Below are 56,272 nucleotides of genomic sequence, written 5' to 3'. Positions count from 1 at the left end.
GAACCCGAATTCATGTTTGAGTGCTGTTTCTCGGCCCGTCCGACCGGAGGAATTGATCTGTGACATCGTCATCCGTGAGTCCGACCGGCATCGCGCCCGCCGGCACGTCGCACCACACGCGCGCTCATCGTAAGCTGCTCGCCGCCGGGCTCATCGGCAGCTCGATCGAGTGGTACGACTTCTTTCTCTACGGCACCGCCGCGGCGCTGGTCTTCCCGCACGTGTTCTTCCCCGACAGCTCACCCCTGATGGGAACGCTGTTGTCCTTCAGCACCTTCTGGGCCGGATTCGTGGCCCGTCCCATCGGCGGACTCGTAGCCGGCCACTTCGGTGACCGCTACGGCCGCAAACCCGTCGTCGTGGTCTCCCTGCTGCTCATGGGCCTGGCGACGTTCCTCATCGGCTGCCTGCCCTCCGCCGCCTCCATCGGCGTCCTCGCCCCCATCCTCCTGGTGACGCTGCGCTTCCTGCAGGGCATCGCCTGCGGCGGACAGTGGGGCGGAATCGTCCTGCTGCTCACCGAGTCCGCGGATCCCAAGCGGCGCGGCTTCGCCGGCACGTTCGGGCAGATGGGTGTGCCGTGCGGCGTCATCCTGGGCAACGTCGCCTTCCTGACGGCGACGGCCGCGATGCCGAACGAGGTGTTCCTCGACTGGGGCTGGCGGATCCCGTTCCTCGCCAGCGCGGCGCTGTTCCCCGTCGTCCTCTACATCCAGACCAAGGTGGAGGACACCCCCGAATTCCGGGAACTGCAGGCCGAAGTCGCAGCCACCCGGCCCGAGCAGCAGGTCGTCCAGGCCCCGCTGGCCGAGGCGATCCGCACCCACTGGCGCAAGATCCTGCTGGGCTGCGGCCTGCTCGCCGCGACGAACTCGCTGTTCTACATCAGCATCGCCGGCGTCCTGAGCTACGGCACCACCGAACTCGGCATGAACCGCAACTCGATCCTGGCCGTGTCGCTGGCCAGCTCGCTGGTGGGTCTCGGGTTCATCCTGTGGTCGGGGTGGATCTCCGACCGCGTCGGCCGCCGGCCGATGATCATGATCGGGGCCGCGGCGCTCGTGCTGTGGGCCTTCCCCTACTTCTGGCTCGTCAACACCGCGAATCTCGTGTTGTTCGCGGTGGCCGTCACGGTCGGCTCGATCTTCCAGTCCATGACGTACGGCCCACTGGCGGCGTACCTGGGCGAGCTCTTCGAACCGAACGTCCGGCTCTCGGGCGCGTCGCTCGCCTACCAGCTCGCCGCCGTCACCGTCAGCGGTGGCACGCCGTTCATCATGACCGCCCTGATCGCCAACACCGGCACGACGACGTGGGTCTCGGTGTTCGTGGCCCTGATGGGCGCCCTCACGCTGTTCTCGGCGTGGGTGCTGAAGGAGACCAACCCCGCCGCGGTGCGCCGCGACCCGAAGGCCGTCCCGGGCATCGCCCACGCACGGTAACCGGAACGGGTGCTGCCGGCCTCCACGATCACTCGTGGAGGCCGGCAGCATCTTTGCCGTATACCCCTCAGGCGACGACGCGGGCGAGCGACTCGGCCACCGCGACCGGCTTCTCCTGCCCCTCGCGCTCGAACGTCTGCAGCGTCCGGATCTGGATGCCGCCGCCGGCGGCCTCGGCCCCGAGAACCTGCATGCGCATCCGGATGCGGGAGCCCACCGGCAGCGGCGAGACGAAGCGCACCTTGTCGTAGCCGTAGTTGAGCCCGTGGGCGAACCCGTCGAAGCTCATGAGCTTGTAGGACAGTCCCGGCCCCAGCGAGAGCACTAGCAGACCGTGCGCGATCGTCGTGCCCAGAGGACTCGTCGCGGCGCGCTCGGGGTCGACGTGGATCCACTGGTGGTCGTCGGTGACCTCGGCGAAGGCGTTCACGAGTTCCTGGGTGACCGGCACCCAGTCCGTCGGCCCGATATCCCGTCCCACCAGGGCCTGGAGGTCGTCGAGGCCCGTGGGACGCACGGGCAGGGTGGTGATGTCGTCGGTCATGGATGCTTCCTCTCCGCGCGGCCGGAACGACTCGCGCCGAATCAAAACTTGAAGTTGAAACCGCGTTCAACTATACAGAGAGGGAGACGTCCGTCACCATCCTCTTCGCGACGCACCGCCTTCGACGACGGGCGATCCCAGCCCTGCCCCCCCTTCCGCCAGGAGTGACCATGTCGGTCTACGAAATGTCCGAGCGCACCGTGCAGTACCGCGACACCCTGCTCGCCTTCATGGACGAGCACGTCTACCCCGCCGAGGCGGTGTACGAGGAGCAGATGCGCGCCTCCGGGGACCCGCACTTCCAGCCCCCGATCCTCGAGGAGCTCAAGGCCGAGGCCCGCCGGCGTGGCCTGTGGAACCTCTTCCACCCCCACCCCGACTGGGGCCCGGGTCTGACCAACCTCGAGTACGCGCCCCTCGCCGAGATCATGGGCCGCAGCCACATCGCCTCCGAGGCGTGCAACTGCAACGCCCCCGACACCGGCAACATGGAGGTGCTCACCCTCTTCGGGACCGACGAGCACAAGGAGAAGTACCTGCGCCCGCTGCTCGAGGGCACGATGGCCTCGGCGTTCGCGATGACCGAACCCGCCGTCGCCAGCTCCGACGCCACCAACATCGAGCTGTCCATGGTCCGGGACGGCGACGAGTACGTCCTCAACGGGCGTAAGTGGTTCGCCTCCAACGCGATGCACAAGAACTGCAAGGTGCTCATCGTGATGGGCAAGACCGATCCCACCGCCGCCCCGCACCGCCAGCAGTCGATGATGGTCGTCCCGATCGACGCCCCCGGCGTGACAGTGGTGCGCAACCTGCCGGTCTTCGGGTACGCCGACCGCGAGGGCCACGCCGAGATCACCTTCGAGAACGTGCGGGTGCCGAGCAAGGACGTCCTCGCGGGCGAGGGCGAGGGCTTCGCGATCAGCCAGGCCCGGCTCGGACCCGGCCGCATCCACCACTGCATGCGCGCCATCGGCATGGCCGAGCGGGCCCTCGAGCTCCTGTGCCGGCGCGCGTCGAGCCGGGTGACGTTCGGTCAGCCCCTCAGCGAGCGCGCCAACATCCAGGACTGGATCGCCGAGGCCCGCATCGAGATCGAGATGACCCGGCTGCTCACCCTGAAGGCGGCGCACCTGATGGACACCGTCGGCAACAAGCAGGCACGCATGGAGATCGCGGCCATCAAGGTCGCCGCCCCGACGATGGCGCTGAAGATCATCGACCGTGCCATCCAGGTGCACGGCGGCGGCGGCGTCACCGACGACTTCCCGCTCGCGATGATGTACGCACACATGCGCACGCTGCGCCTCGCCGACGGCCCCGACGAGGTGCACAAGCGCTCCATCGCCGTCGCCGAGCTGCGCAAGTACCGCACCGCTCCCGCCGGCGTCCCGTCGGTCAACGGCCACAAGGTGACGGTGGGCTGACCCATGACCGGACTCGATCTGACCGGCCGCACCGCGATCGTCACCGGGGCGTCCCGCGGTATCGGCCTGGCCGTCGCCCGGGACCTCGCGGCGGCCGGCGCGAACGTGGTGCTCACCTCCCGCAAGCAGGACGCGGCCGACGCCGCGGCCGCGCAGGTCACCGCGGCCGGGGTGCGGGGCACCGCACTCGGTGTCGGCGCGCACGCGGTCGACGAGGACGCGGCCCGACGGTGCGTCGAACTCACCGTCGAGCGGTTCGGGCGCCTGGACATCCTCGTCAACAACGCCGGCACCAACCCCGCGTTCGGCCCGGTGATCGCCCAGGACCACGCCCGGTTCGCCAAGACCTTCGACGTCAACCTGTGGGGTCCGGTGCTGTGGACCTCCCTGGCCGTGCGGGAGTGGATGGGCGAGCACGGGGGCGCGGTCGTCAACACCGCCTCCGTCGGCGGGATGGCACCCGAAGCGAACATCGGCCTCTACAACGCCTCGAAGGCGGCGCTGATCCACCTCACCCGCCAGCTCGCCCTCGAGCTGGCGCCGCGGGTGCGGGTCAACGCCGTCGCCCCGGGCGTCGTGCGCACCCGCCTGGCCGAGGCCCTGTGGAAGGACCACGAGGACCGGCTCGACGCGGCCCTGCCGCTCGGCAGGATCGGCGAACCGGCCGACATCGCCTCGGCGGTGGCCTTCCTCGCCTCCGACGCGGCGAGCTGGATCACCGGCGAGACCCTCGTCGTCGACGGTGGAGCGATGCTCGGTACCGCCGCCGCAGCCGAGGCCGGCGTCGCCGCCCGCTGAGCGCACCTCCGCACACCGAACTCGAGCGAAAGGTAACCCTATGAAGGCCTGGCGAATTCACGAAGTGGGCGAGCCCAAGGAAGCGCTGCAGCTGACGGACGTCCCCGACCCCGAGGCGGGGCCCGGACGGCTCGTCGTGCGCGTCGCCGCGGCGCCGGCCAACTTCCCCGACGTGCTGCTGTGCCGCGGGCAGTACCAGCTGAAGCCGGAACTGCCCTTCACACCGGGCGTCGAACTCGCCGGGACCGTCGTCGCGGCCGGCGAGGGCGTCACCCGCTTCGCCGTCGGCGACCGGATCATCGGCAATCCCGAGTTCCCCTTCGGCGGATTCGCCGAGCTCGCCGTGGTTCCGGAGGAGGACGCCTACCGCGCTCCGGCGTCCCTCGACGACGCCGAGGCCTCGGCGCTGTCGATCGGGTACCAGACGTCGTGGTTCGCCCTGCACCGCCGTACGCAGTTGCGGGCCGGGGAGACCCTGCTCGTGCACGCTGCCGCCGGTGGGGTCGGCAGTGCCGCAGTGCAACTCGGCAAGGCCGCCGGGGCCACCGTGATCGGTGTCGTCGGCGGCGCCGAGAAGGCCGACTACTGCCGGGCTCTCGGCGCCGACGTCGTCGTCGACCGGCACCGCGAGGACTTCGTCGACGTCGTCAAGGACGTCACCGCCGGCCGCGGCGCGGACGTGATCTACGACCCCGTCGGCGGCGACTCGTACAACCGCTCCACCAAGTGCATCGCGTTCGAGGGCCGCATCCTGGTGATCGGGTTCGCCGGGGGCACCATCCCGCAACCAGCGCTGAACCACGCGCTCATCAAGAACTACTCGATCATCGGCCTGCACTGGGGCCTGTACCGGCAGTACAACCGTGCCGCGATCGAGGCGTGCCACGAGGAACTGTGCCGCCTCGCCGACGACGGCGCCATCAAGCCGCTGATCAGCGAGCGGCTCTCCCTCGACGACGTCGCCGACGGGGTGGCCCGCCTCGGGGACGGGCACACCGTCGGCCGGCTCGTGTTCCAGCCGTAGCCGGCGCGGGCTACATCGGGACGGGTTACTTCGGGATCACCTGCGTCGCACCCGCGACGTAGGTGATGGTGCCCATCTCGAACTCGCTCTCCAGGCCGTTCGGGATCGGGCGCTCGTCACTGATCGGGAAGCCGAGTTCACCCTCCGCGCCGCCCTGGGCCTCCCAGGCGGTGCGGATCTCGCCCCACACCACGTGCGAGTCGGTGTCGGGACTCCAGGCGATGATGCCGCCCTCGAACTCCGCAATGTAGCCGTCGCCGACGTCCTGCTGATCCGCGGTCGGCGCCCCGAGGGGGCTGTTCGCCCCGCCGATCTCGTTGTACTTCGCGAGAATCGGCCCGCTGATGGTGTACTCGGCGCCGCCCGCACCCGGCAGCGTGGTCGTCTCCTCCACGGAGGCGCCCGGTTCCGTGGGGCCTCCGGTTCCGGTGGCGTCTTCGACCGCGGACCGGGCGGCGGACGTTGCCCCCTCGACCGCGGACTGCGCTGCACTCGTGGCGCTGCCGACCACATCCTCTGCGGTGGTGCCGTCGTCGCTGCTGCAGCCGGCCAGTACCAGCCCTGCAGCGGCGACGGCCGCGGCGACAGTGGCAGAACGACGCGGGATTCGATTCATGGGATCACTCCTCGTTGGCATCCGAACACCGGCCACTCGACGCTAACCATCCCGTGCCGTCCCGTGCGGCGGTTTCCTCGCGCCGGACCGGACCGCGCGGCCGGTGCCCGTCCGCGCCCCGCCGCGATCGCAGCATCGGCGCAGGTCGCGCCCGGTGCGGCGGTTCGACCGTCCCGGCCCGCTCTCCTCGTCACAGTCGGACAACGATCGGCGAACGAGGCTGCGACCGGCGTCCGTCGCCGTCACCGGCGCCCGTGACGCGGAACAGAACGCTTCCGCGCCACGGACGCAGGGCTTACCATGCGACGGACGAGAAAGGCCGTGACATGCGCGCACCCCGTCGTCGCCGGATCGGCGCCGCCCTCGCCCTCGTGGCGACCCTGTCGGCCGGGTGCGTCTCGGTCGACACCGATTCCCCGACGTCCTCGGCACCGGCCTCGCCGGAGTCCCGGTCGCTCACTCCCCCGCAGGTTGCCGGCGTCGACATCCCGGACGGGCAGGTCGACGACGCCGTCGGCCGCCTCGACGACCTCGCACGCGAACTGATGGATCGGACCGCCATCCCCGGGATGGCCGTCGCGGTCGTGCACCGCGGTGAGATCGTGTACGCGAAGGGGTTCGGTGTGCGCGAGGCCGGCCGCGACGCCGCAGTGGATGCCGACACCGTCTTCCAGCTGGCGTCGATGTCGAAGCCGCTCGGCGCAACCGTCGTCGCACACCAGGTCGGCGAGGGCGTGATCGGCTGGGACACCCCGGTGATCGAACGCCTGCCGGGCTTCGCCCTCGCGGACCCGTACGTGACGAGCCGCGTGACCGTCGGCGATCTCTACGCCCATCGCTCCGGGCTTCCCGACCACGCCGGCGACGAGCTCGAGGATCTCGGTTTCGACCGCGAGCAGGTGTTCGACCGGTTCCGCCTGCTGCCGCTCGGGCCGTTCCGGGATTCCTACGAGTACACCAACTTCGGGCTCACGGCCGCGGCGCAGGCGGTGGCCGACGCGTCCGGGGCCGACTGGGCGGACCTGTCGGCGCGCGTGCTGTACGAACCTCTCGGAATGACCTCCACCAGTTCACGATTCGAGGACTACGAGGCCCGGCCCAACCGGGCCGTGGGTCATCAGCTCGTCGACGGCGACTACGTCGCGCGCGCCGTCCGCGATCCCGACGCCCAGTCCCCGGCCGGCGGGGTGAGCGCCTCGGTCACCGACGTCGCGCGGTGGCTGACCATGCTGCTCGGCGACGGTGAGTACCAGGGCCGGCGCATCGTCGACGCGGACGCCCTGCTGCCGGCGGTGTCCCCGCAGGCCGTGTCGAGCCCGCCGGGCACCGTCGACAGCCGGGCGGGGTTCTACGGGTACGGGTTCAATGTGGGCACGAGCCCGGCCGGGCGGGTGACGCTGAGCCATTCCGGGGCGTTCTCGCTGGGTGCCGCGACCGCGTTCACGGCCCTGCCGTCGGCGGACGTCGCGATCGTCGCGCTCACCAACGCCGCCCCGATCGGCGTGCCGGAGACCCTCGCCGCCGAGTTCGCCGATCTCGTGCAGTTCGGCGAGATCCGCGAGGACTGGTTCGCCCTCTACGAGAAGGCGTTCGCATCGTTCGACGACCCAAAGGGCTCGCTCGTCGGACGCCCCGCTCCCACGAATCCGGCCCCGGCCCGCCCCCTCGGGCAGTACACCGGCGTCTACACCAGCGAGTACTACGGTCCCGCGCGGATCGACGATCGCGCCGGCACACTGGTGCTCACCATCGGTCCCGCCGGGCAGACCTACCGGCTCGACCATTGGGACGGCGACGTGTTCACCTTCCCGATCGACGGCGGTGAGAACGCCCCGGACGGGACGATCTCCACGGCCACCTTCACCCCCGACGGCGTCACGTTCGAGTACTGGAACGAGAACGGCCTGGGAACCTTCACCCGAACAGGAGCGTCATGACCGAGCCGCACACCTCCGTGGACGAGAAGTCCGTCGCCGTCGTCCGCGAGTTCCTCGACGCGATGGTCGCCGAGGACGTCGAGCGCGCCGTCGCCCTCCTCGACCCGGACATCGCCTGGCACAACACGTCGCTGCCGACCGTGCGGGGCCTGCCCCGCGTGCGGCGCATCCTCGAGGGCCTGCGCCGGCCGTCGCTGGGCTTCGACGTCGCCATCCATCACATCGCCGCGACCGGAAACGTGGTGCTCACCGAGCGCACCGACGTCCTGCGCCTCGGCCCCGTCTCCACCCGGTTCTGGGTGTGCGGCACGTTCGAACTGCGCGACGGGAAGATCGCGGTGTGGGACGACCACTACAACGTCGGCACGATCGTCGGCGCACTGGGCGCCGGCGCGCTCCGGGCGGTGCTGCGCCGGTCGTAGAATCTCCCCGGCCGCCGAACCGTTCGGCGGCGACGAGGCAGGGAGCACGACGATGACCGACGCCGACCGGACGCCCGCGTTCGAGGCCGGAGTTCAGGTCCGCAGCGAGGTGATGGGCGCCGACTTCGTCGAGCGGGCCTTCGACCGCGCACGCGGCACCGACTCCGAGGAGATGCAGGAGTTCGTCACCGAGCACGTGTGGGGCTCGGTGTGGACCCGGCCGGGACTCGACCGTCGCAGCCGCAGCCTGCTCAACCTGGGCATGCTGATCGCGCTGCGCGCGGAGAACGAGCTGCGCGGGCACGTGCGCGGCGCCCTGCGAAACGGTCTGACCCGCACCGAGATCGTCGAGGCGGTCATCCACGCGGGCGCCTACTGCGGCGCCCCGGCCGGCCTGGCCGCGATGCGCGTCGTCCAGGAGGTCCTCGAGGCCGAACTCGGCCCGCGCCCCTCACAGGACTGACCCGCCCGCGCGGGGCGGTGGCCGAATGTCACATCGGGTCGATCACATCGCACCGGTGTGACATTCGGCCCACCAGCCGACGGCGTCAGGCGCCCGGGGCGAACTCCTCGAGCATCTCGGTCACCAGCGCCGCGATCGGCGAGCGCTCACTGCGGGTCAAGGTGACGTGCGCGAAAAGCGGATGCCCCTTGAGCTTCTCGATCACCGCCGCGACGCCGTCGTAGCGGCCCACCCGCAGGTTGTCGCGCTGGGCGACGTCGTGGGTGAGCACCACCCGCGAGCCGGCGCCGAGCCGGGACAGCACGGTGAGCAGCACGTTGCGCTCGAGGGACTGGGCCTCGTCGACGATGACGAACGAGTCGTGCAGCGACCGGCCCCGGATATGGGTCAGCGGAAGCACTTCCAGCATGCCCCGGCTGATGACCTCGTCCATCACCTCCGGGCTCGCGAGACCGTCGAGGGTATCGAACACGGCCTGCGCCCACGGCCCCATCTTCTCGCTCTCGCTGCCCGGCAGATAGCCCAGTTCCTGTCCGCCGACGGCGTACAGCGGCCGGAACACCACGACCTTGCGCTGGGTGCGACGCTCCAGCACGGCCTCGAGGCCCGCGGTCAGCGCCAGCGCCGACTTGCCCGTCCCGGCTTTCCCGCCGAGCGAGACGATGCCGACGGACTCGTCGAGCAGCAGGTCCAGCGCCACCCGCTGTTCCGCGGAACGGCCGTGCAACCCGAACGCCTCCCGATCTCCGCGCACCAGCTGCACCCGCTTGTCCGGCGTGACCCGGCCCAGGGCGCTGGACGAGCCGCCCAGCAGCCGGATCCCGGTGTGGCACGGCAGATCCCTCGCGGTGTCGAGGTCGACGATCCCCTCGGCGAACAGGTCGTCGATCAGCGCCCTGTCCACCTCGAGCTCGGTCATGCCGGTCCAGCCCGACGTCACCACGTCCTGGGCGTGGTACTCGTCGGCGGTCAGCCCGACGGCACCGGCCTTGACCCGGAGCGGAATGTCCTTGCTGACCAGCACCACGTCGCGGCCGTCGCCGGCGAGGTTCAACGCGCACGCGAGGATCCGGGAGTCGTTGGTGTCGGTGCGGAATCCGGCCGGCAACACCTCCGGGTCGGTGTGGTTGAGCTCGACGTGCAGGGTGCCTCCCGCGGTCCCGATGGGGATGGGCTGATCGAGCCGGCCGTACTGCAGGCGCAGGTCGTCGAGCAGCCGCAACGATTCCCTCGCGAACCAACCCAGTTCGTGATGGTGCCGTTTGCCTTCGAGTTCGCCGATCACTACGAGGGGCAGCACCACTTCGTGCTCAGCGAAGCGGGTCACCGCCCACGGATCGGAGAGCAACACGGAGGTGTCCAGTACGAAGGTGCGTACATCGAGTTTCTTCGCCGGGGTCCTGCCGGAGCGGCGGGCGGGGACGGAGCGTGTTGCAGTCACGTGAGGCTCCTAGATCTGTGCAGCACCACACAGACTTCGTTCGATGGGCCGGTCGAACCTGGTGTCCACGAGGGACACGAGGGCCGGGTGCCGGCCCCTCGCTCTGCCTGTCACAGTCACGATCAGGACCTCCCGCGTAGCCGGCAACTGCGCCGTCTACACCCCCGACGCTAACGCCGACACGCCCCGTCCGCTCGATGAGCGACGAGGCGTGTCGGTGAAGATTGGGTAAACGAGACGATCCGGACAGATTGCCGGGCGTCGCGCCTAGACCAGGTTCCAGTCCTCGAGACCCTGGTACAGCGGAGCGTCGGCGGCAAGCTTGCTCACCCGGCCGCGCAGCGTCGCGGTGTCGGACGACCCCGTCAACGCGGCCGCGATGATCTCGGCGACCTCGGTGAACTGCTCGTCCCCGAAGCCGCGGGTGGCCAGTGCCGGGGTGCCGATGCGCAGACCGGACGTGACCATCGGCGGACGCGGGTCGAACGGAACCGCGTTGCGGTTGACGGTGATGCCGATCTCGTGCAGCAGGTCCTCGCCCTGCTGGCCGTCGAGCTGCGAGTTGCGCAGATCGACGAGGACGAGGTGCACGTCGGTGCCGCCGGTCAGCACGGTGATGCCCTTGTCGGTGACATCGGACTGCATCAGGCGCTCGGCGAGGATCTGCGCACCGGAGACGGTGCGGCGCTGCCGGTCCTTGAACTCCTCGCTCGCGGCGATCTTCAGCGCGACGGCCTTCGCGGCGATGACGTGCATGAGCGGGCCGCCCTGCTGGCCCGGGAACACCGCGGAGTTGATCTTCTTGGCCCACTCCTGCTTGGCGAGGATCAGACCCGAGCGCGGGCCGCCGAGGGTCTTGTGGACGGTGGTGGACACGACGTCGGCGTACGGCACCGGCGACGGGTGCAGGCCCGCGGCGACGAGCCCGGCGAAGTGCGCCATGTCGACCCACAGGTAGGCGCCGACCTCGTCGGCGATGGAGCGGAACGCGGCGAAGTCCTCGTGCCGCGGGTACGCGGACCATCCGGCAACGATGACCTTCGGCTTCTCGGCCACCGCGATGGAGCGGACCTCGTCCATGTCGACGCGGTGGTCGTCCTTGCTGACCCCGTAGGACGCGACGTCGTACAGCTTGCCGGAGAAGTTCAGCTTCATGCCGTGGGTCAGGTGCCCGCCGTGGGCGAGGTCGAGCCCCAGCAGCTTCTCGCCCGGGTTCATCAGCGCCATCAGCACGGCGGCGTTGGCCTGCGCGCCCGAGTGCGGCTGGACGTTCGCGAACTCGGCACCGAACAGTTCCTTGGCGCGGGTGCGGGCGAGGTCCTCGACGATGTCGACGTTCTCGCAGCCGCCGTAGTAGCGGCGCCCCGGGTAGCCCTCGGCGTACTTGTTGGTGAGCACGCTGCCCTGCGCCTGGAGCACCGCGCGCGGCACGAAGTTCTCCGACGCGATCATCTCGAGCGTGTCGCGCTGGCGCGACAGCTCGCCGGCCATGGCCTGCGCCAGCTCGGGGTCGAGGTCTGAGAGCGAGGCGGTGTTGACGTCGGTGCCGGGCACAACGGTCATCGAGGATTCTCCAAGCTGGGGACGGCAGGAATTCACCTACCAGTCTACGAACCTCACCCCCGGTCGAGGAACCCGGTCCCCTCGGGCAATGGACCAGGTCACGCCCGCTCGTTACCGCAGGGCGCTGGGCACCAGCGGTTCGTCGAGCAGGCGACGGAACCGTTCGATGCGTTCCGCGCCCGCAGGGGCCTGCGCCAGCCAGCCACCGAGCAGGCGGTAACCCTCGACGTAGGTGCTGATGTAGGCGCGCCACAACGGCGACGACAGGAAGCGCAGCGACTGCCGGGCCCGCTCCGGGCTCGACAGCGACCAGCGCTGCAGGAAGGCGACGACGTCGTCGCCGGTGCGGCCGCGGTCGTGCAGGAGCAGGGCGGCGTCCTGGCGGACGCCGAGCAGGCCGGCGGACGCCTCGTGCAGCTTCTCGGCGAGTTCACCGTCGAACCGCAGGCCCAGGTCGGCGTAGATGTCCTGCGCCCACTGTCCCCAGCCGGGCCCGACGATCGTCTCGAGGGCGAGGTCTGCGAGCCCCTCGGCCATGAGGCACTGCGGGGTGTTGACGACGAAGAGGGTCTGCTCTTCGTGCCCGCCGGCGACGAGTCCGGCCTCCTTGCGGCAGTGTTCGGTGTGGTGGCCGGGGTAGGACTCGTGCGCGATCAGCCGCGGCAGGTGGGACATGTGCTGTTCGAGGTCGGAGTTGATCGCGACGCGGGAGCGGTAGTTGCCGAGGTAGTAGTTGAACCCGGACCACGGCTTGTCGCCGACCACCTCGTATTCGACGGTTTCGGTCTCGGGCAGTGGGAACACCGCGCGGACCCTGTCGCGCAGGGCGCTCGAGAAGGCGTCGACACACTCGGCGAGGCGGTCGGCGGGGACGACCTCGGACTTGCGGTGGGCCTGCACTCGCTCGGCGAGCGGGCCGCTGCCGGGCAGCAGCGCGTCGATGCGGCGGTGGGCCTCGCGGTACGCGTCCTCGTCGCCCATGTCGATACGCACGTCGAAGTAGGCCTCGACCTCGTCGACGAAGGCGATGTCCGCACCGGCGAACTTGCGGGCCGAGCATTCGAGGGCGCGCAGGTGCACGTCGAGGAAGCGGGTGCGCTCGTCGGAGAGCCCGGAGACGGGCAGCGCGGCCCGCAGTGTGCGCGCGGTGTGGGATAAATCACGAGGATCGGGGGCCGGCGCGTTCTCCACCCGGCCACGCAGGGCGGGGTCGCCGGTGAAGGCGTCGACGTAACCCTCCTCGAGCCGGTCGAATGCCAGGCCGAGCAGGAGATATTCGCGCACCAACGAGTCCGGGTCCATGCCCTGGCACCCTAGTCCCCAGGATCGGCCCCGTGCCTGCCGGCGAACCCGGAAACCGGACCCCGCGCGGCGAGCGGATGTGTCAGCGAGCACAATCGGCCGATATGGACATCCTTCGCCGCCAGCCATACCCGGGGTATGCCGCCGGGCCCGTCGTCGAGTCGGGAGTGTGCCGGTGGCGCGTCTGAGCGAGCCGAGTCCGTACGTCGAGTTCGATCGCAAGCAGTGGCGGACGCTGCGCAAGTCGACGCCGCTGGTGCTGACCGAGGAGGAACTGCGCGGCCTGCGCGGCCTCGGCGAGCAGATCGATCTGGCGGAGGTGGCGGAGGTGTACCTCCCGCTGGCCCGTCTGATCCACCTGCAGGTCGCCGCGCGGCAGCGGTTGTTCGCCGCGACCGCCACGTTCCTCGGCGAGAAGCACCCGGACCAGCAGGTGCCGTTCGTGATCGGGGTGGCCGGGTCGGTCGCGGTCGGCAAGTCGACGACGGCACGCGTGCTGCAGGCACTGCTGGCGCGGTGGGAGCACCATCCCCGGGTGGACCTGGTGACCACCGACGGCTTCCTGTACCCCTCCCGGGAGCTGATGCGTCGGAACATCATGCACCGCAAGGGCTTTCCGGAGAGCTACGACCGTCGCAAGCTGCTGCGGTTCGTCACGGAGGTCAAGTCCGGCGCCGCAGAGGTGGCCGCTCCGGTGTACTCGCACATCTCCTACGACATCATCCCGGGCCAGTACCACGTGGTGCGGCAACCGGACATCCTCATCATCGAGGGCCTGAACGTCCTGCAGACCGGTCCACGGCTGATGGTCTCGGATCTGTTCGACTTCTCGATCTACGTCGACGCCCGCCTCGAGGACATCGAGAAGTGGTATGTCGAGCGGTTTCTCGCGCTCCGCAAGACGGCGTTCTCCGACCCCGACGCGCATTTTCACCACTACGCGAACCTGTCGGACCGCGACGCCGTGGGGGCCGCGAAGGAGATCTGGCATTCGATCAACCGGCCGAACCTGGTGGACAACATCCTGCCGACGCGGCCGCGCGCAACGCTGGTCCTGCGCAAGGACTCCGACCATTCGGTCAACCGCCTGCGCCTGCGGAAGCTGTAGGCGGCTTCGCCGCCGGTGTGTCCTTCGGGCGGCGGAAACAGCCCGAAGGACACACCGCGGCTACGTCCCGAACCGGCGGTGCCGCGCCGCGAAGTCGCGCAGGGCGCGAAGGAAGTCCACGCGGCGGAACTCCGGCCAGTAGGCCTCGGTGAACCAGATCTCGGAGTACGCGCTCTGCCAGAGCAGGAAGCCCGAGAGCCGCTGCTCGCCGGAGGTCCGGATGACGAGATCGGGATCGGGCTGCCCCGAGGTGTAGAGGTGATCGCTGATGGCCTCGACCGTGACGGCCTCGACCAGGCCCTCGCCGTCGAGCCCCTCGGCCTGCTTGGCCCGGAGCAGGGCCTGCACGGCGTCGGCGATCTCCTGCCGGCCGCCGTAGCCGACCGCGACATTGACGTGGGTGCCGGTGCGCCCCTGCGTGCGCTCGGCGGCCTCGCTCAGCCGCCGGCCCAGTTCGTCCGGCAGCAGGTCGAGCGTGCCGACGATCTTGACGCTCCAGTTCTGCTCCGGTCCGGAGATCTCCTCGACGACGTCGGTGATGATCTCGAGCAGCGCCTCGAGCTCCTCGGGCTCACGTTGCAGGTTCTCCGTGGAGAGCAGGTAGATGGTGGCGCGCTCGATGCCGGCGGCGTCGCACCAGCTCAGCAGTTCGGCGATCTTCAGTGCGCCCATGCGGTGCCCGTGGCTGACGTCGGTGAACCCGTTCTCGCGGGCCCAGCGACGGTTGCCGTCGCACATCACGGCGACGTGCCGGGGGTGCTGCGCGCCGTCCAGCTTGCTCAGCAGCCGTCGTTCGTAGAGCTGATACAGCAGGCCGCGCGCGTTCACCCCGAGATCACCACGCGGGTCACATTACGCTCACGGTCGTCTCCGGTCGCAGCGGCGGTCGTGGCCGACGCCCGTGCGCCGGCCTCCACCCCGTCGCGGATCCGGCACACCGCGAAAGTTACGGAAGCGTAGGTTACTCTTCGGTATCGAAGGGAGGCCCGACCATGACGGTTTTCGGGATCGACGAACTGCCCGTGAAGCCGCGGATGCGCGGCTGGATCCATCTGTGGGCGTTCGGCGTCGCAGTGGTGGCCGGCATCGCGCTGGTGGTCCTGTCGCAGACCGTGGCCGATCCGCCCGCGGGCTGGTCGACGGTGATCTACAGCCTCACCGTCTGCGGTGTGTTCGGCGTGAGCGCCCTCTATCACCGCGTCCACTGGCACAATCCGCGGGCACGCACGTGGATGAAGCGTGCGGACCACTCGATGATCTTCCTGTTCATCGCCGGCAGCTACACCCCCTTCGCGACGCTCGCCCTGCCGCCGGAGACCGGCCGCACCCTGTTGTTCGTGGTGTGGGCCGGCGCCCTCGCGGGGGTCGCGCTGAAGATGCTCTGGCCCACCGCGCCGCGCTGGGTGGGAGTCCCGCTGTACCTGCTGCTCGGCTGGGCGATCGTCCCCGTCGCCGGTCAGCTGATCGACGAGGCGGGCATCGTCCCGATGGTGCTGCTGCTCGTCGGCGGCATCCTCTACAGCATCGGCGCGATCCTCTACGCCACCAAGTGGCCCGACCCGTGGCCGCACGTCTTCGGCTACCACGAGTTCTTCCACGCGGCGACTGTGCTCGCCGCGCTGTGCCATGCCGTTGCCGTGTGGCTGGTGGTGTTCGGGTAAACCCGTTCGGACGAAGATCACATCGGTGGCAGTCGCGGCACGGATCCGTAGACTCGGCCGGGATGACTGTTCAGCGAATGGCATTCGAACTGACCGAAACCAACCGGGAGTGGCTCGTCGAGCGGCCGCTGACGATCGCGGGATACCTCGTGGCAGCGCTGATCCTGAGGTATGTGCTGCACCGGTTCATCGACCGGATGACGAAGCCGCGGCACCAGAACGGCAAACCCGGCCTGCTCCGGCCCTTCCAGGAACGCGCCCCCAGGGGCCTGCCGGGCGTGCTGGTCAACGAGCGGCGCACGCAGCGCGCCGAGACGATCGGCTCGGTGCTCAAGTCCGGCGTCTCCGTCGTGGTGCTCGTCTGGTGCGTCCTGCAGATCCTCGGCACGCTCGGACTCAACGTCGCGCCGTTCATCGCGTCCGCCGGCATCGTCGGCGTGGCCCTCGGTTTCGGTGCGCAGAACCTGGTGCGTGACTTCATCTCCGGAATGTTCATGCTGCTCGAGGACCAGTACGGCGTCGGCGACGTCGTCGACCTGGGCGACGCGGTCGGCACCGTCGAATCCGTCGGCCTGCGGGTCACCACCGTCCGCGACATCAGCGGCACCCTCTGGTACTGCCGCAACGGCGAGATCCTGCGCGTGGGCAACATGAGCCAGGGTTACGCCGTCGCCGTCGTCGACTCCCCCATCGCCCACGCCGCCAACGTGCACCGGGCCTGCGAGGTGGCCCTGCGCGCGGCCCTCGAGACGGTCGAACGCGACGACCTGGCCGGCGACATCCTCGAGCCGCCCGAGATGCTCGGCGTCAACTCCGTCACCCCGGAGTCGGTGACGCTGCGGATCACCGTGCGCACGCGTGCCGGCAAGCAGTGGGCCGTGCAGCGGGCGATCGCCCGCGCGGTGCTCGAGGCGTTCGACGGCAACGGCATCGACGCTCCGCTGCCGGCGCTGCTCACCCCGTCCCGCGCCGGCTGAGCCCCGGACCGCTCAGGCCGAGAGCGCCGCGCGCAGTTCGGCCTCCGTCGTGACCGGCCTGTCGCACACGTATCCGCGGCACACATACGCCGCCGGCCCTCCGTCGACCAGCGGGCGGTCGGCCAGCAACGGGGACGAGTCCGGGTCCCCGCCGACCACGACGGCGCCGCCGGGGGCCGCCTGCCGCACGACGGAGAGCAGCTCGCCGCCGCCGACCACGGCCACCTGGATCGGGCCGCGCACCGCCGCCTCGGCGACCGTCAACCAGTGCCCGGCCGAGCGCGGCGCCCGTTCGAGCAGCACCACCGCCGACCGCAGCGACGCGTCCGCCGCGTCGGCGTACCGCGGGTCCTCGGGCACGACCGCGGCGAGGGTGAGCAGGGCCTCGGAGATCAGCGCCGCCCCCGACGGGGTGGCGCCGTCGATCGGGTCACGAGGCCGCGCCACCAGGGTCTCGGCGTCGTCGGCGGTGTCGAACCAGCTTCCGGGCCGCGCCGGATCCTGGAAGTGCGTCAACGCGACGTCGGCGAGGGCCCGGGCCGGGTCGAGCCACGCGGCGTCGCCCGTCGCCTGGTACACCGCCAGCAGGGCGGTGACGAGGGCGCCGTAGTCCTCGAGCACACCCGCCGGGGCGCCGACCGTGCCGCCGAGGGAGGCACGCCGGAGCCGTCCGTCCACCAGGTGCAGGTCCAGCAGGGCCCGGGCGCAGTCGACGGCCGCGTCGACCCAGTCGGTGCGGCCGAACGCGGCACCGGCCTCGGCCAGCGCGGTGATCGCGAAACCGTTCCACGCCGTGACGACCTTGTCGTCGCGGCCGGGCTGCGGCCGCTGCAGCCGGGCGGCGAACAGCTCGGCCCGCACCCGCTCGTAGCGCTCGGCATCGTCCGGGTCGGCGAGCAGCTGCAGCACCGACGAGCCGTGTTCGAAGGTGCCGGCGTCGGTCACGGTGAACAGCTCGGCCGCCCACTGCGCGTCGTCGCCGAGGACCTCGGCCAGCTGCCCGGGGGTCCACACGTAGGTCAGGCCCTCGACCCCGTCCGTGTCGGCGTCGAGAGCGGAGGCGAAGCAGCGCCCGGCCGTGCGCAGGTCCCGCAGCAGGAACTCGACGGTCTCCTCGGTGACCCGTCGCACCCAGGGCGCCGACGTCCGTCGCGCGAGGTGCGCGTACACCCGCAGCAGCAGCGCGTTGTCGTAGAGCATCTTCTCGAAGTGCGGGACCACCCACCCGGCGTCGACGCTGTAACGGGCGAAGCCGCCGGCCAGCTGGTCGTAGATGCCGCCCCGCGCCATCGCTTCGGCCGTCCGCTCGACGAGGGACAGCACGGCCGGGTTCCCGCTGCGCTCGTATCCGCGCAGCAGACCCTCGAGCAGCGCGGACGGCGGGAACTTCGGGGCGCCCCCGAACCCGCCGTGCACCGCATCCTCGTCGGCGGCGACGGCGGCGTCGGCGGCGTCGAGCAGCGCGGCGTCCACCGGGCGCTCGCCGGGAGCGAGGCCGCCGCTGCCGCGGCGCAGCTCGGAGACGATGGCGACGGCGGACCGGTGCACGTCGGCGCGACGGTTGCGCCAGGTCTCGGCGATCGCCTCGAGCAGCTGGGTGAACGACGGCATGCCGCCGCGCGGCATCTTCGGGTAGTAGGTACCGCAGTAGAACGGGGCACCGTCCGGGGTGAGGAAGCACGTCATCGGCCAGCCGCCCTGACCGGTCATCGCGACGGTGGCGTTCATGTAGATCGCGTCGATGTCCGGGCGTTCCTCCCGGTCCACCTTGATGCACACGAAGTGCTCGTTCATCAGCGCGGCGGTGGCCTCGTCCTCGAACGACTCGTGCGCCATCACGTGGCACCAGTGGCACGCCGCGTACCCCACGGACAGCAGGACCGGCACGTCCCGCTCCCGGGCCCAGGCCAGCGCCTCGTCACCCCACTGGTGCCAGTGCACCGGGTTGCCGGCGTGTTGCCGCAGGTAGGGGCTGGTCGCCTCGCCGAGGGTGTTCCGGTTGCGGGTGCCGGGCACCGACGGCTCCGGGGGTGTCACGACGCGCCCGTCAGTTGGTGGCCATCGGGGGCTGGGGGTGGTCGGGTTTGCGGCTCTCCGCGGCCCCGCGATCGGTCCCCTCGTCCGCGGCCTGGTCCGGCTCCGGATGCTCGGGCTCGAACGTCTCGGGCAGCTTGCCGAGCCGCTTGTTCATCGAGCGGATCAGCAGGGCGGTCGCCACGAGCAGGATCACGATGAGCGCGAGACCGAGCGGCGACGCCTTACCGAATTCGGGGCCGGTGGGGTCCTGGGCCAGAACCTCGGCCGCCAGCATGCCTACCGTCATCTCACCTGTCCGTCCTCGAGGCCCGCGAACAGATCCGTTTCGGGGATCGCCGTGTGCACGCGGGTCTTGGCCAATTCGAATTCCTCCGTCGGCCACACCTTCTGCTGGATGTCCAGCGGCACGGCGAAGAAGGAGCCGTTGGGGTCGATCTGCGTCGCATGGGCGCGCAGTGCGTCGTCCCGCTTCGGGAAGTAGTCGCTGCAGGTGATCTGCGTGGTCACCCGCGCCATGATGTCGCCCTGCTCGGTGCGCCACCGCTTGAGCCATTCCTCCATGGGGAACGGTTCGCCGCGCCGCTCGTACTCCTCGCGGAACAATTCCAGGCGCTTGCGGATGAACCCGTGCGAGTAGTACAGCTTCTGCACCTTCCACGCCGGGCCGGCCTCGGGGAACCGACCCGGGTCGCCGGCCGCCTCGTACGCCGCGACGGAGACCTCGTGGCAGCGGATGTGGTCGGGGTGCGGGTAGCCGCCGTTCTCGTCGTACGTGGTCATCACGTGCGGCCGGAACTCGCGGATCACCTCGACGAGCTTGCGGGTCGGTTCCTCGAGGGGCACCAGCGCGAAGCAGCCCTCGGGCAGCGGCGGCTTGGGGTCGCCCTCCGGCAGCCCGGAGTCGACGAAGCCGAGCCAGCGGTGCTGCACGCCGAGGATGCGGGCGGCCGCGGCCATCTCCTCGCGCCGGACCTCGGGCATGCGGTCCTGGATCCCGGGGATGTCCATGGCGGGATTGAGGATGTCGCCGCGTTCACCCCCGGTGAGGGTGACCACCAGCACCTCGTGCCCTTCCGCGGCATAGCGGGCCGTCGTGGCGGCACCCTTGCTCGACTCGTCATCGGGATGGGCATGCACGGCCATGAGCCGTAGTCCGCTCACGTCTTTCCTCCACCTCGCCGTCGGCTGCATCGTCGCGGCCCGGACCACCGGCACTGCGAGCCGGCGTCCTGGGTTCCTCCCCTATAGTTCCACCTGACACGTCCATCGTCAGCCACGCCCCCGCGGCCTTCGCGGGTGCACGAAAGTAAATGTGATGACCGACACCACCCCGATCGACCGCTACCCGACCGGCCGCTACCCGGCGACGGGCGGATCCCGCCGCACCTGGTTGTGGGCGCTGGTCGCGGTCGGGCTCGTCGTCGGGGTGGTCGGGGCGTTCCTGCTCTACCAGAAGTTCGGCACCCCGGAGATCGAGAGCGACGTCGTCACCTACACCGTCGTCGACGACTCCACCGTCCAGGTGCAGTTCACCGTGACGCGGAAGGATCCGTCGCAGGAGGCGGTGTGCATCATCCGCTCGCGGTCGAAGGACGGGTCCGAGACGGGCCGCCGCGAGGTGCTGATCCCCTCGTCCGAGTCCGGCACCCTGCTGATGGACGCACCGGTGGTGACGTCGCAGCGCCCGGGCATGGCGGACATGTACGGCTGCAGCTTCGACGTGCCCGAATACCTGCGCGCACACTGACCGCACGCTGCGGATTCCGTGGTGGAGACCACGTTGGTGCTAGAATCGCCGGATACACGGTTCCACCCTTTGGGGCCGTGTATTGCTGCATAGGAAGCAGTGCGGTCCTGTTCGCCACTGGCTTGGGGGGAACGTTCGAGGGATCCGCGTTGCCGTCGTCGCTGCGAGTGCGGCGACCAGTCGACGGAGCCGGGGGCTCCAACCCGAAGGAAGTGATCGAGGATGACCGAGACCCAGGTGACCTGGCTGACACAGGAGTCGTACGACCGACTCAAGGCAGAACTCGACCAGCTCATCGCGAATCGTCCCGTCATCGCGGCCGAGATCAACGAGCGCCGTGAAGAGGGCGACCTCAAGGAGAACGGTGGTTACCACGCCGCTCGCGAGGAGCAGGGTCAGCAGGAGGCCCGGATTCGTCAGCTGCAGGAACTGCTGAACAACGCGAAGGTCGGTGTTGCGCCCACCCAGTCCGGCGTCGCGCTGCCCGGCTCGGTCGTCACGGTGTACTACGACGGCGACGAAAGCGACAAGGAAACGTTCCTCATCGCCACCCGTGAGGAAGGCGCCCGGGGCAACGAGATCGAGATCTACTCGCCCAGCTCCCCGCTGGGCGGTGCCCTGATCGACGCGAAGGTCGGCGAGACCCGCGAGTACACGCTCCCCAACGGCAGCACCATGAAGGTGACGCTCGTCAGCGCGGAGCCGTACCACAGCTGATCGGCGGCAGCCGCCTCGCGGCGCGGCCGGCACGACGTGAGGGCCCGACCGGTCTCCGGTCGGGCCCTTCTCGCGCGCCCGGGGCAGGCGGTTCAGAGCAGGCGCCGGGCCTTCATGCCGGGGAAGACCGCCCCGACGCGCACCACGTCCCCGAACGTCGGGGCGTGCACCATCTGACCGCCGCCGATGTAGATGCCCACGTGCCCCGGCCCGTCGGACTGCCAGTTGCCGAACACCAGATCCCCCGGCCGGGCCAGCTGGATCGGGATCTCGGTGCCGACCCGCCACTGCGTCTGCGAGGTGCGCGGCAACGTCACCCCGGTCGCCGCGTACACCGCGTACGACGTCAGGCCCGAGCAGTCGAACCCGCCCCCCGACGGACCGTTGACGTTGCCGCCACCCCACACGTACGGCAGCCCCAGATACCGGAAGGCCAGGTCCACCACCCGGTTGCCGGTCTCGGTCATCCCCGGCAACCCGAGCCCGAAGAACGGCGAGAGCAGCCGCGCGAACACCATCTCCGTCGCCCGGATCTTCGCCACGTACGGCTTGGTCTGGTTCTCGTAGTCCGGCGACCCCGACGGCATCCCCCCGGACCGGCGCACCGCCCCCAGCCCGGCGTTGTACGCCGCCAACGTCAGGTCCAGGGTGTCCCCGCGCACCACCCCCTGCGCCTTCCACTGCTCGATCTGCCGGTAGTTGTCGCACAACAGATTCCCCGACGCCATCACCGGATCGGCGATGCCCAGCACATCGGCCCGCCCGTCCCCGTCGGCGTCCTTGCCGTAGGCATCCCAGGTTCCGGGCATGAACTGCCCCGGCCCCTTCGCCCCCACCGGCGAGACCGGGGCGCTGGGCCCGTACCGGAAGCCGTTCTCCGCCGAGTACAGCGCCGCCAGCACCGGCGCGCCGACCCCGTCGCACAACTGGCCGGCCTTGCGCAGCCACGGCGCGAACACCGCGATCGCGCCGATCGGCGCCAGGTTCGTCCCGGGCAGGATCGCCGGGATCGACGGCAACGTCACCGCGCCGCCACCCCACGCCGGACCCGGCGCCCACGCGCCGCTGCCCGTCGCCCCGGTGGCCGGCGCCCCGAACACCGACGGCCGTCCCGCCGGCGCGGCCGGCGCCAGCACCGACGGCACCTGTTCGAGCACGGCCTGCACCGGGTTCTCCACCGGCGCCGGCGGCGGTTCGAGCACCGCGGCCGCCTCCGCCGGCAGGTGCGGCATCAGCGCGTCCTTCGCCGCCGACGTCGCGTCCGCCACGGCCTGCTCCGCCGCCGGACGCATCGGCTCGGGCAACCCCGCCACCAGATCGGCGACCTGCCGGTCCGTGGTCGCGGCGGAGGCTTCGGCCGATGCCTGGAACGACTCGACCGCCTGCGTCACCTGTTCCTTGATCTGATCCGGGATGTCCGCTCCCTGTACCAGGGCACTCGCCGCCGTGGCCACCGCCACAATCACCGCCGACGGGTCAACTGACATACGCGAACTCCCCATCCCTCAGACGACCGCCTTCACCGTACTTGTGATCTCTGTCACCGGTGCGGTTTCGTTACTTGGATATCATATATATGTAAGAACCTGTTCCAGTTTGGCTGTTGTGACGCGCCACACAGCGAACTCGAAGTTACATCAACAGGGAACGCGGCGCTCGATCACCGCGCGGTCGACCGGGAGGTTCGGGGGTCGAGAGGGCGGTTCCTGCGGCCACATGCGAGAAGGGGCGCCCACATCCGCCCCCTCGGCGCAGTCACATCCGGGTTTACGCCTCCAGTGCCTGCTCGACGTCCGCGACGAGGTCGGCGGCATCCTCGATGCCGACGGACAGGCGCACCAGGTCTTCCGGGACCTCGAGCAGCGACCCGGCGGTCGAGGCGTGCGTCATCGCGCCCGGGTGCTCGATCAGCGACTCGACACCACCGAGGGACTCGGCGAGGGTGAAGATCTCGGTGCGTGCGCAGAAGTCGAGGGCGGCCTGCTTGCCGCCGGCCAGGCGCAGCGAGACCATGCCGCCGAACCGGCGCATCTGCTTCGAGGCGACGGCGTGGTCGGGGTGCGCCTCGTGGCCGGGGTAGATCACCTGGGCGACGGCGGGATGCCCGTCGAGCAGCTCGACGATCTTCTCGGCGTTGTCGCTGTGCCGTTCCATCCGCAGTGCCAGCGTCTTGATGCCGCGCATCGTCAGGTACGCGTCGAACGGGCCCGGGACGGCGCCCGCACCGTTCTGCAGGAACGCGAACCTGGTGTCGAGTTCCTCGTCGTTCGTGACCAGCGCGCCGCCGACCACGTCGGAGTGGCCACCGAGGTACTTGGTGGTCGAGTGCAGTGCGACGTCGGCCCCCAGGGCCAGCGGCTGCTGCAGGTACGGCGACGCGAACGTGTTGTCGACCACGATCTTCGCCCCACCGGTGTGCGCGACGTCGGCGAGGGCCGCGATGTCACCGATGTTGAGCAGGGGGTTTGTCGGGGTCTCGACCCACACCAGCTTGGTGGTGGGCCGCATCGCCTCGCGCACGGCGTCGACGTCCGAGATGGGCGCGGGCGTGTACTCGATGCCCCACTGCGTGAACACCTTGTCGATCAGCCGGAAGGTGCCACCGTAGGCGTCGTTGGGGATGACGAGGTGATCGCCGGGCCGCAGCACCGAACGCAGCAGGCAGTCGGTGGCGGCCATGCCGGAGCTGAACGCCCGGCCGAAGGTGCCCGCCTCGATGGCCGCGAGGTTCGCCTCGAGCGGCTTGCGGGTGGGGTTTCCGGTGCGGGCGTACTCGAATCCGCCGCGCATCCCGCCGACCCCGTCCTGCGCGAACGTCGAACTCGCATAGATGGGGACGTTGACGGCGCCGGTCGCCGGGTCGGGATCGTATCCGGCGTGGATCGCTCGGGTGGAAAAGCCGTGGCTGCGCTGCTCACTCATGCGGCTCAGCCTAGTCGGGGGCACACGCCGGTGGCCCGGGGAACACACCCCGGGCCACCGGCGCGGCCGCTACGAGCCCGCGCTGATGAACCCGAGCAGGTCGTGACGGGTGATCACGCCGACGGGCTTGCCGTCGTCGATGACCAGCAGCGCATCGGTGTCGCCGAACGCCTTCGTGGCGGCGGCGATCGACTCGCCGACACCGATCAGCGGCAGCGACGGGCTCATGTGCTTCGCGACGGGGTCGGCCAGCCTCGCGCGGCCCTCGAAGACGGCGCTGAGGAGCTCGCGCTCGCTGACGCTGCCCGCGACCTCACCGGCGGTGACGGGCGGCTCGGCACCCACGACCGGCATCTGCGAGACCCCGTACTCGCGCAGGATCTCGACGGCGTCGCGGACCGTCTCCGACGGGTGCGTGTGCACGAGGGCGGGCAGCTCCCCCGACTTGCTGCGCAGCACGTCGCCGACGGTCGAATCGTCCGGCTTGCCGTCGAGCGGGGCCCGCAGGAAACCGTACGAGGCCATCCACTTGTCGTTGAAGATCTTCGACATGTAGCCGCGCCCACCGTCGGGAAGCAGTACCACGACGAGCGCGTCCGGTCCCTCGCGCTCGGCGACCCTCAGGGCGGCGACGACGGCCATGCCGCACGACCCGCCGACGAGCAGGCCCTCCTCGCGGGCGAGACGCCGGGTCATGTCGAACGAGTCCGCGTCGGAGACGGCGATGATCTCGTCGGGGATCGAGGGGTCGTAGGCGCTGGGCCAGAAATCCTCGCCCACACCCTCGACGAGGTACGGGCGACCGGTGCCGCCGGAGTAGACGGAGCCCTCCGGGTCGGCGCCGATCACCTTGACCTTGCCGCCGGAAACCTCCTTGAGGTAGCGGCCGGTGCCGGTGATGGTGCCGCCGGTGCCGACGCCGGCGACGAAGTGGGTCACCTTGCCGTCGGTATCGCGCCAGATCTCCGGGCCGGTGGTCTCGTAGTGGCTCTCCGGCCCGGCCGGGTTGGAGTACTGGTCGGGCTTCCAGCCGCCGGGCAGTTCCCGGGCGAGCCGGTCGGAGACGCTGTAGTAGCTGTCGGGATGCTCCGGGGGCACCGCGGTCGGGCACACCACGACCTCGGCGCCGTACGCGCGGAGCACGTTGCGCTTGTCCTCGCTGACCTTGTCGGGACACACGAACACGCACTTGTAGCCGCGCTGTTGCGCGACGAGCGCGAGACCGATGCCGGTGTTGCCGGAGGTCGGCTCGACGATGGTGCCGCCCGGTTTCAGCGCACCCGAGGCTTCGGCGGCGTCGACCATCTTGACCGCGATGCGGTCCTTGGAACTGCCACCGGGGTTGAAGTATTCGACCTTCGCCGCGACCAGCCCCGAACCCGGCTTCGTCACCGAGTTGAGCTTGACCAGCGGCGTGTTTCCGATGAGACCGACGACGGAATCCGCTATGCGCATTCCTCCATGGTCTCAGATGCCTCTGCACAACGCCGTTCCGGCTGCTCGAGCGACGCATACGACGCACACTGGACACGGCAACTTCAGGGTGTGGCCGTCCTCTCGGAAAGGTGATCCACCGTGCCCCGAACTTCGTGGCGTGCCGCGGCGCTGGCCGGCGCGACGGCCGTCGCCGCCGGCTCCGGTGCCGGCGGCGCCTCGTGGCTGACGTACACGTACCTGATGCGCCAGGCGACGGAAGCGAGAGGCGTCATCGGCCGCACCTGGGCGAAGCCGCCCGAGGCGGACGGGGTGTACCTGCCCGGAGCGCAGTCCCCGGTGCCGTGGCGCCGCGACGTGCCGTTCGACATGCACCTGATGATCTTCGGGGATTCGACGGCGGCCGGCCTGGGCTGCGCGAGCGCCGCCGAGGTGCCCGGGGTGCTGCTGGCCCGCGCCCTGGCCGACGAGTCCCGTCGCCGGGTCCGGCTCAGCACGAAGGCGATCGCGGGGGCCACCTCGCGGGGCCTGGCGGGGCAGGTCGACGCGATGTACGTGGCGGGACCGCCGCCGGACGCGGCCGTCATCCTGGTCGGTGCCAACGACGTGACCGCGAAGCAGTCGCTGCATCGTTCGGCGCAGCGGCTGGGCTCGGCGGTGCACCGGCTGCGCGCCGGCGGCGCCGTCGTGGTCGTCGGCACGTGCCCCGACCTCGGGGTGGTCGGCGCGATCCCCCAGCCGCTGCGCACGGTGGTGCGGACGTGGGGGCGGCAACTGGCCCGCGCGCAGGCCGCGGCGACGCGCGCGGCCGGTGGGCATCCGGTGCCGCTGGCAGACCTGTTGACGCCCGAGTTCCTCTCCGCGCCGGACCGCCTGTTCTCCGCGGACGGGTTCCATCCCTCGGCCGCGGGATACGAGCTGGCGGCCCGTCACCTGCTGCCGGTGCTGGCCGCCGCGCTGGGTCACTGGGCGGGCGGTCCGGTGCCGGAGCCGCCGCTGACGTCGGCGGCTGCCCGGCTGTGGCTGCCCCGGACACGCCGCGGGCCCCGGGAACGGCTGTTCCCGGGGCCCGCGGTCGGCACGGTGGCCGGAGAGATCGGCTAGTCGTTCTGGAAGTACGACAGCAGGCGCAGGATCTCGACGTACAGCCAGACCAGGGTGACGGTCAGACCGAAGGCGACGCCCCACGCGGCCTTCTCCGGCGCCTGGGCGCGGATGAGCTGATCGGCGGCGTCGAAGTCCAGCAGGAAGCTGAACGCGGCGATGCCGATGCAGACGAGGCTGAAGACGATCGCCAGGGTGCCGCCGTCGCGCAGGCCCAGGCCGCCGTCGACGAAGAAGCTCGCCACCAGGTTGCCCAGCGCCAGGACGAGGACACCGATCAGCGCGCCGACGATCATGCGCGTCAGGCGCGGGGTCACGCGGATCGCCCCGGTGCGGTAGACGACGAGCATGCCGAAGAACACGCCGAACGTGCCGAGCACCGCCTGGACGATCAGGGTTCCGCCGCCGGCGCCACCGAAGGTGATGTCGGTGAACATGAACGACAGCGCACCCAGGAAGAAGCCCTCGGCGACGGCATAGGCCAGGACGATGGCCGGGTTGTCCATCTTGCGGCCGAAGGTGGCCACGAGGACCAGGACCAGGCCGATGAGACCACCGCCGATGACGAACGGCGCGGCCAGGTTCACGTTGCCGTTGACGAGGACGTAGGAGATCAGCGCCGAGCTCGCCAGCACGCCGAGCGTGATGCCGGTCTTGGTGACGACGTCGTCGATCGTCATCGACCGCTCGGTGGTGGGCCGGGCCCAGGGGTCCGCCTGCGCGTACTGCGGCTGGCCGAATTGCTGGGTGACCTGCGCGGCGCCCGCCGTCGCAGAGCCGAACGTGGCGTATCCGCCGCCCTCTTGCTTGGGCAGGTTGCGGAACACCGGGTTACTGGTGGTGCGCACCGTGCACATCCCTTCTCGTGGTCGGTTCTGTCCGTTCAACGATCCGCGGACGCCGGGAGTTCCCCGGACCGGAGCCGAGCACGGACAAACCGGACTCTACCGGGTGCGCACGGAGCGGGTCACGGTGAACTTACGGTTGCGTCCTGCAACTTCTGTGCGGCCGACCGTCCGCTGCAGCATCCCACGATAGTTCAGGTGGGTGTTGTAGACGGTCCACAGTTCACCGCCCGGGCGCAACAGCCGGGCGGCCGCGTCGAACATCTTCACGGCCGCGCCCGTGTGCACGGCGGCGCCGACGTGGAACGGCGGATTGCACAGCACCACGTCGACGGAGGCGTCCGGCAGCGACCCGGCCACGTCGTCGCGCAGAACCTCGACCCGGTCCGCGACGTGGTTCGCGGCGGCGGTGGCGGCGGCCGACGCGACCGCCGCGGCCGACTGATCGGTGGCGATCACCCGCAGCCCGGGGAACCGCCGGGCCGCCGCGACGGCGAGGATGCCGGTGCCGCAGCCGAGGTCGACGGCAGTCCTCGCGTCGCGTGGCAGCCGGGGCAGGAAGTCCAGCAGGAATCGGGTGCCGATGTCCAGGCGGGAACCGGCGAACGCGGCCCCGTGCGCGACGACGGTGAGCCCGACGTCGGTCACCGTCTCGGTCACCGGGTAGGTCGGCTCGGCGGCGATCGGGCCGCGGGCGGTGAGCACCCGTGACTTCTGCCGGCCCCGGGAGGCCCGGACCTCGGTGAAGCTCCGGGCCAGCACCTCGTTCATCGCGGGCGTGATGTGCTTGTCGCGGCCACCGGCGAACACCGTCACACCAGGGTCGGCGTGCCGGGCGACGGTCTCGGCGATCTCGGTGAGCGCGGCGAGCGACCGCGGTAGCTGCAGCAGCACCACCCGGGCCCCGGTGAGCAGATCGGCCCCGAGACCGTGCACGGTGAAGCGATCGGACAGGCCCTCGCGCGCGGCGTTCGCGGCCAGGGCCCGCTCCCCCACCACCGAGTCCTGGTGCACCCGGATCCCCGACGCGGAGTACCGCACGGCGACACCGAGGGTGAGGGCGCCGTAGTGGTCGTCGATCACCGCGACGGTCCCGGCCGGCGCCGCGGCGAGCGCGGCGGCGGCTTCGTCGAGGATCAACCTGTCGGCGGCGTCGACGGCGACCAGGTTGGGCGCCTCCACGTCCGGGAGGCGCCGCAACCGGCCGAACAGCTCGTCGCCGGCAGCAGAGTCGCCGGTCAGCACTGCCCCTTGCCGGCGTTCTCGACGGCGCGCAGCGTTTCGGCCTGCTGTTCCTCGCTCAGCTCCGCCCAACCCGGCAGCGACTTCTGCGCGTCGGCGACGGAGGTCGCGGCCTGGGTGCGGTCCTGCCCCCAGGATTCGAGCTGGTCGAAGTACGGCACCAGGGCACTGCAGATCTGGTCGTAGCTCTGGCCCAGCTCGATGCCGGTGCTTCCGGTGACCTGGCTCGTGCTCGGCGCGGCGGTGGTGGACTCGGTGGTCCCCTCACCTGCGGAGCCGGAGTCGCCGGACGATCCGCAGGCCGCCGCGAGCAGCACCGCACCCGTACCGAACAGCGCCGCGAGAGTCTTCTTCATCGTTTCCCAATTCCGATCGCAGTGTCGTTTCCCGGAGTTTCCGGCCGTCGTTGCCGGGAGGCCCGGCCGGACAACGGTAATGGAGAACCGGCGATCGATCCGTGTCGTGCCCGCCACACCCGGGACTATCCTGGAGGAATCCACGTGAGGTGAGTGCCCCGATGGCAGAGAACGATCCACTCGCCACCCGGCGAGCCCCGGTCTCCCACGCCGGCGCGGCGGAGGACGAGACCGTCGAAGATCTGCGCCTCGCGGGGTTCGCGGACGCCGTGGAGATCGGCCGCGGCGGTTTCGGGGTGGTGTACCGGTGCCGGGAGACGGCACTCGACCGCACCGTCGCGGTGAAGGTGCTCACCGCGACGCTCGACGCCGACAACCTCGAACGGTTCCTCCGCGAGCAGCGCGCGATGGGCCGGCTCTCCGGGCACCCGCACATCGTCACCGTGCTGCAGGTCGGCACGACCGGCAGCGGCCGGCCCTACCTGGTGATGCACTACCACCCGCACGACTCGCTCGAGGCCCGCATCCGCCGCTACGGACCGCTGCCGTGGCCGGACGTGCTGCGCATCGGCGTCAAGCTTTCCGGGGCGCTCGAGACGGCACACCGGGCCGACGTGCTGCACCGCGACGTCAAGCCCGCGAACATCCTGCTCACCGAGTACGGCGAACCGCAGCTGACCGACTTCGGCATCGCGCGCATCGGCGACGGCTTCCACACCTCGTCGGGCGCGATCACCGGCTCCCCGGCGTTCACCGCGCCGGAGATCCTGGCCGGCACGCCGCCCACCCCGGCCGCCGACGTCTACGGCCTGGCCGCCACCCTGTTCTGTGCGCTGACCGGGCACGCGGCGTTCGAGCGGCGCCGCGGCGAGCAGGTCGTCACACAGTTCCTGCGGATCACGACCGAACCGGTCCCGGATCTGCGTAGCACCGGCGTCCCGGACGACGTGTGCTCGGCCCTCGAGCGCGGCATGGCCACCGAGCCGGATGCCCGTCCACAGTCCGCCGCGGAGTTCGGGGAGCTGCTGCAGCAGGCGCAGGAGCGCGGCGGCTGCGACGTGGACGAGATGGCGCTGCCCGTGGGTCCGGACAGTCTCGGGCCGCTGCCGGTCGCGGGGACCACGCACACCACCGGACCGCACCCCACGCCCACCGCGATCACCACGCCGCCGGTGCCGGCGACCCGGTTCCGGCCGCAGGCACCCACCCGGCCGCTGGTGAAGCGCACCCGGCTCATCGACCGGCTGCGCCTCGGCCGGCGCCGCCGCCTCGTCGCGATCCACGCCCCGACCGGGTTCGGGAAGTCGACGCTGGCCGCCCAGTGGCGGGAGGTACTCACCGCCGAGGGTGTTGCGGTGGCGTGGCTCGCGGTCGATCGGGACGACAACAACGTGGTGTGGTTCCTCACCCACCTGATCGAGGCGTTCCGGCAGGTGCGTCCGCAGTTCGCCCGTCAGCTGCGGCAGGTGCTCGAGGCCCACGGCGACGACGCCGAGCGGTACGTGCTGTCCACCCTGATCGACGAGATCCACCGGGAGGAGGCGCCGATGGCCCTGGTGATCGAGGACTGGCACCTCGTCACCGCCCCGGGGACCGTCGCCGCACTGGACTTCCTCCTCGACCGCGGGTGCCATCACCTGCAGATCGTGGTGACCAGCCGGAGCCAGGCCGGCTTACCGCTCAGCCGGATGCGGGTCCTCGACGAGCTCATCGAGATCGACTCGGACGCCCTGCGTTTCGACGCCGAGGAATCCGATGCCTTTCTGCGCGACGTGAGCGGCCTGGACCTCGAGCCCGAGGACGTCCGCGACCTGACCGACGTCACCGACGGCTGGGTCGCCGCGCTGCAACTGGTGTCGTTGTCGCTGCGCGACAGTGAGGATCCGACCGGGCTGATCGAGAACCTCTCCGGCCGGCACCACGCCATCGGCGAGTTCCTCGCGGACAACGTGCTCGACACCCTCGAGCCGGAGGTGTACGAGTTCCTGCTCGCGACGTCGATCACCGAGGAGATCACCGGCAGCCTCGCCACCGCGCTCACCGGCGACCCGCACGGGCAGGCGATGCTCGAGCAGATCGAGGAGCGGGACCTGTTCCTGCGCCGGGTCGACGACGAGGGCCGCTGGTTCCGCTACCACCGGCTGTTCGCGGACTTCCTGCGCCGCCGGCTCGAACGCGATCACCCCGAACGCGTGGGCGCGCTGCACCACGCCGCCGCGGAATGGTTTGCGCGCCAGCACATGCTGCGCGAGGCCGTGGACCATGCGCTCAGCGCCGACGAGCCGGAACTCGCGGTCGAGATGGTCGCCGCCGACGGGATGCTCCTGGTCGAGCACTCCCACATGACGACACTGCTGGCGCTGGTCGCGAAACTGCCGCCACGTGGGGTGGCGGCGCATCCGCAGCTGCAGATGACCGTCGCGTGGGCGAACGCGTTGCTGCAACGGGCCGACCAGACCCGCGTCGCCCTCGCCGCGGCCCGGGGATGCCTGAGCTGCTGCAACGCGCCCGAGGAGGACATCGCGGTCCTGCAGGTCGAGGCCGACGTCGTCGACGGTGTCGTCGCCGCCTCCACCGACCACACCGCCGGCGTCGCGGACAAGGTCGCGCCGTGCCTGGACGACCCGGACACCTTCCGCCCCTGGGTGGTGTCCGTCGCGGCGAACGTGGCGACCTTCGTGGACGTCTACCGGTTCGACTTCGAGGCGGCGCGGCGGCGGCAGCGGTGGGCCGAGCCGTACCACCGGGCCACCAACGGCCCCTTCAGCCTCGTGTACGGGCTGTGCCTGCTCGGCATCGCGGCCAACGAGCAGCTCGACGTCGCCACGGCCGAAAGGCACTTCCGCGCGGGGTTGCGGGCCGCCCGCAAGGGGGGCGGCGTCCACACCCATGCCGCGCGCCTGGCCGCCGCCATGCTCGGCGAGCTGCTCTACGAGCAGGGCCGGATCGCCGAGGCCGAGGCTCTGCTCGACGAGAGTCACGAGCTCGGAACCGAGGGCGGCGTACCGGACTTCATGATCGCCCGGTTCGTCACGGCCGCGCGGCTCAAGGCGCTGCGCGGCGACCGCGCCGCGGCGGCGGCACTGCTCGACGAGGGAGCGCGGGCCGCCGACGACTACCGGCTGCCGCGGCTGCGTGCCCGGGTGATCAACGAACGCGTGCGGCTCGGCCTGCCGGTTCCGCGGCCCGCCCCGCGGGAGATGCCGGATTCCGACGCCCCGGATCCGGACGGCATCGCGGAGATCACCGCGCAGGTGGAGGACGCCACCGCCATCCGTCTCCTCTACGGCACGGGCCGGGCCGAGGACGTGGCCCGGGCCTGCGACTGGGCCCGGCTGTGGCATCGCCGGGTGTCCGGCCGCGGCCGGTACCGCGCCGAACTGCAGGCGGCGCGGCTGCTCGTGGCGTGCCTACACGCGGCCGGACGTCTCGAGGAGGCCCAGGAGGTGCTGGCCCCCGCGGTGGCCACGTGCGGGCGGCTGGGCATGCTCCGCTATCTCGTCGACGGTGGAGCCCATGTGGTGCAGGTCCTCCCGTTGCTCCGCGACCGGCTGCAGACTCTGCTGTGGCCCCCGGACTGGCCGGCGGTGGACGAGGCCTTTCTCGACGAGATGCTGCGGCTGACGGAGTCGGGCGGCACGAGCACCGCGCTCTGAGCACCGGCCGTCGGGGCACGCGTCGGCGGACGGGTAGGGCAGACTGCGAACGTGACCGCTGCTGTTCCCGACCACGTCCGCACCCGGCTCTGGCGCGACGGACGGCTCGTCGCCGAGAACTATCCGCTGGCCGAGGTCTCCGAGCACCTTCAGGACGAGGGGGCCCTGGTGTGGGTCGACCTGCACGATCCGACGCACCGCGAGCTGTCCGACGTCGCGGACGAGCTGGATTTCGATCCGCATGCCGTCGAGGACGTCGTGGCGCACGCGGAACGCACGAAGGTCACCCGCTACGCCACCCACACCTTCATGACGATCTACGCCACGTCGCTGGCGGACGAGAGCGAGCCGGCCGATGCGCACGGGTCACGGCTCAGAATCACTCGGGTCTCGGTGTTCGTGGTCCCGCGCGGCCTGGTCACGGTGCATCGGGGCACCGGATTGGACGTCGGCGAGGTGATGCGGCGCTGGGACGACAACTCCGATCTGCTCCGGCACGGCACCGCCGCGTTGCTGCACGGGCTGCTCGACGTCGTCGTCGACGGCCAGTTCGAGACCATTCAGGGGCTCGACGACGCGATCGAGGAACTGGAGGACGGGTTGTTCGACGAGCGCGCGCACATTCGCGCGCTCCAGCGTCACACCTACCGGGTACGCAAGGAACTCGTCCAGCTGCGCCGGGTCGTGCTGCCGATGCGGGAGGTGGTGGCCGCGGTGATGCGGCACCGGGCCGAGCGGGGAAACTCCGTCGAGCTCGACGGCTGGTACACCGACCTGTACGACCACGTGATCCGCGCGACGGAGTGGACCGAGTCGCTGCGCGACATGGTCACCACGGTTTTCGAGACCAACCTGTCGCTGCAGGACGCGCGGCTGAACATGGTGATGAGGAAGCTCACGGGGTGGGCCGCGATCATCGCCGTGCCCACCGCGGTGACGGGCTGGTACGGCCAGAACGTGCCGTACCCCGGCTTCGGGCAGTGGAGCGGGGTGTTGTCGAGCACCGCGATCATCGCCGGGTCGGCGGGGATGCTCTACATCGTGTTCAAGCAACGCAACTGGTTGTGACCGGCGCGGCCCGCGTCCGGCCGTGCTACGAGGTTCCTTCGGTGTCGTCGAAGAACCGCCAGTCGTGGTCGCCCTCGACCCTGACCTCCATACGCCAGCCCAGCTCGCTGTTGTCGGCCTTGGAGTCCACGAACCAGGCGTGCGCGTCGTCCGCGCTCTCGATGTCCTTGGTCGCCACCACTTCGCCCTTGGGGTCGATCACTCGGTAAGTAGCCATGCCCGGGGCTTTCCCCGGTGACGCGGCGGCCAAACCCGCGGCGCGGGGGATTGAGCCGTCCCCGCGGCGCGGGGGATTGAGCCGTCCCCGCGGCGCGGGGGATTGAGCCGACGCGCTGTGGGGTAACCGGCAGGGGAAGCGACCACGGACGAAGGAGGAGACATGGCTGATTTCATCGACAAGGCCAAGCACAAGGCGGAGGACGTGTCCGGTCAGGCCAAGGAGGGAGCCGGCCGCGCGACCGGTGACCGTGACCTCGAGGCGGAGGGCCGGGGCGACCAGGCGTCGAGCAGCCTCAAGCAGGCCGGCGACAAGATTTCCGACGCCGCCGGCAAGGTCAAGGACTCGTTCAAGAAGTAGTGCCGCGGCACGCATGCACGTGGCCTCGTCGACCCTGTCGACGAGGCCACGGCTCATGTCCGGGGACCGTCAGCGTCCCTCCCCCGGGCGGGTCTGCTCCCCGGAGGCCGGGTCGCCGTACTGCTCCTTCGAGAGCGGGATCTGCGTTCGGGTGGGGCCGTGTTCGGGCGGGAGGTCGTCGTGCGGCCCCTCCGGTGCCGCGTACTCGTGCAGTTCCCGGGGACCCTGGTCGAGCCGGAACGGCGGGTACTCGTCGCGCAGCAGGGCCGCGTAGGCCCACACGCGGAACCGCCAGCGGTTGATGCCCACGACGAGATCGAACAACCCGCTCGGGTAACGGGCGGTGAACAGCAGGGCGATCGCCGCGACGAGCACGAGAATGCCGAGCAGCGACCACGAGTAGGTCCACACCGCGTCGTCCCAGTCGTCGCCGTTCCCCGACGCCGCTGTGGCCCCACCCCCGACGAGCACGGCGAGGATCAGATAGTGCGGGACGGCGAGCAGCCACCACTTGACCAGCACCAGTCCCCGGGAGAGGCGTTCCGGGTAGGGGACGTCGAAATCGGCGGGATAGTCCGTGCGGTGCAGCGTGAAGGGCGGATACCGGTCGGTGCCCAGGGCCGCGTAGGTGTAGAACCCGACGCGCCACCACCACCGCATCACGCCGACGTTGAAGTCGAACAGCGGCCGTGGGTAGCGGCCGGTGAACAGGATCGCGAAGCCCGCGACGATCGTCGTGACGAAATGCGCGATCGCGAGGAAGAAGAGCACGATGTAGTGCGGGATCGCCAAGAGCCACTTCACGAGCCACAGCCCGCGCGACGGCGCGTCCGGATCGCCGCGCAGCATCACCGGATAGGAGCCCGGGGCGACGGCTGCGGGAGGCGGAGCGTGCGCCGCGGGCGGGCCGTGCCGGCCGAGTCCCACCGCTCCGAGGACGAGCAGCGGCACCCCGATCACCAGTAGCACGAGCCCGCTGATCAGCAGCCACAGCGCGAGCGGTCCCAGGAACGGGAACTGGGCGCCCGCCTGCAGGTCCACCGCCACGCCCGGGGTGGCGTCGGCGTTCATCACGACGATCGACCACACCCCTTCCTGGAATTCCCAGCGCAGCTCCTGGGTGCCCGGGCCGGAGGCCGACGCGGCCCAGAAGTCCTCGTCACCGGGCACGCGGGCGGGGTCGTCGCCTGGGATCTCGCGATACTCGGCGCGGAACGGCTCGAACCGGACGTCGGTGAGCTCGGCGTGCGCGACGCCGGACAGGAAGGCGTCGACCTCCGCTTGCGGGCCGATGCCGACGAACACCGGCCGGCCGGGATCCTCCGACGCCGCACGCAATCTGAGCCGGCCGAGGTCCTCGGCGCCGAAACCTGTCGGCGCGTCGTCGAAGACCAGGTCGATGCGCTCGGAGACGAGCGCACTCGAGTCGGTGCGGTACCGCTCGGTGGGAGCGGTGAACCAGCCGTCGTCGCGCTGGGCGAAGTATCCCCAGCCGAGCACTCCGGCGGCGACGAGCAACGCCAGGCCGAGCATCGACAGCAGGACGCCTACAACGAACATGACGATCTTGCCGGCCTTCATATCGGCCTCCGATTCGCAGTGTCGTACACGCGGTCCGCACTCACCGTAGACGCCACCGAACAGGACGAACAAGACTTTGCCTCACCTCGCCACGCCGCACCCCGCGACACGTCACGCACAGGTTCCATGCGCGTAACGCATCGGCCACCTCCCGCCGTGTAGGGTGACTGCATCGACGACACGTCTCGGTCGATCGCTTCCGATCGGGCGAGTACAGCGTGATTTCGGTCGAGCACCACCAACCGAGCCCTGTCCCGTGACCGTCCTACCCGCATACCGGGTACGGGTGTAGCGGCGGCAGCGTCGGGGTACCACAGCTGCGGCTCCGCCGCCCCGACCCGGCTCGCCGGCCCGAAAGGACATCATGCACAACGAAACCGAGTTCCAGACGCCGCTCTTCGTCGAGCCCACCACTCCCGGCGACGAGGGGAACACCGAGCCCGTCGCGACCTCGCAGCCGCCGAGCGGTCCGTACGACTACCACGGCATCTTCTCCGCCCGGGCCTGACCCGCGTCACTGCCGGCCCGGATTGCGGGATGACAAGCCCGCCAGACGATCCCGGCAGTCTCTCTGCCCGGGAGGCCCTGCGACAGGGCCGCCGTCCGGAAGGCGTACAGTGGACGGCGGCCGGTGGGGAAGACCCGGCCACGCGAACGCCCCGGCCCCGCGCCGGGGCGTTCGTCATTCCGGACGCCGTTCGGTCGACGATTGGAATCGGCCGGGAACGGGAACGCAGTCCGAGGGTCGCCCACGACCCTTTCCCGACCGGAAGGACTTCCATCATGACCAAGGTGCTGTTCGTCGTCACCGGAGCCGATCACTGGACGCTGGCCGACGGGACGCGACACCCTACAGGGTTCTGGGCCGAGGAGCTGATCGAGCCGTACCGGGTGTTCACCGACGCCGGATTCGACATCACGTTCGCCACACCCGGTGGCCGCACCCCCGTCGTGGACGAAGCCAGTCTCGCGCCCGACGCCGCCGGAGGCGAGGAGCGCAGCGACGAACTGCGGCAGACCCTCGCCGACCTGAAGCCGGTCCTCGACTCCCCCACCGTGCTCGAGGACGTGCGCGCCGAGGACTACGACCTCGTGTTCGTCCCGGGTGGGCACGGCCCGATGGAGGATCTTGCCGTGTCCGAACCGTTCGGCCGGCTGCTCGGGAACTTCCTGGACGCCGACAAGCTCGTCTCCGTCGTATGCCACGCCCCCGCCGCACTGCTGCCGGCACGACGCGCGGACGGCGGCTGGCTCTTCGACGGGTACCGGATGACCGGCTTCACGAACGAGGAGGAGACGCAGGCCGGGCTGGCCGAGAAGGCGCCGTGGCTGCTCGAGGATCGCCTCCGTGAGAGCGGCGCCCAGTTCTCCGCGGGACCGGCGTGGCAACCGCACGTCGTGGTCGACCGCCGCCTCTACACCGGGCAGAACCCGGCGTCGTCGCGTGAGGTGGCGGAGCGGGTGGTCGAGGCGGCGAAGAACTGATCTCGCCCGAGCGGCGCCGCTTGTCGCCCTGACCGAGCCGGGGCGTGCAGTGTCACATTGCGGACATACCGGTCACCCGGTTTCATGTAGGGGTGCGCCGGCTGTGGAAGTGGAACAAGGAAGAGCCGTTCTTCGGGGACCCCGAAGAGCCCCGTGGCACGGCCGCGATCGTCGTGATGATCGCGGTCGTCGTCGCAGTGGGGACCGTGCTGTTGCTGACGGCGGGCGCGCCGCTGCCCTGACGCGTGGCCGACACTGCCGTCAGGCAGCCGGCGCCCACAACGGCGGCTGCAGGTCGAACCACGGTCGTGCCCGCTCGAGTTCGGCCGCCAGGGACAGCAGCAAACCCTCACCGCCCAGAGGCGCCACGAACTGCACCCCGAGCGGCAGGCCCGTCGTCGTCCAGTACAGCGGCAACGAAATCGCCGGCCTTCCGGTCAGATTCGCCAACTGGGTGTAGGGCGTCCGACCGAGGTTCTCGTCCACGATGCGATCCATGACGCCCGCCCGGCGGAGGACCCCTCCCAGATGTGCCGCGAGGAGGGCGCGACCGGCGGCGCGGACGACGCGGGGGGTGGTCAACTCACCGATCCGCGCCGGCGGGAACGCAAGCGTGGGAGTCAGCAACAGGTCGTACGTCTCATGGAAGACCGCCAACCGGCGGGCGTATCCGTTCCACCGCTCGAGCGAGGCGAGGTACTCGGACGGCCGCACCGAGTCCCCGAGGGCGGCGAGAAGACGGGTGTCCATTTCGAATCCCTCGGGACCACACCCGGTGAGCCGACGGGCTCGCCGGATCTCGACGGCCACCCCCGCGAACCACATCGTCAGGAAATCCACTGCGAGGCCGCGTTCGTCGACTCCGGTGGCCGCGGGTTCCACGTGGTGCCCGAGTTCGCCGAGCAGGGTCGCCGCATCGGCGACGGCCGCGACGGCCGCCGGATCCACCGGCGTGCCGAGCGGCGATTCCGTCGCGAATCCGATGCGCAGCCTGCGGGGTTCTTCCGACGCCACAGAGGAATACGAATCCTCGGGCATGGCAACCAGATACGGACCCGCCGGGTCCGGACCGGCGAGCACGTCCAGCATCGCCGCCGTGTCCCGTACCGTGCGCGTCACCACCCCGTGGCTGACGGCTCCGTGCAGGAGCTCACCGAACGCGGGACCACTCGGAACCACACCGCGCCCCGGTTTCAGGCCGACCAGCCCGCAGCACGCCGCCGGGATGCGGATCGAACCGCCGCCGTCGTTCGCCCCCGCCGCCGGCACCACCCCCGCCGCCACCGCGGCGGCCGAACCCCCGGAGGATCCGCCCGGGGTGTGCGCGGGATTCCACGGATTACGGGTGGGACCGTTGACCTCCGGCTCGGTGATGCCCTTCGCGCCGAACTCGGGGGTGTTGGTCTTCCCGAAGATCACCAGTCCCGCTCCGAGCCACCGGTCCACGACCAGCGCGTTGCGCTCGGCGGGCAGTGCGGCGAGGGCGCGGCTGCCACTTCCGGTGGGCGTCCCGGCGACGTCCTGCAACAGATCCTTGACCAGGAACGGCACCCCGGCGAACGGGCCGGTGAGTATCTCGCGCGCCCGGGCACGGGCCAGCTCGTCGAGCCGGTACACCACCGTGTTCAGAGTCGGCTCCACAGTGTCGAGTGGGCTCAGCGCCGCTTCGAGCAGCTCCCCCGCGTCGACCTGCCCGCTCGCGACGAGCCCGGCAAGGCCCACGGCGTCGAACCGGCGGTACTCGACGTAGTCCACGGCTCCGCCTCCTCGGGAACCCGGCTGTGTCTCCTCATTCTCCCGCCGGGGCCAGCACGAGGGGAGCGCTTTCACGCGATGTTCGCGCGACCGGGTTCGACCGAATGCGCCCGATCGGGACGGGGGCCTGCAACGATTTTGGATATGAAGCACTTTCGGATAGTCAACGAAGACGGGTCCGTCGTCGACCAGCAGCCGTTCGAGACCGAGGACGAGGCCCTGGCGTGGGCGCACACGCATCCGCGGGCGGGAACCCCGGGATGGACCCTGGAGGAGCAGGTCGAGGCAGACTGGGAGAAGCGGGAGAACTCCGAGCGGACCTGACCGCAGCGGACCGGGCTGCTCGGGCGGTGGATTCAGCCCTCCTGGCGCTTCGCCCACGTCAGCACGAGTCTCGGCTCTGCAGAATTGGACGAATCGAGTTCCAGCGTGGCGTCTTCCGGAGCGCCCGCGAGGAACGCACGGACGATGCTCATCGTGACCGGGGTGCTGAGGGGCAGAACGGCACTTTCGGTTTCGTTCGACATACACCGAACGTATCGTCATCGCGGGTCCTCCGCTGGGTGAGACGAGCGGTCGTCCGCCTCCGTCAACGCTCGCCGGCAGTCACGAGCGTCCGAGAACAGAGCCCCGACAACGGTGAGCACCTGGCCGGTCCGCAAGTCCGTGCGAACAAGATGATCAGTGGGTGTCGGTCGGCTGTCGGGGACAGCAACAGGCCTTCGCTGCCGGGCGGCTGCTGAGCGCAGATGATTCGACGAATGCGCCGCGACCAGGGCCTTCGTCCGGGACGATGCCCACTGGAAGTACTTCCGGATCGTGCACACGGACGGCGCCGTCGTCGACGAGCAGCCGTTCGCGACCCAGGACGAGGCGGGCGCGTGGGCACGCACGCACCCGTGGACGCTTCCCGACCGAGGAATGGGCTGGGAGCAGGCGGGGCGCTTCTCATCCCTTGCAGGTGAAGGGAGCTACCCGATCGGCGGCCGACGACTGTGTACCGCGCATCCGGGGCTCAACCTGCGAGTCCACTGATTCCGAGAGAGGACCGACATCATGGACGAAACCACGCGGCCTTCGGAGGCCCTCAACACGTTCCTGCATGCACTTCCCGGAGTCAACACCTGGGCGATGCGCAAGGGGTATCTCGAGGCGGGCATCCGGGACAACGACGTCGTCGTGTGGTCGGGGATGCTGGACTCCAGGACGATCCTGCTCGGGGGAAGTTCCGACTCTCTACTACTTCTCGACGTCCGCGGACCTGACCGGCGGTCCACTGATGGTCGAGAGTCCGCCGCTCACACTCACATTCATGAACGACATGTGGGCACGGTGGGTGACCGACTCCGGCATGGGCGGCCCGGACCGCGGTGCCGGCGGTTCGTCGAGGGAACCGGTCTCCCCATGAACACCGTCAATCCCAACGACAGTTCGTTCTACCAGTTCGCGAGTGACCTGGTGAGCGACCAGCCCGCCGAGGCACTCGATGCCGAGATTGCCGGCGAACTCGCCGCGATCGGGATCGTCAAGGGCAAGGCCTTCGAGCCGGACGCGCGGATGCGCGGATGCGCGGATGCGCGGATGCGCGGATGCGCGGATGCGCGGATGCGGGAGATCCTGACCGAGGCAGCCGCCGTGGGCAATGCGATCGCACGCACCCTCACGTTCCGCCCGCGCACAGAAGACGGGGTCCACTACTACGGGGAGGCGTCGCAATGGGTCAACGGCCTGCTCGCGGGCGGTTACGACCTCATGACCCCGCCCGCGGAGGTTTCCGACACGGGAATCGGGCCGTACCCGTCCGACGGCGCACGGAAGCTGCATCTTCGCACCCAGTTCTTCTACCTCGCCTGGGGAATCAGTCCGGCGATGTGCATGCGGATCACGAACCTCGGTTCGCAGTACCTCGTCACGGCCGCGGACAAAGAGGGCCGAACCCTCGACGGCGGCAGGCATTACACGGTGTCGCTTCCCCCTGGCATCCCGGCCGCCAGGTTCTGGTCCCTGACCGCGTGGGACAACCAGACCCGGTCCATGCTCGACACACCGCAACGATTCTCGAAAGTCGGCAGCCAGGGCTACCCTCGCCGGGCTGCGACCGCCGATCCCGACGGGTCGACGACGGTGCACTTCGCGCCCGAACTCCCCGACGGCGTACCCGATGGCAACTCGATCCAGACGACGCCGGGCAGGGGATGGTGTGTGTGCCTGCGTCTCTACAGCCCGCTGCAACCGTTCTTCGACAAGTCCTGGCGCCCCGGGGAGATCGAAGAAGGGGAGATCTGAAGGGATCACCGCCGTCGATGCTGGGCACCTCGTGCTGTTCACCCGACGACGCACCCGGTGGTGCGGGTCATTTGCTACGGCCGCGAATTGGTCGCCGAATTGTATAGATCGAGTGCCCCCAGTCGGACTCGAACCGACACTGCGCGGATTTTAAGTCCGCTGCCTCTGCCAATTGGGCTATGGGGGCGCAAGAAGAGGGTAGTGCGTGGTGTCCTTCCGGACCCGGGCAGGTCCGGAAGGACACCACGGCGACCTACGCGATCGACAGCGCGATCCCGTCGAGGATGTCGTGCTCGCTGACGACGAGCTCGCCGATGCCCGCGCGACGGCCGAGTTCGTCGGCCAGCACGGTCGTGACGATCGCCCCGCCGCCGATGACGTCGACCCGTCCGGGGTGCATCGGGCCGAGCGCCGCGCGCTCGTCGTGCGTGGCGGCGAGCAGGCCGTCGCACACCTCGCGCAGCCGGTCGAAACCGACGGTGGACAGGTGCACGCGCTCGGGGTCGTACTCCGCGAGGCCGTTCGCGAGGGCCGCGATCGTGGTCATGGTGCCGGCGACGCCGACCCAGGTACGGGCCTGCTCAACCGGCACGTGTGCGAGCGCCTCGGCGATCTTCTCCCTCGTGAACTCTCGGGCCGCCGCGATCTGTTCGGCCGTGGGCGGGTCGTCGTGCAGGCACCGCTCGGTGAGACGCACGCAGCCGATGTCGGTGGAGTAGGCGGCATGAACACCGTCGGCGTCGCCGAGCACCACCTCGGTGGAGCCGCCGCCGAGGTCCACGACGACGAACGGCCCCCGGGTGGGGTCGAGTTCGCCGACGGCGCCGGTGAAGGACAGCCGCGCCTCCTCGTCGCCCGTGATGACCTCGGCCTCGGCACCGGGGATCACTGCACCGAGGACCTCGCGGGTCATCGCGAAGAAGTCGTCCCGGTTGGCGGCGTCGCGGGTGGCGGAGGTCGCGACCATCCGCACCGCCTGCGCACCGGTCTCCCGGATGAGGCCGGCGTATTCGACGAGGGCGACGCGGGTGCGTTCGATCGCCTCGGGGGCGAGCCGGCCGGTGGCGTCGACGCCCTGCCCGAGCCGGACGATGCGCATCAGCCGCGTCACGTCGGTGAGCCGGCCGTCGTCGCCGAGGTCGGCGATGAGCAGGCGGATGGAGTTGGTGCCGCAGTCGATCGCCGCGACGCGGCGGGCGCCGACGGCGGTCACTCGGTCTCTCCGCGCAGCTCGGCGTAGGTCGGCCAGTCGGCGGGGACGGCGGTGCCACGCAGGCCGGCGTCGGCGGCGAGGGCGACGGCCTCGTCGCCGAACGGGTTCACGCCCGGCCCCTTGGCGAGGGAGTGCGCGATCAGGACGTGCAGGCACTTGACACGGTCGGGCATGCCGCCGCCGCTGAAGTCGGTGCCGAGCGAGTCGAGGGCGTCGCGTTCGGCGAGGTAGGACTCGTGGGCCCGCCGGTACGCGGCCGCGAGGTCGGGGTCGGCGGCGAGCCGCTCGGTCATCTCCTTCATGACCCCGCCGGATTCCTGCCGGCTGGCCTCGGCGGTGAGCCGCGGATCGGTGAGGTAGAACAGCGTCGGGAACGGCGTGCCGTCGGGCAGTTTCGGCGCGGTCTTCACGACGCCGGGGGCTCCGTCCGGGCAGCGGTAGGCGATGGCGAGGACGCCACGCGGGGCCCGCCCGAGCTGGGCGGCGACGGCGTCGAGGTCTTCCTGTGCGACGGGATCGGTCACCCGGTCGGTTCTCCTGGTTCTGGGGGCGCCACCGGCATCTGCCGCGGCACCGGGGCGGGTTCGGGTTCTGGCGCGGGAACGGACACCGACTGCCACAGGTCGCTGTACCAGGCGCCGGTGGAGGGCAGTTCCTCGGTCTGCTCGGTGACCGGTTCCTGGTAGTCGCCGGGCAGCTGCACCTGGTAGGGAGTCTCGCCGGGCATGACGAACCGCAGCCGTTCGCGGGCCTGGGCGCGGATCCACGCCGGGTCCTCGATCTGCGCCTTCTGTTCGCGGAGCGCCGCTATCTCCTGCTCGAGCTGTGCCCGTTCCGCGGCGACCCGCTCGGCCTCGGAGCGCTGGCTGACGTACGTGCGCAACGGAACCGCGAGGGTCAGGGCGAGGCCGCACACCACGAGGGCGAGGACGACGGCACGGCCGGTGGACAGGCCGAAGAAGGTGCGCTCGGCACGGGCGGGCCGGGACTCGCGCGGCGTTCCGACGCGGGTGGGCCGGGCCCGCCCCGATGCGCCCCCGGTGCGGGCACCGGGAGCGTCGGCGGGCGGTTCCGTCGAGGCGGTAGGTCCGGCCGGGCGGGCCCGTCCGGGCCGCCGGACGCCCGGCGCACCCTCGGTGCGGGTGCGCCGGGCACCGGGCCGGGACCTACCGCGCTGGCTCATGCGGGTGCGCTCAGCCCTCGATGTTGAAACGCGGGAACGCCAGTTCGCCGGCGTACCGGGCGGCGTCGCCGAGCGACTCCTCGATGCGCAGCAGCTGGTTGTACTTGGCGACGCGCTCGGAGCGGGCCGGGGCACCGGTCTTGATCTGGCCGCTGCCCACGGCGACGGCGAGGTCGGCGATGGTGGTGTCCTCGGTCTCGCCGGAGCGGTGGCTCATCATCGACTTGTAGCCGTTGCGGTGCGCGAGGTCGACGGCGTCGAGGGTCTCGGTGAGGGTGCCGATCTGGTTGACCTTCACCAGCAGCGCGTTGGCGGCGCCCTTGACGATGCCTTCCTCGAGACGCTCGGGGTTGGTGACGAACAGGTCGTCGCCGACGAGCTGCACCTTGTTGCCGATCTTGTCGGTCAGTGCGACCCAGCCGTCCCAGTCGTCCTCGCTCAGCGGGTCCTCGATGGACACCAGCGGGTACGCGGAGAGCAGCTCGTTGTAGAAGTCGGCGAGCTCGTCCGCGGTGCGGTCCTTGCCCTCGAACTTGTAGCCGGCGGCCTCGGTGTAGAACTCGGTGGCGGCGACGTCGAGCGCGAGCGCGACGTCGGTGCCGAGCTTCAGACCGGTCTTGGCGACGGCCTCGCTGATGAGGTCGAGGGCCTCCTTGGTGCCGGCGACGTCGGGCGCGAAGCCGCCCTCGTCACCGAGACCGGTGGCCAGGCCGCGGCTCTTGAGCACGGACTTGAGGGCGTGGTACACCTCGGCGCCCCAGCGCAGGGACTCCTTGAAGGTGGGGGCGCCGATCGGGGCGACCATGAACTCCTGGACGTCGACGCCGGTGTCGGCGTGGGCGCCGCCGTTGAGGATGTTCATCATCGGCACGGGCAGGATGTGGGCGTTCGGGCCGCCGAGGTAGCGGAACAGCTCGAGTCCGGAGGACTCGGCCGCGGCCTTGGCGACGGCGAGGGACGCGCCGAGCAGGGCGTTGGCGCCGAGCCGGCCCTTGTCGGGGGTGCCGTCGGTGTCGAGGAGGGCCTGGTCGACGGTGCGCTGTTCGGTCGCGTCGAGGCCGATGATGGCGGGGGCGATCTCACCGAGGACGCCCTCGACGGCCTGCTCGACGCCCTTGCCCAGGTAGCGTTCGCCACCGTCGCGCAGCTCGACGGCCTCGTGCTCACCGGTGGACGCACCGGAGGGCACCGCAGCGCGGGCAAAACTTCCGTCGTCGAGCAGCACCTCGACCTCGACCGTGGGGTTACCACGCGAATCGAGGATCTCGCGGGCTCCTACCTGCTCAATGATGGCCACTGGCTGATTCTCCTTCGATGGACTTCACGCTGCGGGGTCTGCACGCTGGGAACAGCCTAACCGCCCCGACCTGCGCCCGAAGCACGGCGCGCCCCACGGCGGCGGCCACCGGCCGCCCGCCCGGCGGGGAGGCGGACGGATCGGGCAGCCGCGTCAGGGCCGACGGCCCACCCCGTACGCGGCGGCGTGGTCGCGCACCAGCGCGAGGTATTCGCCCGAGAGGTTGTAGGCCGTCAGCGCCCGCGTCCAGCCTTCGGCGGTGGTGAGGTCGCCGCCCCGGTCGCACAGGTAGCGGCCGGCGGTCAGGGTCGCGTCGTCGATGTTGTCGGGGTCGGCGACGCCGTCGCCGTTCGCGTCCACGCCCCAGCGGAACCAGGTCTCGGGGATGAACTGCATGGGCCCCACCGCCCGGTCGAGAACGGGGTCGCCGTCGAGCCGGCCGCCGTCGGTGTCCCGGATCTCGGCCAGTCCGGGACCACCGTCGAGGGGCACACCGCGGATGGGCGGGTCGACGCGTCCGTCGGGGGCGATGCTCGCGCCGTTGTACCGGCCGTGCCGGCTCTCCACGCTCCCGATGCCGGCGAGCGTCGTCCATGCGAGCCCGCAGCCGGGGCGCGAGGCGGCGAGCACGGCTGCGGCGTGACCGTAGGCCTCGAGCGCGGTGCGGGGGATGCCGAGCGCCTCGGCCTGCGGTGCCGCCCAGTCCCGCAACTGGTCGGCGGTGCGGCCGGGGGCGTCGACGTCGATCGCCGGGACCGCGGTTCCGGGGGCGGGCGGGACGCCGTCCGGGATCGGGATGCGCGGCTCGCGCGGGCTCCAGACGGCAACGCCGACGACCACGAGGATCACCGCGGCGACGGCGCCGACCAGGACGCGCGGCCACGGCGAGCGTCGGCGCGAGGCGGCAGGGGGCATGGTTCCCATCATCCATATCCCCGGCAAAGCGCAGGTAAAGAGACCAAGGTCCCTGTCGACGGAGTCCCGACCGGGTGTATGTTTTCGGCTTGCATCACCTAAGAGAGGTTCGCCTCACCTAACCGTTGGAGTCATGCCCATGTCCGCACTCGCCGCGAGCTCCGAGGCCCCGTCGATCGCCACCCAGCTGTTCGGCTCCGGCCTCATCGGGCTCCGCGAGGGCCTCGAAGCCGGCATCGTCGTGATGATCCTGGTCGCCTTCCTCGTCAAGGCCCAGCGCCGCGACGCCCTGAGGTGGGTATGGCTCGGCGTCGGCACCGCGGTCGCCATGGTCGCCGCGACGTTCGGGATCATCCACTTCGGCACCACCACCCTCACCGGCCTCGCCGCCGAGGTGGCCGCGGGCCTCGCGTCGCTCGCCGCGGTCGTGATCGTGACCGCCATGGTGCTGTGGATGCGCAAGGCGTCGCGGTCGATCTCCGGGGACCTGCGCTCCGGAATGGAGAAGGCACTGCTCGCGGGACCGGCGGCGGTGCTCACCCTGTCGTTCTTCGCGGTCGGCCGTGAGGGCCTCGAGACCGCACTGCTCATGGTCGGGTACGCGGAGAACACCGCCGGCAGCGCCTGGCCGCTCGTCGGCCTGCTCGGCGGCATCGGCGTGGCCGCCGGGCTCACGGTACTGATGTACCTCGGGGCGATTCGGATCGACATGGCCCGCTTCTTCAAGTACACCGGCGCCTTCCTGATCGTGGTCGCGGCCGGCATTCTCGCCTACGGCCTGCGCGCCCTCCAGATCGGCGGCGTCCTGCCCGGGGGCTCGAACCTCGCCTTCGACGTCTCGGCCCACTACGACGCCGGCAGCTGGTACGGCACCGTGCTGGCCGGGATCTTCAACCTCCGTCCGGACCCCACCGTCCTCCAGGCCGTCGCGTGGGTGAGCTACCTCGTCGTCGTCCTGTACGTGTTCCTGCGTCCCGTCGCGCCGGCCCGCACACCCGAACCGGCCGTCGCCGTCTGACCCCCTCCCTGTTCGAAAGGCACCGATCCATGCGTCGATCCACGTACGCCCTCGCGGCGGCAGCGGCCCTGCCCCTCGCCCTGGCGGGCTGCACCGAGAAGTCCACCGCCGGCGACGACGCGATCGCGGTCACCGCCACCGACACCGCATGCGACGTGGCGGCGGCGGACGGCGCGACCGGGCACTCGACCTTCAGCATCACCAACAACGGCACCAAGGTCACCGAGTTCTACGTGTTCGCCGCCGGCGACCGGGTGATGGGCGAGATCGAGAACATCGGCCCCGGACTCACCCGGCAGCTGATCGTGAACCTGCCCGAGGCCGGCACCTACGAGCTGTCCTGCCGCCCCGGCATGGTCGGCGACGGGATCCGTCAGGAGTTCGTGGTCACGGGCGATTCCCAGGCCGCCACCGACGCCGACGGCAAGCTCACCGAGGCGGGCGACGGCTACCGCCGGTACATCCGCAGCCAGACCGAAGCCCTCGTCACCGCCACGGGCGAGTTCGTGGCCGCCGTGAAGGCCGGCGACGTCGACGAGGCCAAGCGGCTGTTCCCGGTCAGCCGCACCTACTTCGAACGCATCGAGCCGGAGGCGGAGAGCTTCGGCGACCTCGACCCGCGGATCGACCTGCGCGAGGCGGACCTCGAGCCCGGCCAGGCCTGGACCGGATTCCACCGGCTCGAGAAGGACCTGTGGGTGCAGGGCCCCCAGCCCGACACGGGCGCGATCGCCGATCAGCTCGCGGTCGACGTCCAGGAGCTGGCCGACCTGGTGAACGCCGCCGACTACACGGTCGACCCGACCAAGATCGCCGGAAATGCACAGGGCCTGCTCGACGAGATCGCCACCTCGAAGATCACGGGTGAGGAGGACATCTTCTCCCACACCGACCTGTGGGACTTCCAGGGCAACGTGGACGGCTCGCAGGCCGCGGTCGCCGCGCTGCGCCCGATCCTCGACGCGAACGATCCCGAGCTGGGGCAGGCCATCGACGCCCGGTTCGCCGACCTCGACGCCGCGCTCGCCCGGTACCGGCAGGGCGACGGCTTCGTCTCCTACGACACCGTGACCGAGCCACAGCGGCAGGAACTCTCGCGCCTGATCGACGCGCTCTCGGCCGAGGTGAGCAAGGTGCAGGGTGTCGTCGCGGGAGCTGCAGGCGCATGAGCGGGACCCCGGACACCGCCGCGGCCCCCGCCGCCCGCGGGGGCATCTCCCGCCGCCGCCTGTTCGGTGCGGTCGGTGCCGGCGCCGCGCTCGCCGGAGCGGGCGCGGTGGTCGGCCGGGTCACCGCACCCGGCGCGGAAACCGCCCACGCCGGCGCCGTCCCGTTCCGGGGCGAACACCAGGCCGGGATCGTCACCCCCGCCCAGGACCGCATGCACTTCGTGGCGTTCGACGTCACCACCGACGACCGGGACGAACTCGTCGCGCTGCTGAAGACGTGGACCGAGATGGCCGAGCGGATGACCGCCGGGCTCGAGGCCACCGAGGACGGCGCCACCGGCGAGGGCCCCTACCATCCGCCCACCGACACCGGCGAGGCCCTGGACCTCGACGCCTCCCAGCTGACCCTGACCATCGGGTTCGGCCCGTCGCTGTTCGACGGCCGGTTCGGTCTCGCCGACCGCAGACCCTCTGCACTCGAGGAACTTCCGCACTTTCCCGCCGACAACCTCGATCCGGCCCGCAGCGGCGGCGACATCGCCATCCAGGCGTGCGCCAACGATCCCCAGGTGGCGGTGCACGCCATCCGCAACCTGGCACGGGTCGCGTTCGGCACCGCGTCGGTGCGCTGGTCGCAGCTCGGATTCGGCCGCACCTCGTCCACCTCGACGTCGCAGCAGACGCCGCGAAACCTGTTCGGATTCAAGGACGGAACCAACAACCTCAAGGCCGAGGACCCCGGCGCGCTCACCGAGTCGGTGTGGGTCGGCCCCGGCGACGACCAGGCCTGGCTCGCCGGCGGCACCTACCTGGTGGCGCGGCGGATCCGCATGCTCATCGAGCAGTGGGACCGAGCGGTGCTGCAAGAGCAGGAGCAGGTGATCGGCCGCACCAAACGCGACGGCGCTCCGCTGGGGAAGACCGGCGAGTTCGACGAACTCGACCTCGAGTCCAGGGGACCGGACGGGCCGTTCGTCCCCGTCGACGCACACGTGCGCCTCGCGTCGGCCCAGCACCTCGGCGGGCTGAAGATCCTGCGCCGGGGCTACAACTTCACCGACGGCTCCGACGGCTTCGGCCACCTGGATGCGGGCCTGTTCTTCATCGCGTTCTGCCGCAACCCGCTCGAGCAGTTCGTGCCGATGCAGCTCGAACTGGCACGACGCGACGCGCTCAACGAGTACATCCAGCACGTCGGATCGGCGGTATTTGCGTGCCCGGCCGGGCCGGCACCGGGCGAGTACTGGGGGCAGGCGCTCTTCGAGGCGTGAACCGTCCCGGAACGAGATCGGTGAGGCCGAGCGGGGCTCAGTAGGCGCCGTCGCGGTGCAGGACGGCCCGGAGGGTCCTGCGCAGGATCGACAGATCGAGGGCGAAGGTCCAGTTCTCGACGTAACGCAGATCGGCGCGGACCGATTCCTCCCAGCTCAGGTTGCTTCGTCCGCTGACCTGCCACAAGCCGGTCAGTCCCGGCTTGACGAACAGCCGCCGGCGGGCGCCGTCCTCTCCGTACCGCGCCACCTCGCATTCCAGCGGGGGACGTGGGCCGACCAGCGACATGTCGCCGGTGACCACGTTGAACAGCTGCGGCAGTTCGTCGAGCGAGTACCGGCGGATGAAGCGGCCGACCCGCGTGACACGGGGGTCCTCCCGCATCTTGAACAGGATCCCGTTGCCGTCGCTGCAGTCGGTCAGGTCGGCGAGACGATCCTCCGCATCGACCACCATGCTGCGGAATTTGAACATCGTGAACGTCCGCCCGTCCCTGCCGACCCGGGTCTGCCGGAAGAGCACGGGACCCGGGCTCGTGAGCCGGACGGCGAGGGCAATGGCCAGCAGCAACGGCGCCAGGAGCACCACGATCATCAGGGCGGCCACGCGGTCGAAGATGTTCTTCACCAACCACGCCGGGCCGGCGTAGCGCGGGGCACTGAGCTGGAGCAACGGCAGCCCGGCGAGCGGTGCCATGTGCAGGCGCGGCCCCACCAGGTCCATGAGAACCGGGGCCATGAGGAGATCGGCGCCCGTGTGCTCCAGATCCCAGCTGAGTCTGCGGGTCTTCGAGTGCGTCCAACCGCTCGACGGCAGCAGCGCCACCGCCTGGAATCCGTGCAGCTGGGTGATTCCGACGATGTCGTCCTCGGTCCCCAGCACCGGCACATCGTCGACGGCGAGGGGCAGCACCACTCCTGACGTCCTGGCGGGCAGGCAGATCCCGTCCACCTGCCAGCCCGCATCGCGCAGCTCCCCCGCCCGGGCCAGCAGCTCGTGCACCTCGATCGAGTCACCCGCGACGAGCACCGACCGCACGAGGCGTCCCCGGCGGCGGCGCATGCGGACGAATCGCCGCAACAGCAGGCGGGCACCCAGCGTTGCAGCGCCGGCCAGGGGCAAGGCGCCGAAGATCCAGGACTGGCCGCTTGCCGTCCCCCACGCGTATCCGGCCCCCGCCAGGACCGCGATCGCAAGGACGTAGGCACGGCCGACACGCCGGAACTCCTCGACACCCGCCCCGAGAACCCTGGCATCCCATGCCTTTTGCACCGCCAGGGCGAGCACGGCAGCGAATGGTACGACCATCACGAGCGCGAGCGTCTTACCACTGGGCAACTCCCCCCAGTGGTAGCCGAAGGTGACGGCCAGGTCCGCAATCAGCACGCACAATAGGTCGATGCAGAAGACAAGAATCGCATAGCGTCGTTCCCAGGCCGGCCGCGGCACGGCTTCCGGAGCACACAGCCCGGGCAGGCTCCGGACCACTCCTGTCCGGTCTCCGCCCCTTCGCTCCACGGACGAGCCTTCTGGGGCGTTTCCCGCCCCAGCGAAGGTTCTCGCCGTTTCCCGGTTTTGCATCAGGGCCCGCCCCATTTCGGAGTCGCACGACTCTCGGACCCCTAAAACATACTCGGAGATTGTTTCCCCGGCAATAACGGACTGGTAGTTCATTCGGGGAGCGAAGCCGGAAGTCTCCACGGGAGTTCGATCCTGCCGTGACGCAGCATCTCGACGATTTGCTCGGGCGGCTGAGGCCGGCTGAGGAGGAATCCTTGCGCGCGTCGACACCCGAGTTCCAGCAGCTTCATCGCCGCCGCCACGGACTCGAGCCCTTCGGCCACGACGTCCAGCCCGAACGCGGAGGCCAGCCCCATGATCGATTCGACGATGACGCGGTCGCTCTCGCTGCGCTGCAGATTGAGCACGAACGCCTTGTCGATCTTGAGTGTGTGGACCGGCAGAGACTTCAGGTGGGCGAGCGAGCTGTAGCCGGTGCCGAAGTCGTCGATCGCGCAGCACACACCCAGACGCTCGAGCCGGCGCAGTGTCTTGCGGGAGCGCTCCAGATCGCTGACGACCACGTACTCGGTGATCTCCAGGCACAGGCACGAGCTGCCCAGGCCGAACTCCTCCAGCGTGCTCTCCACCGTCTCCACGAAGTCCAGGCTCACCAGCTGCACCGGCGAGACGTTCACGCTCATCTGCAGGTTCAACCCCGGAATCCGGCGCCGCCACTCGGCCAGCTGCCCGCACGCCGTCCGCAGCACCCAGCGACCGAGTTCGCCCGCAAGGTTCGTCGACTCGGCCACCTCGATGAACTCGGCCGGCTGCAGCTTGCCCAGCACCGGGTGATTCCACCGCACCAGGGCCTCGACACCGAGAATGCTGCCGTCGCGCAGGTCGAATTCGGGTTGATATTCGAGGGTGAGGTGCTCGTCGTCGATCGACGTCCGCAGGCTCAGCTCGATGAGGTTGCGGCGTTCGCTCGCGCCCCGCATGTCGTCGGTGTACGCGACGACGCTGTTGCCGCCCTTGCTCTTGGCCATCAGCATCGCCTCGTCGACGCGCCCGAGCAACGCCACCGGAGTGATCCGTCCGGGCTCGCCTACGGCAACACCGAGGCTGCCGCCGCGACCGACGACCTGGCTGCCCAGCTGCACCGACATCCCGACCGCCCACCGCAGTGCCTCGGCGCGTTCCCGCGCCACCTCGAGCGACACCGCCCCGTCGAGCACGATGACGAATTCGTCACCGCCGAGGCGCGCCACCATGTCCTTCGGATCGCACACCCGCGACAGCCGCTGCGCGGTGCGGCACAGGAACACGTCGACGGCCGCGTGACCGAGGAAGTCGTTGAGCGGCTTGAGGCGGTCCAGATCGAGGAACAGGACGGCGACCGGTCCCGGCTGCCCCCGCTTCAACCGCTCCTCGAGGTGTTCGAGGAGAGCCCGCCGGCTCGCCAGGCCGGTGAGGTCGTCGTGATAGGCGGCGTCGCGCAGGTCCTGTTCCGCGCGGACCCGGGCCTGCACCTGGGCCAGCAACGCCGCGATCATCATCAAGGTATTGATCTCGTCCTCGCTCCAGTCACGATCACCGGCCTTGATGAAGCCCAGGGTGCCGGTGGTGACGCTGCCGGAGATCAGCGGCACCGCCGCGACCGAGACCTCGGGCACTCCCGAACCCGCACGCACCCGGTCCGCGTATTCGGCACCCGACTGCGCCGGACGGCTGACCGCCGGTTCCTTCATGGTCTCGGTCATGGCGAAGATCGGGTCGGCGTCGCGGAAGTGCACCACGCCCAGAGGATCCGGGCTCGGCACGAACTCCCGCGGCGGCCACTCGGCGACGAGCACCGTCGCGTGGATGTCATGGTCGTTGTAGCGAAGGAAGCAGGTGTCGACCTCGAAGTGCTCGACGAGGTCCTGGAGCACCCTTTCGATCACCGAGTGATGAGACGCGGCGTCCGCCGGCATGAGGCGGGAAGCGACCCGGGTGACAATGTTCTCGAAGCTCTTCTCCGCCATCCCAAACCCCTTGTGAGCAGCACATCCGACGCGACCGTGGCCGCATCAGGGATGTCTTCGAACCCTATCCGAGCGGCGCGCACTGCGAACCCGTTCCGGCTTCGCCCGCGCCACCCGGAGCAGGAGGGCGAAGCGTCGTCCGATCGGTCTGTCGAACACGTCGTCGAACGTCGACTGCAGCTTTCCGAGAGCGCCGAACCGGGCCTCCGAGAGCCGGGTGAGGTCGGTGTCGTCCTCGGCGTAGAGGAACACCGGTGACGCCGGCTGAACCGCCAGGCCCATACCGTGGGCGCATATCCACACGCTCTCGGCCGCCATTCCCGCTCGGACGTAGTCGGCCGGCCGCGGTCCCGACGCGAAGACCGCTACGAGTGCCGAGCTGCTCCGCACCCGCGTTCCGGTCAGACGCCCCAGACCATGCCCGAGGTCCCACTCCCCGAGTTGATCGAGCACATCGTTTCGCACCGTCAGGTCGAGCATCGTGCGCTCCGCGTCGTCCATCCCGAGTGCTCCGACGTCGATGCCACTGTCGATGGCCTCGGAGTGCGGCCACCGCAGTTCCGCGAGCATCTCCCGGCGCAGGACGGGAGTCAGGTAGCGGATCCTGTCCGATTCCGCGAGCAGCTCCGCGGTCTCGGCCAGGCGATCGACGTCCGTGACGACCCGGATCCGGCCGCCCTCCCGCGCGGCCGCCTCGTACAGGGCAGCCGTCTCGGCATCGGACAGTGGCGTTCCGTCACCGGGTTGCCGATTGGTGCCGCGCGAGAGCATGGCCTCGTACTGGGCGGCCAGCACCGGGTCGGTGTCGTCGGAGAACCGCATCGTCGCGATCACCTCGCGCGGCGGCTCGCCGCGGTCCCGCGCGAGCACTCGGACCGGGCCGAGTATCCGGTGGGCCGCCGCGGCGATGCGCGCGTTCTGCAGGGCTGCGCCGAGCGCCACGTAGGTGCCCCGACAGTGGATGTCGATCGCGGTCGGCACGAAGTCGTCCGAGATGTCGATCTCCAGCATCCCGCCGCCGGCCGTGATGGACCAGGGTTGGCTGTTACCTCCCGAGGGGGCTCTGTTCGCGGCATGCAGAACCCGGTCGATCGGATCGTTCGATTCCGCGGGCAGGGGGGCTTCCGCGACAGCCCGGTTCCCCGGATCCGCAGGTGGGGTCAGGGCGTCGAGGCAGGCCTCGACGTCCACGCGGCCTCGCCCCGAGTTCAGCGGCTGCCCGAGGCCCAGCCGGCGCACGACCGCGGCGACCGTCGCGCCGCCGAGCATCACCTCGCTCCCCAGTTGAGGCCAGGTGACCAGCGTCCGCTCCACCTCCAGGAGGGAGGCGGCCATCCGGGTCGAGATCCGCTCCGGTCCCAGCAGGCGCAGAGCGTACGGAATCTTCTCCCGACCCGACAGGGCGGCGAGCCGCTGCGGGTCGATCTCTCCCAGCAATCCGTGAAACGGGGGTCCCGGCCGCAGATCGAAGCGCTCGACGTCGATCAACCCCCGGTCACTCGTCTCCATCACCACCGGGATTGCTCGCCGGGCCGCTTCCGCGCGCAACACGACCTTGACGTCCAGGGAGTCGCACTCGTCCACGACGACGTCGAGTCCGTCCAGGAACTCGCTCATCGTTTCCGGTCCGACCCCGTCGGGCCACACCGACAGGGACAGGTACGGATCCAGCTCCGAGAGTCGTCGCGCGGCCACGACCGCCTTGTTCGTGCCCAGATCGACGAGGGAGGCCGGCACCCGGTTGAGATTCGACAGCTCGATCGGGTCGAAGTCGGCGAGCCGCAGTTCCCCGCCCACCCCGTCGAGCACCAGCGCTTGCGCAACCGAGAAGCCGACGCTCAATCCGACGATCCCCACCGTCACCCCGCGCAGCCGGTCCTGTTCGGCCGACGTCACCTTGTTCCGGTTGCGATCCAGCCGTAGCCGCCGGAACGAGTGCGGGCCGAGCACGCGGACGACGGTCCGGCGCCAGGGGTAGTGGACCCACCGTGCCGGTTCGTCGAGCAATTCGCTCCCCGGCGGTGGGAGCACTTCGCGCAGTCCTCTCACCTGATCGACGAGACGGTCGACGACCACGAGGCCGGGTTCGGAACGAACGCGCCGGAATTCCTCCATATCCTCCGGCCGGTCTTCCACAAACACGGAAGCCGTCCATCCCGCCTCGCCGTCGGACATCACGCCGGCTCCCCGTCGAAAGGATATCCACCCACTTCTCGTCGGAGCCCGTCGCCGAGCGGATCGGCGCACAGACGGTCCCACCACATGAGCCGGGTCCGATAGCGGGCGTCCGGGTACGGGGTGGCCGGCATGCTCTCGTCCACCACTCCCCCGCAGGTCTTCCACAGATCCAGAAGGTTGTCGGCGGCCGTGGCCATCATGTATCGGGATTGGAGCAGGTCCATGAACTTCGCGCCCATCCGGGCTATCGCAAGGGTGAGCTCCCGACGCTGGGGCACATCCTCGGACACCCATGCGGCCTTCGCCTCGATCAGGCCGAACGGGATTCGGCTCTCGATCATGCTGCGGAGGTGATCGACGTGCTCGGGAGCACTCCACTCGGTCACGGCATGGGACTCGTCCGCACTGCGAAAAGGCCCCTGGGCTCGTACCCCACCCACGACGACCCCCCTTCGATCGAGCCCTGCGCAGAACATCGCCGTGTTCTCCCCGCTTCGCACCTTCTCGTACTCGAGTGCGCACTCGACGCCGAATCTGCGATAGGCACCCAATGCCCGGGCGAGATATTCGTTCCACAGATCCGGCGCCGCACTCGGTGCGGCAGCGACGAACGAATACCCGGAGGCAGGATCCCTGTAGGTCGAGACGCGCTCGCGCACCGAGTCCGATGCGACCCGCACTGCTCGATCCACTGTCGGCCTCCGACCTTGCGGGTGACCCCGATCGGAGTTACCCGGCGGACCACATCAGGCCCTCTCGCTCACCGCCGTCGTGATCGTCGACCTGGGACAGCACGGGGCATACATGTGGCTGTATGGGTCGAGTATGCAGTATTCGGGTGTTTCACACGGTCTTCAAGCCAAAGATATGTAAAGTTCCGTTACTCCCGACGGGCCGATGACAGCCACCTCCTCACGGTACGCCCGTTCGATCCGACCCTCCTTTTCGGCAATCTCGACCTGG

53 protein-coding genes and 1 tRNA gene (1 of these 54 only partly in view) are annotated in these 56,272 nt (G+C 70.3%); 24 read left to right on the top strand and 30 right to left on the bottom strand.

The annotated features are described in order from the left end of the window. Positions 1-59: 59 nt before the first annotated feature. On the top strand, positions 60-1,442 hold the full coding sequence (locus ISO16_RS25305) for an MFS transporter (RefSeq protein WP_029542223.1): 1,383 nt from the start codon (positions 60-62) through the stop codon (positions 1,440-1,442). Between the two features lie 67 nt (positions 1,443-1,509). On the opposite strand, the gene ISO16_RS25300 is transcribed toward ISO16_RS25305, so the two are convergent. Next, a complete protein-coding gene (locus ISO16_RS25300) occupies positions 1,510-1,986 on the bottom strand; it encodes a MaoC family dehydratase (RefSeq protein ID WP_029542221.1) in 477 nt (158 codons plus the stop codon). Between the two features lie 170 nt (positions 1,987-2,156). Here ISO16_RS25300 and ISO16_RS25295 point away from each other — a divergent pair, with 170 nt between their 5' ends. Genes ISO16_RS25295 through ISO16_RS25285 form a run of 3 tightly spaced genes read left to right on the top strand, consistent with a single transcriptional unit; the run spans position 2,157 to position 5,235 of the window. Continuing rightward, the gene (locus ISO16_RS25295) at positions 2,157-3,413 is read left to right on the top strand and encodes an acyl-CoA dehydrogenase family protein (RefSeq protein ID WP_072634678.1); all 1,257 of its coding nucleotides are present in this window, start codon (positions 2,157-2,159) and stop codon (positions 3,411-3,413) included. Between the two features lie 3 nt (positions 3,414-3,416). After that, a complete protein-coding gene (locus tag ISO16_RS25290) occupies positions 3,417-4,211 on the top strand; it encodes an SDR family oxidoreductase (protein WP_043799712.1) in 795 nt (264 codons plus the stop codon). 40 nt (positions 4,212-4,251) lie between these two features. Beyond that, the gene (locus tag ISO16_RS25285; protein WP_006940405.1) at positions 4,252-5,235 is read left to right on the top strand and encodes an NADPH:quinone oxidoreductase family protein; all 984 of its coding nucleotides are present in this window, start codon (positions 4,252-4,254) and stop codon (positions 5,233-5,235) included. A gap of 25 nt (positions 5,236-5,260) precedes the next feature. Here the strand turns inward: ISO16_RS25285 and ISO16_RS25280 are convergent, their stop codons facing one another. Then, positions 5,261-5,851, bottom strand: a complete 591-nt coding sequence (locus ISO16_RS25280; RefSeq protein ID WP_029542213.1) for an LGFP repeat-containing protein — start codon at positions 5,849-5,851, stop codon at positions 5,261-5,263. Between the two features lie 326 nt (positions 5,852-6,177). On the opposite strand from ISO16_RS25280, the gene ISO16_RS25275 reads away from it, so the two are divergent. The 3 genes from ISO16_RS25275 to ISO16_RS25265 are packed head-to-tail and all read left to right on the top strand — an operon-like array spanning position 6,178 to position 8,673. Continuing rightward, the gene (locus tag ISO16_RS25275; protein ID WP_050034820.1) at positions 6,178-7,788 is read left to right on the top strand and encodes a serine hydrolase; all 1,611 of its coding nucleotides are present in this window, start codon (positions 6,178-6,180) and stop codon (positions 7,786-7,788) included. Next, positions 7,785-8,210: a limonene-1,2-epoxide hydrolase family protein gene (locus ISO16_RS25270; RefSeq protein WP_072634677.1), complete on the top strand. Its 426-nt coding sequence runs from the start codon at positions 7,785-7,787 to the stop codon at positions 8,208-8,210. Before ISO16_RS25275 ends, ISO16_RS25270 begins: the two co-directional genes overlap by 4 nt. 52 nt (positions 8,211-8,262) lie before the next feature. After that, positions 8,263-8,673, top strand: coding sequence for a carboxymuconolactone decarboxylase family protein (locus tag ISO16_RS25265; protein WP_006940401.1), 411 nt, complete (start codon positions 8,263-8,265; stop codon positions 8,671-8,673). An 85-nt stretch (positions 8,674-8,758) separates the two neighbouring features. Here ISO16_RS25265 and ISO16_RS25260 read toward each other — a convergent pair whose 3' ends face one another. From ISO16_RS25260 to ISO16_RS25250, 3 genes are all read right to left on the bottom strand, one after another. Beyond that, positions 8,759-10,114 (bottom strand): PhoH family protein, encoded by a 1,356-nt coding sequence (locus ISO16_RS25260; protein ID WP_170914056.1) that lies wholly within the window; start codon positions 10,112-10,114, stop codon positions 8,759-8,761. Between the two features lie 267 nt (positions 10,115-10,381). Then, on the bottom strand, positions 10,382-11,677 hold the full coding sequence (gene glyA, locus ISO16_RS25255; protein WP_006940399.1) for a serine hydroxymethyltransferase: 1,296 nt from the start codon (positions 11,675-11,677) through the stop codon (positions 10,382-10,384). A gap of 111 nt (positions 11,678-11,788) precedes the next feature. Further along, positions 11,789-12,979 carry a DUF885 domain-containing protein gene (locus tag ISO16_RS25250; protein WP_072634676.1) on the bottom strand — a complete coding sequence of 397 codons (1,191 nt, stop codon included), beginning with the start codon at positions 12,977-12,979 and terminating at the stop codon, positions 11,789-11,791. Positions 12,980-13,154: 175 nt separating this feature from the next. On the opposite strand from ISO16_RS25250, the gene coaA reads away from it, so the two are divergent. Continuing rightward, complete coding sequence (gene coaA, locus ISO16_RS25245; protein WP_006940397.1) at positions 13,155-14,087, top strand: type I pantothenate kinase; 933 nt, start codon at positions 13,155-13,157, stop codon at positions 14,085-14,087. Between the two features lie 60 nt (positions 14,088-14,147). On the opposite strand, the gene ISO16_RS25240 is transcribed toward coaA, so the two are convergent. Continuing rightward, entirely contained in the window at positions 14,148-14,915 is a 768-nt protein-coding gene (locus ISO16_RS25240; RefSeq protein ID WP_006940394.1) for an isoprenyl transferase, read from the bottom strand. A gap of 164 nt (positions 14,916-15,079) precedes the next feature. On the opposite strand from ISO16_RS25240, the gene trhA reads away from it, so the two are divergent. Both trhA and ISO16_RS25230 read left to right on the top strand, forming a co-directional pair. Next, on the top strand, positions 15,080-15,748 hold the full coding sequence (gene trhA / locus ISO16_RS25235; RefSeq protein ID WP_006940391.1) for a PAQR family membrane homeostasis protein TrhA: 669 nt from the start codon (positions 15,080-15,082) through the stop codon (positions 15,746-15,748). Positions 15,749-15,810: 62 nt separating this feature from the next. After that, positions 15,811-16,725: a mechanosensitive ion channel family protein gene (locus ISO16_RS25230; RefSeq protein ID WP_072634675.1), complete on the top strand. Its 915-nt coding sequence runs from the start codon at positions 15,811-15,813 to the stop codon at positions 16,723-16,725. A 12-nt stretch (positions 16,726-16,737) separates the two neighbouring features. Here the strand turns inward: ISO16_RS25230 and ISO16_RS25225 are convergent, their stop codons facing one another. The 3 genes from ISO16_RS25225 to mca are packed head-to-tail and all read right to left on the bottom strand — an operon-like array spanning position 16,738 to position 19,923. Next, on the bottom strand, positions 16,738-18,762 hold the full coding sequence (locus tag ISO16_RS25225) for a thioredoxin domain-containing protein (protein ID WP_072634674.1): 2,025 nt from the start codon (positions 18,760-18,762) through the stop codon (positions 16,738-16,740). A 10-nt stretch (positions 18,763-18,772) separates the two neighbouring features. Further along, complete coding sequence (locus ISO16_RS25220; RefSeq protein WP_006940388.1) at positions 18,773-19,048, bottom strand: hypothetical protein; 276 nt, start codon at positions 19,046-19,048, stop codon at positions 18,773-18,775. Next, positions 19,045-19,923: a mycothiol conjugate amidase Mca gene (gene mca / locus ISO16_RS25215; protein ID WP_195886178.1), complete on the bottom strand. Its 879-nt coding sequence runs from the start codon at positions 19,921-19,923 to the stop codon at positions 19,045-19,047. The genes ISO16_RS25220 and mca overlap by 4 nt, the downstream gene beginning before the upstream one ends. A 154-nt stretch (positions 19,924-20,077) precedes the next feature. On the opposite strand from mca, the gene ISO16_RS25210 reads away from it, so the two are divergent. Together ISO16_RS25210 and greA are read left to right on the top strand one after the other, a co-directional pair. Beyond that, a complete protein-coding gene (locus ISO16_RS25210; RefSeq protein ID WP_029542204.1) occupies positions 20,078-20,509 on the top strand; it encodes a DUF4307 domain-containing protein in 432 nt (143 codons plus the stop codon). A 222-nt stretch (positions 20,510-20,731) separates the two neighbouring features. Beyond that, positions 20,732-21,226, top strand: coding sequence for a transcription elongation factor GreA (gene greA / locus ISO16_RS25205; RefSeq protein ID WP_003935085.1), 495 nt, complete (start codon positions 20,732-20,734; stop codon positions 21,224-21,226). A gap of 92 nt (positions 21,227-21,318) precedes the next feature. Here the strand turns inward: greA and ISO16_RS25200 are convergent, their stop codons facing one another. The 3 genes from ISO16_RS25200 to ISO16_RS25190 all read right to left on the bottom strand — a co-directional run bounded on the left by ISO16_RS25200 (position 21,319) and on the right by ISO16_RS25190 (position 25,603). Further along, positions 21,319-22,713 carry a bifunctional lytic transglycosylase/C40 family peptidase gene (locus ISO16_RS25200; protein WP_072634673.1) on the bottom strand — a complete coding sequence of 465 codons (1,395 nt, stop codon included), beginning with the start codon at positions 22,711-22,713 and terminating at the stop codon, positions 21,319-21,321. Positions 22,714-22,993: 280 nt separating this feature from the next. Continuing rightward, positions 22,994-24,148 (bottom strand): cystathionine gamma-synthase, encoded by a 1,155-nt coding sequence (locus tag ISO16_RS25195; RefSeq protein WP_072634672.1) that lies wholly within the window; start codon positions 24,146-24,148, stop codon positions 22,994-22,996. A 69-nt stretch (positions 24,149-24,217) separates the two neighbouring features. After that, positions 24,218-25,603, bottom strand: coding sequence for a cystathionine beta-synthase (locus tag ISO16_RS25190; protein ID WP_006939058.1), 1,386 nt, complete (start codon positions 25,601-25,603; stop codon positions 24,218-24,220). A 120-nt stretch (positions 25,604-25,723) separates the two neighbouring features. On the opposite strand from ISO16_RS25190, the gene ISO16_RS25185 reads away from it, so the two are divergent. Next, positions 25,724-26,686 carry an SGNH/GDSL hydrolase family protein gene (locus tag ISO16_RS25185; RefSeq protein WP_072634671.1) on the top strand — a complete coding sequence of 321 codons (963 nt, stop codon included), beginning with the start codon at positions 25,724-25,726 and terminating at the stop codon, positions 26,684-26,686. Here ISO16_RS25185 and ISO16_RS25180 read toward each other — a convergent pair. The 3 genes from ISO16_RS25180 to ISO16_RS25170 form a co-directional block, all read right to left on the bottom strand. Further along, positions 26,683-27,534, bottom strand: coding sequence for a Bax inhibitor-1/YccA family protein (locus tag ISO16_RS25180; RefSeq protein ID WP_195886177.1), 852 nt, complete (start codon positions 27,532-27,534; stop codon positions 26,683-26,685). The two genes, ISO16_RS25185 and ISO16_RS25180, sit on opposite strands and share 4 nt — an antisense overlap. A gap of 96 nt (positions 27,535-27,630) precedes the next feature. After that, on the bottom strand, positions 27,631-28,776 hold the full coding sequence (locus ISO16_RS25175; RefSeq protein ID WP_072634669.1) for a class I SAM-dependent methyltransferase: 1,146 nt from the start codon (positions 28,774-28,776) through the stop codon (positions 27,631-27,633). Beyond that, complete coding sequence (locus ISO16_RS25170) at positions 28,770-29,129, bottom strand: hypothetical protein (RefSeq protein ID WP_006935793.1); 360 nt, start codon at positions 29,127-29,129, stop codon at positions 28,770-28,772. The genes ISO16_RS25175 and ISO16_RS25170 overlap by 7 nt, the downstream gene beginning before the upstream one ends. A gap of 161 nt (positions 29,130-29,290) precedes the next feature. Between ISO16_RS25170 and ISO16_RS25165 the strand changes: the two genes are divergently transcribed. Continuing rightward, complete coding sequence (locus ISO16_RS25165; RefSeq protein ID WP_065922860.1) at positions 29,291-32,785, top strand: serine/threonine-protein kinase; 3,495 nt, start codon at positions 29,291-29,293, stop codon at positions 32,783-32,785. Positions 32,786-32,836: 51 nt separating this feature from the next. Then, the gene (locus ISO16_RS25160; protein WP_006935791.1) at positions 32,837-33,853 is read left to right on the top strand and encodes a magnesium transporter CorA family protein; all 1,017 of its coding nucleotides are present in this window, start codon (positions 32,837-32,839) and stop codon (positions 33,851-33,853) included. A gap of 25 nt (positions 33,854-33,878) precedes the next feature. Here the strand turns inward: ISO16_RS25160 and ISO16_RS25155 are convergent, their stop codons facing one another. Further along, positions 33,879-34,070, bottom strand: coding sequence for a hypothetical protein (locus ISO16_RS25155; protein ID WP_029542193.1), 192 nt, complete (start codon positions 34,068-34,070; stop codon positions 33,879-33,881). A 162-nt stretch (positions 34,071-34,232) separates the two neighbouring features. Between ISO16_RS25155 and ISO16_RS25150 the strand changes: the two genes are divergently transcribed. Continuing rightward, the gene (locus ISO16_RS25150; protein ID WP_006935789.1) at positions 34,233-34,430 is read left to right on the top strand and encodes a CsbD family protein; all 198 of its coding nucleotides are present in this window, start codon (positions 34,233-34,235) and stop codon (positions 34,428-34,430) included. Between the two features lie 69 nt (positions 34,431-34,499). Here ISO16_RS25150 and ISO16_RS25145 read toward each other — a convergent pair whose 3' ends face one another. After that, complete coding sequence (locus tag ISO16_RS25145; RefSeq protein ID WP_006935785.1) at positions 34,500-36,011, bottom strand: DUF4389 domain-containing protein; 1,512 nt, start codon at positions 36,009-36,011, stop codon at positions 34,500-34,502. 364 nt (positions 36,012-36,375) lie between these two features. On the opposite strand from ISO16_RS25145, the gene ISO16_RS25140 reads away from it, so the two are divergent. The 3 genes from ISO16_RS25140 to ISO16_RS25130 all read left to right on the top strand — a co-directional run bounded on the left by ISO16_RS25140 (position 36,376) and on the right by ISO16_RS25130 (position 37,738). Then, a complete protein-coding gene (locus tag ISO16_RS25140) occupies positions 36,376-36,519 on the top strand; it encodes a hypothetical protein (protein ID WP_006935784.1) in 144 nt (47 codons plus the stop codon). A 275-nt stretch (positions 36,520-36,794) separates the two neighbouring features. Beyond that, complete coding sequence (locus tag ISO16_RS25135) at positions 36,795-37,496, top strand: type 1 glutamine amidotransferase domain-containing protein (protein WP_006935783.1); 702 nt, start codon at positions 36,795-36,797, stop codon at positions 37,494-37,496. Positions 37,497-37,588: 92 nt separating this feature from the next. Next, the gene (locus tag ISO16_RS25130) at positions 37,589-37,738 is read left to right on the top strand and encodes a hypothetical protein (protein WP_006935782.1); all 150 of its coding nucleotides are present in this window, start codon (positions 37,589-37,591) and stop codon (positions 37,736-37,738) included. Between the two features lie 19 nt (positions 37,739-37,757). Here the strand turns inward: ISO16_RS25130 and ISO16_RS25125 are convergent, their stop codons facing one another. Further along, positions 37,758-39,251, bottom strand: coding sequence for an amidase (locus ISO16_RS25125; RefSeq protein WP_072634668.1), 1,494 nt, complete (start codon positions 39,249-39,251; stop codon positions 37,758-37,760). A 144-nt stretch (positions 39,252-39,395) separates the two neighbouring features. Between ISO16_RS25125 and ISO16_RS25120 the strand changes: the two genes are divergently transcribed. Next, entirely contained in the window at positions 39,396-39,575 is a 180-nt protein-coding gene (locus ISO16_RS25120; RefSeq protein WP_006935779.1) for a hypothetical protein, read from the top strand. 32 nt (positions 39,576-39,607) lie between these two features. Here the strand turns inward: ISO16_RS25120 and ISO16_RS25115 are convergent, their stop codons facing one another. Next, positions 39,608-39,778, bottom strand: coding sequence for a hypothetical protein (locus ISO16_RS25115; protein ID WP_006935777.1), 171 nt, complete (start codon positions 39,776-39,778; stop codon positions 39,608-39,610). Between the two features lie 529 nt (positions 39,779-40,307). On the opposite strand from ISO16_RS25115, the gene ISO16_RS25110 reads away from it, so the two are divergent. Next, positions 40,308-41,537 carry a DUF1214 domain-containing protein gene (locus tag ISO16_RS25110; protein WP_083662449.1) on the top strand — a complete coding sequence of 410 codons (1,230 nt, stop codon included), beginning with the start codon at positions 40,308-40,310 and terminating at the stop codon, positions 41,535-41,537. A 113-nt stretch (positions 41,538-41,650) separates the two neighbouring features. On the opposite strand, the gene ISO16_RS25105 is transcribed toward ISO16_RS25110, so the two are convergent. The 6 genes from ISO16_RS25105 to ISO16_RS25080 all read right to left on the bottom strand — a co-directional run bounded on the left by ISO16_RS25105 (position 41,651) and on the right by ISO16_RS25080 (position 46,145). After that, a tRNA-Leu gene (locus tag ISO16_RS25105) sits at positions 41,651-41,724 on the bottom strand. A gap of 66 nt (positions 41,725-41,790) precedes the next feature. Continuing rightward, positions 41,791-42,750, bottom strand: coding sequence for a Ppx/GppA phosphatase family protein (locus ISO16_RS25100; RefSeq protein ID WP_029542185.1), 960 nt, complete (start codon positions 42,748-42,750; stop codon positions 41,791-41,793). Continuing rightward, on the bottom strand, positions 42,747-43,274 hold the full coding sequence (locus ISO16_RS25095; RefSeq protein ID WP_006940800.1) for a DUF501 domain-containing protein: 528 nt from the start codon (positions 43,272-43,274) through the stop codon (positions 42,747-42,749). The genes ISO16_RS25100 and ISO16_RS25095 overlap by 4 nt, the downstream gene beginning before the upstream one ends. Continuing rightward, on the bottom strand, positions 43,271-43,933 hold the full coding sequence (locus ISO16_RS25090) for an FtsB family cell division protein (protein WP_050034812.1): 663 nt from the start codon (positions 43,931-43,933) through the stop codon (positions 43,271-43,273). Before ISO16_RS25090 ends, ISO16_RS25095 begins: the two co-directional genes overlap by 4 nt. A 10-nt stretch (positions 43,934-43,943) precedes the next feature. Then, positions 43,944-45,230: a phosphopyruvate hydratase gene (eno, locus tag ISO16_RS25085; protein ID WP_006940797.1), complete on the bottom strand. Its 1,287-nt coding sequence runs from the start codon at positions 45,228-45,230 to the stop codon at positions 43,944-43,946. Between the two features lie 153 nt (positions 45,231-45,383). Then, a complete protein-coding gene (locus ISO16_RS25080) occupies positions 45,384-46,145 on the bottom strand; it encodes a lytic transglycosylase domain-containing protein (RefSeq protein WP_072634666.1) in 762 nt (253 codons plus the stop codon). Between the two features lie 139 nt (positions 46,146-46,284). Between ISO16_RS25080 and efeU the strand changes: the two genes are divergently transcribed. From efeU to efeB, 3 genes are read left to right on the top strand one after another with little or no spacing between them, the layout of a single operon-like run. After that, complete coding sequence (gene efeU / locus ISO16_RS25075) at positions 46,285-47,163, top strand: iron uptake transporter permease EfeU (RefSeq protein ID WP_072634664.1); 879 nt, start codon at positions 46,285-46,287, stop codon at positions 47,161-47,163. A 29-nt stretch (positions 47,164-47,192) separates the two neighbouring features. Continuing rightward, the gene (efeO, locus tag ISO16_RS25070; RefSeq protein WP_029542176.1) at positions 47,193-48,332 is read left to right on the top strand and encodes an iron uptake system protein EfeO; all 1,140 of its coding nucleotides are present in this window, start codon (positions 47,193-47,195) and stop codon (positions 48,330-48,332) included. After that, on the top strand, positions 48,329-49,603 hold the full coding sequence (efeB, locus tag ISO16_RS25065) for an iron uptake transporter deferrochelatase/peroxidase subunit (protein ID WP_072634663.1): 1,275 nt from the start codon (positions 48,329-48,331) through the stop codon (positions 49,601-49,603). The genes efeO and efeB overlap by 4 nt, the downstream gene beginning before the upstream one ends. Positions 49,604-49,640: 37 nt before the next feature. Here efeB and ISO16_RS25060 read toward each other — a convergent pair whose 3' ends face one another. The 5 genes from ISO16_RS25060 to ISO16_RS25040 all read right to left on the bottom strand — a co-directional run. Further along, positions 49,641-51,053 carry a sugar transferase gene (locus tag ISO16_RS25060; protein ID WP_268256885.1) on the bottom strand — a complete coding sequence of 471 codons (1,413 nt, stop codon included), beginning with the start codon at positions 51,051-51,053 and terminating at the stop codon, positions 49,641-49,643. A gap of 221 nt (positions 51,054-51,274) precedes the next feature. Next, positions 51,275-53,131, bottom strand: a complete 1,857-nt coding sequence (locus ISO16_RS25055; protein WP_029542170.1) for a putative bifunctional diguanylate cyclase/phosphodiesterase — start codon at positions 53,129-53,131, stop codon at positions 51,275-51,277. A gap of 45 nt (positions 53,132-53,176) precedes the next feature. After that, positions 53,177-55,306 carry an Rv1355c family protein gene (locus ISO16_RS25050; RefSeq protein WP_072634661.1) on the bottom strand — a complete coding sequence of 710 codons (2,130 nt, stop codon included), beginning with the start codon at positions 55,304-55,306 and terminating at the stop codon, positions 53,177-53,179. Continuing rightward, positions 55,306-55,650, bottom strand: a complete 345-nt coding sequence (locus ISO16_RS28835) for a hypothetical protein (protein WP_230304434.1) — start codon at positions 55,648-55,650, stop codon at positions 55,306-55,308. The genes ISO16_RS25050 and ISO16_RS28835 overlap by 1 nt, the downstream gene beginning before the upstream one ends. Positions 55,651-56,163: 513 nt before the next feature. Continuing rightward, a protein-coding gene (locus ISO16_RS25040; RefSeq protein ID WP_029542164.1) for a hypothetical protein crosses the window boundary here: on the bottom strand, positions 56,164-56,272 show its final stretch. Its footprint extends 317 nt past the window's final position; only the last 109 of its 426 coding nucleotides appear in the window; its start codon lies beyond the right edge, outside the window; it ends in the stop codon at positions 56,164-56,166.

Source organism: Rhodococcus sp. M8 (assembly GCF_015654185.1).
GTDB classification, from domain to species: Bacteria; Actinomycetota; Actinomycetes; order Mycobacteriales; family Mycobacteriaceae; genus Rhodococcus; species Rhodococcus aetherivorans.
The sequence above is the reverse complement of the archived record's forward strand: the minus strand, read 5'-3'. Positions and strand labels throughout refer to the sequence as shown.

Excerpts from the sequence above, each read along its gene's own strand:
- ISO16_RS25170 (WP_006935793.1), bottom strand. The coding sequence starts at position 29,129 with ATGAAGAAGACTCTCGCGGCGCTGTTCGGTACGGGTGCGGTGCTGCTC.
- ISO16_RS25190 (WP_006939058.1), bottom strand. The coding sequence starts at position 25,603 with ATGCGCATAGCGGATTCCGTCGTCGGTCTCATCGGAAACACGCCGCTG.
- ISO16_RS25265 (WP_006940401.1), top strand. The coding sequence starts at position 8,263 with ATGACCGACGCCGACCGGACGCCCGCGTTCGAGGCCGGAGTTCAGGTC.
- efeU (WP_072634664.1), top strand. The coding sequence starts at position 46,285 with ATGTCCGCACTCGCCGCGAGCTCCGAGGCCCCGTCGATCGCCACCCAG.
- ISO16_RS28835 (WP_230304434.1), bottom strand. The coding sequence starts at position 55,650 with ATGATCGAGAGCCGAATCCCGTTCGGCCTGATCGAGGCGAAGGCCGCA.
- ISO16_RS25280 (WP_029542213.1), bottom strand. The coding sequence starts at position 5,851 with ATGAATCGAATCCCGCGTCGTTCTGCCACTGTCGCCGCGGCCGTCGCC.
- greA (WP_003935085.1), top strand. The coding sequence starts at position 20,732 with ATGACCGAGACCCAGGTGACCTGGCTGACACAGGAGTCGTACGACCGA.
- ISO16_RS25140 (WP_006935784.1), top strand. The coding sequence starts at position 36,376 with ATGCACAACGAAACCGAGTTCCAGACGCCGCTCTTCGTCGAGCCCACC.
- ISO16_RS25230 (WP_072634675.1), top strand. The coding sequence starts at position 15,811 with ATGACTGTTCAGCGAATGGCATTCGAACTGACCGAAACCAACCGGGAG.
- ISO16_RS25270 (WP_072634677.1), top strand. The coding sequence starts at position 7,785 with ATGACCGAGCCGCACACCTCCGTGGACGAGAAGTCCGTCGCCGTCGTC.
- ISO16_RS25220 (WP_006940388.1), bottom strand. The coding sequence starts at position 19,048 with ATGACGGTAGGCATGCTGGCGGCCGAGGTTCTGGCCCAGGACCCCACC.
- ISO16_RS25250 (WP_072634676.1), bottom strand. The coding sequence starts at position 12,979 with ATGGACCCGGACTCGTTGGTGCGCGAATATCTCCTGCTCGGCCTGGCA.
- ISO16_RS25090 (WP_050034812.1), bottom strand. The coding sequence starts at position 43,933 with ATGAGCCAGCGCGGTAGGTCCCGGCCCGGTGCCCGGCGCACCCGCACC.
- ISO16_RS25290 (WP_043799712.1), top strand. The coding sequence starts at position 3,417 with ATGACCGGACTCGATCTGACCGGCCGCACCGCGATCGTCACCGGGGCG.
- ISO16_RS25115 (WP_006935777.1), bottom strand. The coding sequence starts at position 39,778 with ATGTCGAACGAAACCGAAAGTGCCGTTCTGCCCCTCAGCACCCCGGTC.
- efeO (WP_029542176.1), top strand. The coding sequence starts at position 47,193 with ATGCGTCGATCCACGTACGCCCTCGCGGCGGCAGCGGCCCTGCCCCTC.
- ISO16_RS25295 (WP_072634678.1), top strand. The coding sequence starts at position 2,157 with ATGTCGGTCTACGAAATGTCCGAGCGCACCGTGCAGTACCGCGACACC.
- ISO16_RS25155 (WP_029542193.1), bottom strand. The coding sequence starts at position 34,070 with ATGGCTACTTACCGAGTGATCGACCCCAAGGGCGAAGTGGTGGCGACC.
- glyA (WP_006940399.1), bottom strand. The coding sequence starts at position 11,677 with ATGACCGTTGTGCCCGGCACCGACGTCAACACCGCCTCGCTCTCAGAC.
- ISO16_RS25055 (WP_029542170.1), bottom strand. The coding sequence starts at position 53,131 with ATGGCGGAGAAGAGCTTCGAGAACATTGTCACCCGGGTCGCTTCCCGC.
- ISO16_RS25285 (WP_006940405.1), top strand. The coding sequence starts at position 4,252 with ATGAAGGCCTGGCGAATTCACGAAGTGGGCGAGCCCAAGGAAGCGCTG.
- ISO16_RS25165 (WP_065922860.1), top strand. The coding sequence starts at position 29,291 with ATGGCAGAGAACGATCCACTCGCCACCCGGCGAGCCCCGGTCTCCCAC.
- ISO16_RS25300 (WP_029542221.1), bottom strand. The coding sequence starts at position 1,986 with ATGACCGACGACATCACCACCCTGCCCGTGCGTCCCACGGGCCTCGAC.
- efeB (WP_072634663.1), top strand. The coding sequence starts at position 48,329 with ATGAGCGGGACCCCGGACACCGCCGCGGCCCCCGCCGCCCGCGGGGGC.
- ISO16_RS25135 (WP_006935783.1), top strand. The coding sequence starts at position 36,795 with ATGACCAAGGTGCTGTTCGTCGTCACCGGAGCCGATCACTGGACGCTG.
- ISO16_RS25195 (WP_072634672.1), bottom strand. The coding sequence starts at position 24,148 with ATGAGTGAGCAGCGCAGCCACGGCTTTTCCACCCGAGCGATCCACGCC.
- ISO16_RS25110 (WP_083662449.1), top strand. The coding sequence starts at position 40,308 with ATGGACGAAACCACGCGGCCTTCGGAGGCCCTCAACACGTTCCTGCAT.
- ISO16_RS25050 (WP_072634661.1), bottom strand. The coding sequence starts at position 55,306 with ATGTCCGACGGCGAGGCGGGATGGACGGCTTCCGTGTTTGTGGAAGAC.
- ISO16_RS25120 (WP_006935779.1), top strand. The coding sequence starts at position 39,396 with ATGAAGCACTTTCGGATAGTCAACGAAGACGGGTCCGTCGTCGACCAG.
- ISO16_RS25275 (WP_050034820.1), top strand. The coding sequence starts at position 6,178 with ATGCGCGCACCCCGTCGTCGCCGGATCGGCGCCGCCCTCGCCCTCGTG.
- trhA (WP_006940391.1), top strand. The coding sequence starts at position 15,080 with ATGACGGTTTTCGGGATCGACGAACTGCCCGTGAAGCCGCGGATGCGC.
- ISO16_RS25150 (WP_006935789.1), top strand. The coding sequence starts at position 34,233 with ATGGCTGATTTCATCGACAAGGCCAAGCACAAGGCGGAGGACGTGTCC.
- ISO16_RS25210 (WP_029542204.1), top strand. The coding sequence starts at position 20,078 with ATGACCGACACCACCCCGATCGACCGCTACCCGACCGGCCGCTACCCG.
- ISO16_RS25200 (WP_072634673.1), bottom strand. The coding sequence starts at position 22,713 with ATGTCAGTTGACCCGTCGGCGGTGATTGTGGCGGTGGCCACGGCGGCG.
- ISO16_RS25145 (WP_006935785.1), bottom strand. The coding sequence starts at position 36,011 with ATGAAGGCCGGCAAGATCGTCATGTTCGTTGTAGGCGTCCTGCTGTCG.
- ISO16_RS25080 (WP_072634666.1), bottom strand. The coding sequence starts at position 46,145 with ATGCCCCCTGCCGCCTCGCGCCGACGCTCGCCGTGGCCGCGCGTCCTG.